This is a genomic window from Candidatus Tisiphia endosymbiont of Nemotelus nigrinus (assembly GCF_964026475.1).
Taxonomy (GTDB): Bacteria; Pseudomonadota; Alphaproteobacteria; order Rickettsiales; family Rickettsiaceae; genus Tisiphia.
Genome location: NZ_OZ032151.1, coordinates 519,045 through 576,715 on the forward strand (window position 1 = coordinate 519,045; position 57,671 = coordinate 576,715).

At 33.5% G+C, this 57,671-nt stretch carries 40 protein-coding genes, 1 tRNA gene and 5 pseudogenes (2 of these 46 cut by a window edge); 17 read left to right on the forward strand and 29 right to left on the reverse strand.

The annotated features are described in order from the left end of the window. From AAGD39_RS02500 to AAGD39_RS02560, 13 genes and pseudogenes are all read right to left on the reverse strand, one after another. Nucleotides 1-1,928: the 5' portion of a type IV secretion system protein gene (locus tag AAGD39_RS02500; protein WP_341757044.1), read on the reverse strand. 1,303 nt of this gene lie to the left of the window's left edge; the window shows 1,928 of its 3,231 coding nt (coding positions 1-1,928); its start codon is at nucleotides 1,926-1,928; its stop codon lies off the left edge, out of view. 26 nt (nucleotides 1,929-1,954) lie between these two features. Continuing rightward, nucleotides 1,955-4,657 (reverse strand): type IV secretion system protein, encoded by a 2,703-nt coding sequence (locus AAGD39_RS02505; protein WP_341757045.1) that lies wholly within the window; start codon nucleotides 4,655-4,657, stop codon nucleotides 1,955-1,957. Between the two features lie 22 nt (nucleotides 4,658-4,679). Beyond that, nucleotides 4,680-7,580: a type IV secretion system protein gene (locus AAGD39_RS02510; RefSeq protein ID WP_341757046.1), complete on the reverse strand. Its 2,901-nt coding sequence runs from the start codon at nucleotides 7,578-7,580 to the stop codon at nucleotides 4,680-4,682. Then, complete coding sequence (locus AAGD39_RS02515) at nucleotides 7,577-7,924, reverse strand: hypothetical protein (protein ID WP_341757047.1); 348 nt, start codon at nucleotides 7,922-7,924, stop codon at nucleotides 7,577-7,579. The genes AAGD39_RS02510 and AAGD39_RS02515 overlap by 4 nt, the downstream gene beginning before the upstream one ends. Then, complete coding sequence (locus AAGD39_RS02520) at nucleotides 7,924-9,906, reverse strand: type IV secretion system protein (protein WP_341757048.1); 1,983 nt, start codon at nucleotides 9,904-9,906, stop codon at nucleotides 7,924-7,926. The genes AAGD39_RS02515 and AAGD39_RS02520 overlap by 1 nt, the downstream gene beginning before the upstream one ends. After that, nucleotides 9,893-10,342 (reverse strand): hypothetical protein, encoded by a 450-nt coding sequence (locus tag AAGD39_RS02525; protein ID WP_341757049.1) that lies wholly within the window; start codon nucleotides 10,340-10,342, stop codon nucleotides 9,893-9,895. The genes AAGD39_RS02520 and AAGD39_RS02525 overlap by 14 nt, the downstream gene beginning before the upstream one ends. 97 nt (nucleotides 10,343-10,439) lie before the next feature. Further along, nucleotides 10,440-12,851, reverse strand: a pseudogene (locus AAGD39_RS02530) (type IV secretion system protein); the annotation flags it as partial. A gap of 70 nt (nucleotides 12,852-12,921) precedes the next feature. Further along, nucleotides 12,922-15,336: a VirB4 family type IV secretion/conjugal transfer ATPase gene (locus AAGD39_RS02535; RefSeq protein ID WP_341757211.1), complete on the reverse strand. Its 2,415-nt coding sequence runs from the start codon at nucleotides 15,334-15,336 to the stop codon at nucleotides 12,922-12,924. Between the two features lie 17 nt (nucleotides 15,337-15,353). Continuing rightward, on the reverse strand, nucleotides 15,354-15,641 hold the full coding sequence (locus AAGD39_RS02540) for a VirB3 family type IV secretion system protein (RefSeq protein WP_341757050.1): 288 nt from the start codon (nucleotides 15,639-15,641) through the stop codon (nucleotides 15,354-15,356). Between the two features lie 539 nt (nucleotides 15,642-16,180). Then, a complete protein-coding gene (locus AAGD39_RS02545) occupies nucleotides 16,181-17,107 on the reverse strand; it encodes an acetylglutamate kinase (protein ID WP_341757051.1) in 927 nt (308 codons plus the stop codon). Next, complete coding sequence (gene yihA / locus AAGD39_RS02550) at nucleotides 17,061-17,669, reverse strand: ribosome biogenesis GTP-binding protein YihA/YsxC (RefSeq protein WP_341757052.1); 609 nt, start codon at nucleotides 17,667-17,669, stop codon at nucleotides 17,061-17,063. Before yihA ends, AAGD39_RS02545 begins: the two co-directional genes overlap by 47 nt. Beyond that, complete coding sequence (gene yidC, locus AAGD39_RS02555) at nucleotides 17,659-19,347, reverse strand: membrane protein insertase YidC (RefSeq protein ID WP_341757053.1); 1,689 nt, start codon at nucleotides 19,345-19,347, stop codon at nucleotides 17,659-17,661. The genes yihA and yidC overlap by 11 nt, the downstream gene beginning before the upstream one ends. Nucleotides 19,348-20,370: 1,023 nt before the next feature. Beyond that, on the reverse strand, nucleotides 20,371-21,321 hold the full coding sequence (locus tag AAGD39_RS02560; protein WP_341757054.1) for an IS481 family transposase: 951 nt from the start codon (nucleotides 21,319-21,321) through the stop codon (nucleotides 20,371-20,373). A 228-nt stretch (nucleotides 21,322-21,549) separates the two neighbouring features. Here AAGD39_RS02560 and AAGD39_RS02565 point away from each other — a divergent pair, with 228 nt between their 5' ends. From AAGD39_RS02565 to tgt, 5 genes and pseudogenes are all read left to right on the forward strand, one after another. Next, complete coding sequence (locus AAGD39_RS02565) at nucleotides 21,550-21,726, forward strand: DUF465 domain-containing protein (RefSeq protein ID WP_341757055.1); 177 nt, start codon at nucleotides 21,550-21,552, stop codon at nucleotides 21,724-21,726. Nucleotides 21,727-21,999: 273 nt separating this feature from the next. Continuing rightward, nucleotides 22,000-22,575 (forward strand): annotated as a pseudogene (gene gmk / locus AAGD39_RS02570) (guanylate kinase); the annotation flags it as partial. Nucleotides 22,576-23,081: 506 nt separating this feature from the next. Next, nucleotides 23,082-23,420, forward strand: coding sequence for a hypothetical protein (locus tag AAGD39_RS02575; protein WP_341756365.1), 339 nt, complete (start codon nucleotides 23,082-23,084; stop codon nucleotides 23,418-23,420). An 87-nt stretch (nucleotides 23,421-23,507) separates the two neighbouring features. After that, nucleotides 23,508-23,738, forward strand: a pseudogene (locus tag AAGD39_RS02580) (integrase core domain-containing protein); the annotation flags it as partial. A 359-nt stretch (nucleotides 23,739-24,097) separates the two neighbouring features. Further along, the gene (gene tgt / locus AAGD39_RS02585) at nucleotides 24,098-25,183 is read left to right on the forward strand and encodes a tRNA guanosine(34) transglycosylase Tgt (RefSeq protein ID WP_341757056.1); all 1,086 of its coding nucleotides are present in this window, start codon (nucleotides 24,098-24,100) and stop codon (nucleotides 25,181-25,183) included. A 281-nt stretch (nucleotides 25,184-25,464) separates the two neighbouring features. Here the strand turns inward: tgt and AAGD39_RS02590 are convergent, their stop codons facing one another. Together AAGD39_RS02590 and AAGD39_RS02595 are read right to left on the reverse strand one after the other, a co-directional pair. Then, entirely contained in the window at nucleotides 25,465-25,683 is a 219-nt protein-coding gene (locus tag AAGD39_RS02590; RefSeq protein ID WP_341756558.1) for a hypothetical protein, read from the reverse strand. Nucleotides 25,684-26,010: 327 nt separating this feature from the next. After that, on the reverse strand, nucleotides 26,011-26,376 hold the full coding sequence (locus AAGD39_RS02595) for a hypothetical protein (protein WP_341757057.1): 366 nt from the start codon (nucleotides 26,374-26,376) through the stop codon (nucleotides 26,011-26,013). A 575-nt stretch (nucleotides 26,377-26,951) separates the two neighbouring features. On the opposite strand from AAGD39_RS02595, the gene AAGD39_RS02600 reads away from it, so the two are divergent. Then, on the forward strand, nucleotides 26,952-28,298 hold the full coding sequence (locus AAGD39_RS02600; RefSeq protein ID WP_341756063.1) for an IS110 family transposase: 1,347 nt from the start codon (nucleotides 26,952-26,954) through the stop codon (nucleotides 28,296-28,298). On the opposite strand, the gene AAGD39_RS02605 is transcribed toward AAGD39_RS02600, so the two are convergent. From AAGD39_RS02605 to AAGD39_RS02635, 7 genes and pseudogenes are all read right to left on the reverse strand, one after another. Continuing rightward, a complete protein-coding gene (locus AAGD39_RS02605) occupies nucleotides 28,263-28,913 on the reverse strand; it encodes a portal protein (RefSeq protein ID WP_341757058.1) in 651 nt (216 codons plus the stop codon). The genes AAGD39_RS02600 and AAGD39_RS02605 overlap by 36 nt on opposite strands. Then, nucleotides 28,906-30,252 carry a hypothetical protein gene (locus AAGD39_RS02610; RefSeq protein WP_341757059.1) on the reverse strand — a complete coding sequence of 449 codons (1,347 nt, stop codon included), beginning with the start codon at nucleotides 30,250-30,252 and terminating at the stop codon, nucleotides 28,906-28,908. Before AAGD39_RS02610 ends, AAGD39_RS02605 begins: the two co-directional genes overlap by 8 nt. 1,354 nt (nucleotides 30,253-31,606) lie before the next feature. After that, nucleotides 31,607-31,729: pseudogene (locus AAGD39_RS02615) on the reverse strand (palindromic element RPE1 domain-containing protein); the annotation flags it as partial. Nucleotides 31,730-31,805: 76 nt separating this feature from the next. Next, complete coding sequence (locus tag AAGD39_RS02620; protein WP_341757060.1) at nucleotides 31,806-32,342, reverse strand: hypothetical protein; 537 nt, start codon at nucleotides 32,340-32,342, stop codon at nucleotides 31,806-31,808. 482 nt (nucleotides 32,343-32,824) lie between these two features. Continuing rightward, entirely contained in the window at nucleotides 32,825-33,775 is a 951-nt protein-coding gene (locus AAGD39_RS02625; protein WP_341757061.1) for a DnaA N-terminal domain-containing protein, read from the reverse strand. Then, nucleotides 33,696-34,640: a hypothetical protein gene (locus AAGD39_RS02630; protein WP_341757062.1), complete on the reverse strand. Its 945-nt coding sequence runs from the start codon at nucleotides 34,638-34,640 to the stop codon at nucleotides 33,696-33,698. The genes AAGD39_RS02625 and AAGD39_RS02630 overlap by 80 nt, the downstream gene beginning before the upstream one ends. A 139-nt stretch (nucleotides 34,641-34,779) precedes the next feature. Continuing rightward, nucleotides 34,780-34,856: transfer RNA gene (locus AAGD39_RS02635), tRNA-Pro, on the reverse strand. Between the two features lie 262 nt (nucleotides 34,857-35,118). On the opposite strand from AAGD39_RS02635, the gene trmD reads away from it, so the two are divergent. Both trmD and rplS read left to right on the forward strand, forming a co-directional pair. Further along, nucleotides 35,119-35,829, forward strand: coding sequence for a tRNA (guanosine(37)-N1)-methyltransferase TrmD (trmD, locus tag AAGD39_RS02640; RefSeq protein WP_341757212.1), 711 nt, complete (start codon nucleotides 35,119-35,121; stop codon nucleotides 35,827-35,829). 4 nt (nucleotides 35,830-35,833) lie between these two features. Next, nucleotides 35,834-36,259 carry a 50S ribosomal protein L19 gene (gene rplS, locus AAGD39_RS02645; protein WP_341757063.1) on the forward strand — a complete coding sequence of 142 codons (426 nt, stop codon included), beginning with the start codon at nucleotides 35,834-35,836 and terminating at the stop codon, nucleotides 36,257-36,259. Nucleotides 36,260-36,262: 3 nt separating this feature from the next. Here the strand turns inward: rplS and recN are convergent, their stop codons facing one another. Next, on the reverse strand, nucleotides 36,263-38,062 hold the full coding sequence (recN, locus tag AAGD39_RS02650) for a DNA repair protein RecN (RefSeq protein ID WP_341757064.1): 1,800 nt from the start codon (nucleotides 38,060-38,062) through the stop codon (nucleotides 36,263-36,265). Nucleotides 38,063-38,068: 6 nt separating this feature from the next. Then, nucleotides 38,069-38,827, reverse strand: coding sequence for an outer membrane protein assembly factor BamD (locus AAGD39_RS02655; RefSeq protein WP_341757065.1), 759 nt, complete (start codon nucleotides 38,825-38,827; stop codon nucleotides 38,069-38,071). An 861-nt stretch (nucleotides 38,828-39,688) separates the two neighbouring features. On the opposite strand from AAGD39_RS02655, the gene AAGD39_RS02660 reads away from it, so the two are divergent. The 5 genes from AAGD39_RS02660 (at nucleotide 39,689) to AAGD39_RS02680 (ending at nucleotide 47,002) form a co-directional block, all read left to right on the forward strand. Continuing rightward, a complete protein-coding gene (locus tag AAGD39_RS02660) occupies nucleotides 39,689-41,017 on the forward strand; it encodes a reverse transcriptase domain-containing protein (RefSeq protein WP_341756048.1) in 1,329 nt (442 codons plus the stop codon). Nucleotides 41,018-41,611: 594 nt separating this feature from the next. Continuing rightward, entirely contained in the window at nucleotides 41,612-42,298 is a 687-nt protein-coding gene (locus tag AAGD39_RS02665; protein WP_375359814.1) for an outer-membrane lipoprotein carrier protein LolA, read from the forward strand. A gap of 186 nt (nucleotides 42,299-42,484) precedes the next feature. Beyond that, nucleotides 42,485-44,017, forward strand: a complete 1,533-nt coding sequence (gene dnaX, locus AAGD39_RS02670) for a DNA polymerase III subunit gamma/tau (RefSeq protein WP_375359835.1) — start codon at nucleotides 42,485-42,487, stop codon at nucleotides 44,015-44,017. A gap of 11 nt (nucleotides 44,018-44,028) precedes the next feature. Beyond that, on the forward strand, nucleotides 44,029-44,352 hold the full coding sequence (locus AAGD39_RS02675) for a YbaB/EbfC family nucleoid-associated protein (protein ID WP_341757067.1): 324 nt from the start codon (nucleotides 44,029-44,031) through the stop codon (nucleotides 44,350-44,352). 190 nt (nucleotides 44,353-44,542) lie between these two features. After that, nucleotides 44,543-47,002, forward strand: coding sequence for an AsmA family protein (locus tag AAGD39_RS02680; protein WP_341757068.1), 2,460 nt, complete (start codon nucleotides 44,543-44,545; stop codon nucleotides 47,000-47,002). Nucleotides 47,003-47,078: 76 nt separating this feature from the next. Here the strand turns inward: AAGD39_RS02680 and AAGD39_RS02685 are convergent, their stop codons facing one another. The 5 genes from AAGD39_RS02685 to AAGD39_RS02705 all read right to left on the reverse strand — a co-directional run bounded on the left by AAGD39_RS02685 (nucleotide 47,079) and on the right by AAGD39_RS02705 (nucleotide 52,690). Then, nucleotides 47,079-47,798 (reverse strand): metal ABC transporter ATP-binding protein, encoded by a 720-nt coding sequence (locus tag AAGD39_RS02685; protein WP_341757069.1) that lies wholly within the window; start codon nucleotides 47,796-47,798, stop codon nucleotides 47,079-47,081. Nucleotides 47,799-48,075: 277 nt separating this feature from the next. Then, on the reverse strand, nucleotides 48,076-49,299 hold the full coding sequence (locus tag AAGD39_RS02690; RefSeq protein ID WP_341757070.1) for a multidrug effflux MFS transporter: 1,224 nt from the start codon (nucleotides 49,297-49,299) through the stop codon (nucleotides 48,076-48,078). Between the two features lie 803 nt (nucleotides 49,300-50,102). Continuing rightward, the gene (locus AAGD39_RS02695; RefSeq protein WP_341757071.1) at nucleotides 50,103-50,249 is read right to left on the reverse strand and encodes a hypothetical protein; all 147 of its coding nucleotides are present in this window, start codon (nucleotides 50,247-50,249) and stop codon (nucleotides 50,103-50,105) included. A gap of 128 nt (nucleotides 50,250-50,377) precedes the next feature. Continuing rightward, entirely contained in the window at nucleotides 50,378-51,328 is a 951-nt protein-coding gene (locus AAGD39_RS02700; RefSeq protein ID WP_341756822.1) for an IS481 family transposase, read from the reverse strand. A gap of 408 nt (nucleotides 51,329-51,736) precedes the next feature. Next, entirely contained in the window at nucleotides 51,737-52,690 is a 954-nt protein-coding gene (locus AAGD39_RS02705) for a hypothetical protein (RefSeq protein WP_341757072.1), read from the reverse strand. Between the two features lie 657 nt (nucleotides 52,691-53,347). On the opposite strand from AAGD39_RS02705, the gene AAGD39_RS02710 reads away from it, so the two are divergent. The 4 genes and pseudogenes from AAGD39_RS02710 to AAGD39_RS02725 all read left to right on the forward strand — a co-directional run. Beyond that, entirely contained in the window at nucleotides 53,348-54,694 is a 1,347-nt protein-coding gene (locus AAGD39_RS02710; RefSeq protein WP_341756063.1) for an IS110 family transposase, read from the forward strand. 19 nt (nucleotides 54,695-54,713) lie between these two features. Beyond that, nucleotides 54,714-56,156: pseudogene (locus AAGD39_RS02715) on the forward strand (DHA2 family efflux MFS transporter permease subunit); the annotation flags it as partial. 16 nt (nucleotides 56,157-56,172) lie between these two features. Beyond that, entirely contained in the window at nucleotides 56,173-56,628 is a 456-nt protein-coding gene (locus AAGD39_RS02720) for a Na+/H+ antiporter subunit E (RefSeq protein ID WP_341757214.1), read from the forward strand. 296 nt (nucleotides 56,629-56,924) lie between these two features. Further along, nucleotides 56,925-57,671: the 5' portion of a 2-oxoglutarate dehydrogenase E1 component gene (locus AAGD39_RS02725; protein WP_341757215.1), read on the forward strand. The gene runs 2,064 nt beyond the window's last position; only the first 747 of its 2,811 coding nucleotides appear in the window; its start codon is at nucleotides 56,925-56,927; the stop codon falls past the right edge of the window.

A 57,671-nucleotide genomic window follows, 5' to 3' on the forward strand; every position in this document is an offset into this window, starting at 1 on the left:
TCTATTTGTTGCTGAATAGGTTCAAAGGCAGCTTGTCCAACTGCTTGTAAATTTGTTAAATTACCTGATGTGCTAGATAAGAATTTAGCACTTGAAACAGCTATATCATTAAATTTACTTAGTAAATAAACACATACAAAAATTAACAATAATCCATCCAGCTGAACAAATTTACCATTAAAAAAGTTGTTAATCCTTGTTAAATCTTTGACTGGATCTAAAAATGGTAACTCAATATATCTATTTTCCTTACATTCATAAGCTAAACATAATCTACCCTCCGGCGAGCTGCCCTCTGGTGAATCGTCCTTTACACGATGATCGACAGGTACTAATATATCAGCTCTTATTTTACTGAAATTATTACCTTTCATTGGAGATGGAAACCACCAATAAAATATTGAGTCACCAAGACTAGTGTCTAGATCTTCATTAATGCTACCAAATAACTCATTTATCGGCCCTAAATCTGGGAAGTCGTACTTACATACACCAAAACCAAGTGAAGAATATATCTCTGTTCTGATAATCATTGAAATAAATGCTAGACCAGTAAATAATATAATCGGTTGTATAGCATATGAAATCAGCTGTCTTAACCAGTTTTCAAACAATGAACGTATGATACCAAATAACATAAAACAAATGAATATTGGTGCCATTATGATAATTATCCCAATGATTATCAATGCCGTAAGATATATAACAGTAGCTTTAAATACCATCATGAAGATATAATAAAGAGCAATCAGGAATAGAATTATATATATAAACCCTAATGGATCAACGAATAGTAATGAAAATAGTTTTGCCATAGTTTGTGGAGCAATCATCAAACCTATAATGCTCCAAGACCCAGGGCCTGTTGCAGCAGTTTGTTTAATTATTTGTAATATTTGTTCTACCCCTTCCACAAAAAATACAAATAAGTAATCATGGAAGAATTGCCAACTACTAGTGGAACTGAGCAGAGTTGATACTATACTAACTTTTACTATTCTGACTATTAATTCAGTATGCGTGAGATTGACATTGCCAATCAGAAAAGAAAATCCTGTAAATATAATATACAAAGTCAACAAAGCTGAAACAGATAGACGATACCCAGGTGTTTTAATAATATTCTCGTAAATTGCCCTAACTAGCCCCTTTTCTTTATCATTACCAAATAACTCAACTTTTATTAAATTTGTTAGAAACTCAATAGGGTCTGGCCTAGTGTCATTAACCCCAGATTTAATAACTACACGATACTGACCATTATTATCATCATAAAATTTATCTAAAATCTTAAAATATAATGGAGATTTATCGTATTGCAGTTTATCAACATCTTGATATTGATAACTTATTCCTCCAGCTTTTACTAATTCACCTCTTTTATTAAGATCATAAAGATTAACAGTAGGCACACCGAGATGAGCAGTAATTCCATCTGGTGCACGTTGTGTCTGCAGTGAAATATTGGGGTCTGTACCACGCTCAGCAATCAATAAATATAGCCCCACTCCATTTTTAAATAAGCATGGTGCGTTACTAATTTTAGCATCCTTACTATTAGTACACATCTTACCATCTATAAATTGACACTCTTGTAATCTCTTACAAAACTCAGATAAAGTATTGGTATTATTTGCCTGACCATACCATGCACACCAAGCCGATAACTCTGAAGGACTATTCTTATCTCCTTTAGCAAAATCCCAAGTTTTTACCAATATAGTAAGTGGTTGACCATTTACATTATATCCACTATCGACCCAAGGAGCTGATTGATTATCTTGTTGCCCACTTAACTCTTCTTTCTTATATCTTGAAGAAATTACAAATTTTATAAAGCCAAAATCATCCGCATCAATGCACCTATCCCCAGTACACCCTGAAAGGCAAAATATAGAAATTAATAAAATAGTAAGGATATTTTTCATTTATAAAACCTAGGCTTAAATAGTAATTATTCCTTTTTAGTAGGTGGCTCACCTGCTCCACCAACATCTGAATCATGTCTTGAGGCAAATATTTTGCCAGTATACTCTTTTTTATTCTCAGAATCCTCTCTACCCTTTGCTCTATAATTTTGATCTATTACTTTATCTTTAAATATTCTAGCAGGAGCAAGAGCTACATCCTTAATAGGGTTTGCTACAGTTTCCATATCATGTATGATAGATTTTGTAGGATTATCAGGTGCTCGGAAATTACCTTCCTGCCTTGCAGGTGTTACATTCGTCAATTGAGCAACCACTATAGTAACATAATCAACAAGCCCATGAGCCATTAGACAATACGCATAGAATAACAAGCTACTGGTAAATATTACCAAAAATGTACCTGTAGAATTTAATAAATCGTTTAAATCATTAATTTCTGTAACTGATGGGCTAAAGAAAGGTATCCCAGGTAAAAATGGTAATCTAAAAGAAAAATTAATTGGTATGTCAATATGTGTTAAATCTAATCCTATGGCTATTGGTAGGAAGTCAGGATTCCAACATGCTCTAACCACAATTTTTAAAAGTTGTTCCGACATTACTTGATCTATTAATAGAAAGAATATTAATAATATACTTGGTTGCATTACATAGCTAAATAAAGTAGACAACCAGTTATCGAAGATACTTTTAGTTTTCTCGAATAAGACCAAGATTATAAAAAATGGTGCTAAAGATATCATAACTGATAGACCAACATACGCTATAACGTAACCTATAATAACTTCCAAAATAGCCCTAAAATAAAGTGTAAGAGAATAAATAGTTATAATAGCAACAACAATAAGACCATTATGGATTTGTAACAACTGTATGAATAGCAATAACCAAAATCTACCATTGGTATATTTGTCAAATATTGGATCAATAAAACCAAAAATGTTAGACTTAGAACTACTAAGACCTACCACATTTGTCATTATATAGTCTGTACCTTCAATAAAGGCACTAAATAAGTAGTCATTAAAGAATTTCCAACTATCCTCTCTTAATAGTATTGCTACCAAAGCTATTTTTATAAACCTCGTTAATAAATCTTTAGCAGTTATCTGGGTAGCCCCTGCTAAAAAGGTCAAAGCATATATAGTAACGTAGAGAATTAATGCCGATCTTATGATTCGTTGTAACGTGACATTTTTAGTTAGTTTATCATAGAAATTCCTAGTAAAACTATGGAACTTATCCGTAATAGGTTTAACTGCACCTTTATATACAATGTCTGAAAACCAAGTGCTTCCCGTGTAATTAGCATAATTTACATTAATTTCTCCCACTATCCCTTTATTAGGGTTCTTAACTCTAACCCATAAATACCCATCTTGCTCAGCATCAATTGAAAAATCTTGGTTAATTTGTGTACCAACGATCGATTCATTTGGTGTTCCTCCATCTTTCATTATAGTATATTCAACTTCTATGTTTTTTTGTTGAATATCACTAATAGCATTATTACCATTACCTATTTCTACAATCATAATGTAGCGTCCAAAATACAAGAACTTAGCACTCAAATCTACATCAGAACTATTAATATAAGAATTAAGTGCATTAAGATCAGAAAAGTTAGTCCAACTGCTCATTAGAGGTTTGTCTAGGTTAGTAAACATACCTTGAATTGACCAATCAGTTAAGAAGTCTAAATTCCCGGCAACATCAGATTTATAATATAAGAAACTCTTTTTTAAAGATTTAGAATATACAAAACTTTCTGTTTCTCTCTTTATGACCTTACCACTTACCAATATCCTCATCCCTCTTCCTTGATCATAAAAGCACAGTGGAGTATTGTTCTTATCATTGGCAGAATCAGGACAACTACCTAAGTTATTCATACTTTGTATAGAGGCTTGAGTTAATGGCTTACCAACTAATATTAGCTTATCTAACACCTTATATTTGGTATTTGCTCCAGTACCGCTACATTCTGCACTTCTTGAGGGATCAATGACCTTACATAATTCTTCTGCAGTTGAATATAATATTCTACTATCAAGGTTACTATTAGTATACAATGACGAAACTGCCAATTGATTGTTATCCTGTTCTGTTTTTAACAAATCTTCGTCAGTATCTACACCAAAGAAATCTCCTGCCTTTGCAAGGGTTATATTTACTACATCACCTTGTTCCACACGAATTTTTTGTCTATTTTTAGCAAAATAGTCCACATAGTCTGGCATTTTTTTAAATGCTAAATTTATATAATCTTTAGTTGGATCAGTTGTATTAAATCTTGGGAAATCAGTAGCTTCATACTTATTAGTTAAATAATTAAAAGTTTTAATAAATATTTGAGGTTTATCAAACCTTGGATCTATACGGTAAATCACTAAGTATTTTCTTAGATTACTAGCAGCTACAGCTCCTCTAGTACTCCACTCAAACTTAATTTTCTTATCTTTTTTAACGTAGTTACCAGTAGAATGCCATATATTTGGTTTTGCAAGGTCTAAAGAAATCCTACCTTCTTGAAAACCATTGAATTTTGGTGCTTCTAGGCATGATGAGAATAAAATACTAAGCCCTCCTAAGGTCGAATTCATCCAGTCATATTTACTATCATCAGCTTTGACGGGATGAAAGGCAAAAAGAACTACTAAGGCAACAAATACTTGCCCCTTAAATAGTAAATCTACCAACAAAATTAGATACCTAAAATTTCTCATCCCATTCACTTGTTTTCAGTTATTACTTCGGACTCGTATTAGAATCACTTTCGCCACCACCTTCGCCACTACTTTTTGAACTTTCAGTCTTATTGTTACCATCTCTGCCCTTAGTATTACCTTTGGCTCTAGCTTTATTACCCTTATCGAGAGCTTTATTCCTATCTTTTAATCTTTTACTAGCATCTTGCTTAATTGCTTCTCTACCTTTTTCATCTAAACCAACTTTTTTCAAAGCTCCTTGCTCCATTGCCGATGACATACTTTGCCCCATAGAGGTAGCAGAAGGACCAGCAGTATTAGTTAATTTTGCCACCATTTGGCCAGAAAATTCAACATAACCATACATTCCATAAGAAATGATAATCAATGCAATATAATGTTGCATATTCAGGCCCATCATTCCAGTTCGATAATCCATCCCCCAAGGTGCAAACCAATTGATACAAAAAATCTCTAAATTAGAGAAAATTGCAGGCAAACCTGGGATAGCAGGAAATGGAATTTTTATTGGTAAAGCACATTTCCAACACACACTATAACCAGTTGTAAAATCCAAGTAAATTGTGAACAACTGAGTAAGTATAATAATTCCTGCCATTAAAATTACCGGCTCTATCATATATCTAAAAGTAAACCTCACCCAATTATCAAATAAATATCTAGTGAAATCAAATAACATAAATGTAAGAAATAGCGGAGCTATACCAATTAACAAAGCTGTTGCCATAAATGCCATAATATAAACTGCCACCGCCCGAAGAACGGTAATGATTACTATAATTATACTAATAAATAGTATAACAAAATAAATCAGTCCACTAAGACCCATTGATAATAAAGATAACACTTGACCAGCAAAAGTTTTACTAAATAATATTTTGCTCATTAATGCATCTAGAAACATGAAAGGATTTGATATCTTATCCGTAGATGAAAACATGCTATAGCCACTCATATTGGATATTATCCCATCTGAAAAATTAGTGATAAAATCAAATATATACTCATTAAAAAATCTAAAAGTACTCTCATTCATTAATCCACTAACTATAGCAATTTTGGCTATCCTAATTACCAAATCCTGTTGATTAATTTTAACAATGCCTAATAAAAACATTGCTCCGTACAACATAACATAAAGAATTAATACCGCTTTTATATAGTTGAAAAAGTTACTACAGGTAGTAACTCCACCACCATAGCAAGTCATATTCTTAAAAATCGTCACCGCAGTATCTTTGATTTTTCCTTTTAATAACTCAAACAAGGGATTTAGAACATTAAAAGTAAAGCTACCAACCTTTTGTGAGGTACGAAATTCTACTTTGTACCTACCATAACTTTCTTTATAATCCTTTTGTTCATTGTAAATTCTCATCCATAGATATCCATTGGCATTCGCAGTAATTTTTGCATTACCATCTGCATCATCCACTTTAATATTACTAGTGCTATAAATTGTACCAGTTTTGTTAGGATTTTCACTATATGGCATTATTAAATACTGTACGGCACCACGATTATCTACAACATCATTAAAACTATTGCCATTATTTCTCCGACACTTGGTCTGTTTAATATTTAATACATAACCACCAGTATTTTCACTATAATCAGTATATTTTGACCAAAAACGATATTGTAAATAGCTTTTTGCTGGCTCGGTTATAATATCGTTATAAATAATTTTATATTTCTCATTATCCGTTTTACTATTATTTACCGGATCATAATCTTTGTCTTTATCATTTATTTTAGCAAATTTATAATCTGCTCCTAAAGATTTGGCATTATCCGAAGCCTCATTTCTACCGATCCTATATAATAAACCTGTTGGACCATCGGCAGAATACCAAAAATATCGTTTATTTTGGTATTCTCCTTCTATGTAATCTTTGTCTTTAACACTATGATCAACATCAGGACAGGTACTCGATGGAACCATAGAATTGTAAGAACATTCCGGATGAAAATCTGTAAATAACTTATTAACATCATTATACCAGGGAGATGTAAAGAAAGCATCATCTCGATAAGGTTCAGGAGCGTCCGCCATAACATTAACCCAAGCTCCGTATTTAGAGCAGCTGTAGGTTGCACAACAACCAAGTGCTACATTACAAAAATCACCCTGTAATTCCATACAGCCAAAAAAACAAGCCTTAGGACAATGCCTGGTAAGAGAACCATTATATAAATTATCAACCCACTTACAACCACTAACATATTCCCCAGAATATATTGAATATCTGCCACATAATGGGCTGTATACTCTCTTGCCTTCTGAGCAATCTGCCGTTTCTATAAAATTTTTAGATTCACCATCTTGTTTAACAAACTTAAAGATATTTTTTACACTAACCATACCTGGCAGTTTCTTTTGATCTGGCAAAATTGATATCACAACCTTATCGTTAGCAAATAATTCGGCTATATTCCGCCATTCATCAGTTTTGGCATCAAAGGTTAAGGATAGCGGTTCTACATTAGTTTCTTCAACCCGAGGAATGGCAACTTTATTACCATTGCTATCCAAATCTGAAAGTTGTTGAACATTATTTGGGGGTATGTAAGCTCGACAAAGGCTTATATTACCGTTTATTTTAAACTTAATCTCTTGCTCATTTGTAACAGCTAGGTTAGTATTTAACCATTCTCCATAACGGTTAGGATCATACTCAGTTTCAAGCGACCCATCTGGTTTTGTTTTAGTAATTACAGTATAGTTTGCTGTTGCATTAAGCATCACCGTATTAGTAATATGGTCGGTAGTATTACCACCTTTTGTGTCATCATATCTCATAAGACAACCATTAGTAATTTTTACTGATCCTATCATTGCAAGCACTACCATAACAACGCTAACCAATAAAGCAATTATGCCTAGTAACATTATAAGCTTTGATAAATTTCCTTTCATATGATGATATCCAAGTTATAGCTAACCCGATTAGCATTTATCCATAGTAGACTTACTGCATAAGTCAATCTAGTTGGTGATTTTGTCGTCGAAACTCGCCTCCGCTCCTCACATACGTCTGTATACGCGAAGGTAGCCGGCTTCGTTTCTCCTAAAAATCCCTCAACTATCTTTGATTTATGCAGCAAGTCTAGTAAACTAACGTCATTGCGATGAAACGGGAAAGCCGAACGAAGCAATCCATTTCTAATCACTTTTATGGATTGCTTCGTCGCTACTAAAGTAGCTTCTCGCAATGACGCATGTGAATAGGGTATAATGTTAGTCGGGTTGTCTATAATCATCAGCCACCACCTCCAGAACCCATACCACCACCTGAACCCATCTTATCTCCGGCTGCCCCCTCAGCACCACCACCGGAATCTTTTGCTTCTTCTCCTCCTTTCCTTGGTTTTTCTGCAGGATTTTTTGTGGGTGGTTTTCCACTTGATTTTTCTGAAGCATCTGCAATAAAGTCAATCCCTTTCTTGACCATATCAACTATCTTAGTAGGACTGGCTGTTACAGATTCCATGATAGGACCGCCAGTAAGCTCAGCTGCAAACTGACTAATTGATTTTGAAAAATAATAAAAAATAATTGAGAAAACTAATACATATAGTAAATCTACCATCAATAAGAAGATATCCATAGCAATTGATTTAACTGGGAAAATACTTAAAAGATGATTCTCCCAACCTGTCCCTGAATAATATTGTAATAATTTATATCCAGCACTACTTGCACAAGCGGCAGGTTCACTATTTGGTAATATAAGCTCAAAAGTACTAAACTGAACATTACCACTAACATAGTCATGCCTCTTAAATTGACAATTCTTGTATATTGCCGAATCATACATACCAAGCAACAAGGCAATAAAACCAGCTACTACTGCAGGCTGCAATGCACAAGATATACAGATTTTTAGCCATGCGTCAAAATATGCTTTGGTTCTAGTAAATAAAGCCATAGGGATAAATATAGGAGAAATATAGGTCATGACATATATGGTAACTAAACATACTAGGTAGTGAGTTAGAAAATATAAAATTATTGAGACAAATATTACAGAAAATATTAATCCAGATACTACTATTATGATATTACCAGATAATAAAAAACCAAATAGTACGATAAAGAATCTGAGTGTTCCCACCCTGCTTAGTGCGTCCGGAGCTTCGTGCGACACAGTATTAGGATTGCCATTTAAAATAGCTTCTGTATTATACATTAACCCCATACCTAAATAATAAGCTATCCGACAATCCACAGCATCCCAAAGTGCATAAAAACTATAACCATTTTTATACTTCTTAGCATCAAATTCACATAATCCTCTAGAACCACCAGCATTAAAAACTATTTGGGCAAATTGTGGAGTAAGTTCAGTGAGTAATGGTAAACCATATTGCAGCATACCATTGTCTGTAGTCTCTTTACCGCCCTTAAAATAGGCTGGTCCAAGACCTGTAGCAAAATAAGTAACTAGTACTAGTTTTATAAAAAAAGTTGCTATTTTATCTAAATTACCATACTCTTTATTTAAAATCAGATTAACAGCAAAAAACATAACATATAATATTAACGCCACCCTAATAGATATTTTTAAAGATTCTTGGAAGGCTGAGAAGGGGTTAAGGGCAAGCAAGCTAACCTTATCATTTTTTGGATTACAGTTACTATAACGGAAAAAAACTTTATCAAGAGTTTCCTTCATACAATCTACAGCTAACCCAGAAAAATTAAATAATGACTGACTTCTAGTAGTACCCATATAACAAGTTTTTCCTATATTCCGACATTGTTCACTTGGTGGCGGTGGTGGTGGGAGCGTGTTAGTAAGCCTACAAGCTAATGGAAGCTGCCCTTTTGAAGTGGACATAACTAGGCACAACAATTTTTCATCGACAATTTTTACTGTCAGAATAATATCCTTCAATAAGATATTGCCTCCTAAATCAGGATTACCATCAGTGCTTAACTCACTAAAACGCCTAGAGCTATTTAAGTCAAGAGTAATAACTGTACATTCTTCAGAACTTCCTTCCTTATTTTTTAGACAAAATTTAAATTTTGAACCATTTGGATCGCAAGCATCAGGAGCAAGAGTGCTGGTCATATCGATACTAAACATAATATGACCGTAGGCAGTATTCTGCTTTAAATAATCATCTGTGCCAAATGAAACTGACGGACACATATCCCCATAACCAGCAAAAACCTCAACTGAAGAAAATATCAAGCAAAATTGTATAAAAATTTGTATGACTTTATGAAGTTTCATCAGAGCCATCTTTTTTTACTTTTACATTAGTTCTATCAGCTATAACTTGTTTAGCCGCTCTATTTTTAAGAGATTTTTCTTTGAAATCTTTGAATGCCTGTTCCTCTAATTTAGCATTTCTATCTTTTATCTCACGATTTCTTATTTCTTGTTTAACATAACCAGCATCTCCGGGTTGTAAGGCGTGATTCTCCTTTTCTCTTGGAGTCTTAGGAAGTAATCCCTCTGACTTTTTCTCTTTTGGTGATGCCAATGTAGGACTTGCTTTGTCTAGCGTTTTTCCTAATTCTTGTTTATTTGTAGCTAGCTGTGATGAACTATTAACAGAATTACTTGTTTCTGTTATCGTGACAGAACTGTCACCAGCACTACTCTCCAAATTAACTCTTGATTCATGTGCAGACCCTGCTCCACTTGAAGCTCCCCCTTCACTCACACCAGTTGTAGTAGCTTCTGTGATATGACGAATTGGCAGAGAAGCTCCACCTACTACCTAAAGACTTAATCGCTCCTCCCACTGCTCCAGTAGCCCCAGCTGAACCACCAGTACTTACGGTATCTCCTCCTGATTCACCATCAGTAGAACTACTATCTCCGTCTAATTCGTCGCTACCGCCACCATCACTTCCTCCTCCCATCGTATCCTTAGCTCCACCGCCCCCGGCTGCTTTATCGGCCGCTCCCATTTTTCCAGCTGCTCCAATAGCAGCCATACCAGCTTTATATATTGCTTGCGGATGAATGGCAACACTACTAAGTGCTACACCCTCAGTCATATCAGCTGCAAATTCTGCCAGTTTAGCACTAAGGTGATACATTAAATACAAAGTAAAGCAGGCAGTAACTAACGCTAGAACAATATCCTTAATCTTCTCAAAAAGTAATTTTGGTGATACAAAGAACATACCGGGTCCCATAACAATACCCTGCAGAAACTGGAATTTAGATAGATGACTGCTTGTACTACCACTTCCTGGTTTCTCTGTAAGCATTTCATTTAGGTTATCTTTAGCAAAATCAACAACTGTTGCAAGTGGATTATTAAGCATATAACCTAAGCTATTCTTACAACTTTTAACCTCGGCTTCACTATTATATTCACTCCACTTATTATTAACAAAAAATATTTTTACTGCTCTTTTTCCGTCACCTCCACTTTCTATACTATTTTGTATGGTTTTACCTGTATATTTACAGTGACCATAAAAACCAATATCGTAAACTGAAAACATCATAATCATAAAGGTTACCACAACCATAGGTTGTAATAAAAATGATATTAGTAGCTTTACCCACGATTCGAAATAACCACGAGTATATTCAAATAAAAACATCGGGACAAAAAGAGGCGCCAAAACACCCAATATTACTATAGATACCATACACATCACTGTAGCATTCACCATAAATGCTCCAACAGAAATCACTAATAAAGGATAAGAAAGCGCCAAAGACACGAGAGTCATGTTACCTGAAATAATAGCAGGAATCAGTAAATATACATAAGGTGGGGCTGAAAAACTAAAAAAGTCAAAATTCTCGAAATTATGATTTCTATATTGATTTTCTACCAATAAAGTTGAGAGAATATCTAATCCCAAATAATGACTTACTCGACAATCTAATGCATCCCACAAGGGCATATAAGAAAGATTTTTATCGACATAATCTTTAGTCTCAAATTTACACAATTCTGATGGAGAAGCATTCATAACCCAACCACCAAGCGTATCTATTCCCCCTAATAACAACGGAAAAGCCCACTGCACCATACCATCTAGTCGATTATAGTCAGAACTGCTACTAGGAGTAATATTTATACCTACAGAGAAATAGGTCACAAATAACATTTTTAATATAAAATTAATTATTTCATTTTTGGGCGGAACTTCACTAGAAAGTATAATTTTAAAACCAAAGAAAATTACATATATAGTTAATAAAGCGGTGACAGTTCTGTGCATATTACGTTGGAATTGAAATAATACACTACTCTCCCTTTTACTGGAATTAATCACCTTATTAACATCATCAAATGTACAAACATCTTTACTAATCAGTAATCTGGCTGTCATTTCCTTAATACATTCGATTAATGGTGAAGAAATGACTATGGCGGTCTTAGAATTATTATAAGCCCTTTGGTAACAACTAGAAGATGACAAGCCGCAATCAACTATTGCCATTGGATCAGTAGCAGTGTTATTAGAGCCTTCTTTAGCATTGCTGCCATCAAGACTCATAAAAGATGCATATATAGATTCAGGGTATGGCTCTCTAATATACTTACAACCAACCGCTACCCAGTCTGCCCTTATAGTGGGAGCAGCTACACACATAGTATCCTTTTGCCTTACTACTTTAAAAACAACCGGCAGAGGCACATCCAACATTACCCCAGTATCACCGTCTTTTTGATCCTGATAAATAGTATGGTATCCGCTCTTATTACTCTTCCACGCCTCCATAATATCATCCCACGGATCTGTACCAGTCAATAAAGCTTTAGCAATAGCAATGGCAGAAATGGCTATTGCCTCAACTCTAACAGCTGCTAACTTAATATTATTACAAAATGCAAAGGTTATTTTGGGATCAATTGGATCAATTTTATTATTTCTTGCACACTGCCCTCCAGGGTAATTGTAAGGTATATCAAATAATTCATGGTCATTTATTTTAAGACGCAGCATCGTATTGGCATACATTCCTGGCGAGATTATATTCGCAATACCAAAGGAAAAAAATGATGCTGGTATACAAGTGTGAGAAAATTCTGTACGTAATAAGTCGCCAACACCTTGAGTCTCACAGGTTAAACCTGAAAGAATATCAATTATAGTATCTAAAGTACCTTTTTCTTCTGCATAACTACTATGGATAACAGTAAAATTGAGTGTACTACATAAAATCAGTATCCTACCAAATGTTTTAGCACCATACAATAACCAATTGGCACTGAAGTGACAGCATAATAGAGTTAATAATTTTTTATGTTTGTAATGCATAAACCAACTAAAGTGACTTTACTTCCTCATAAAATATAGGCAACCATTTTTCAGGATCATCACCATATTGCTCTCTAATCTGATTCAACAATAGCACTGTTTCAACCCGACCAGAAAGAACATTAATAATATCATTCATACCATCTAAATTTATTTTAGCAACAATCGCATCTACTCCTTGTTTTATTAAAAAATAACGCGATGTTGGGTCTGTAGTTTTTATTAAAACATATTCTCGTTGACTAAGCATAAAAGCACTACGATAAATATCGGTTGCCTTAAGATTTGGTAAGAATATTTGTGTCGCAGTTTGTTGAATCAAAGTATCGCTAATTCTGCTTTTAGCTGCATCTTCAACACTTTGGGTAGCAAAAATTACAAAAGTATTTAACTTACGCAAAACTTTTAGCCAGTCCTTGATTTTCGGAGCAAATATCGGATTATCAATCAAAGCCCATGCCTCATCAAGAACTATCATAGTTTTCTGACCATCTAAAGAAATACTAATTCTATGGAAGATATATAGTAGTACAGGAGCAAGACTAATTGGATCTTTTAACAACTCTGTCATATCAAAGCCAAAGACTCGAGCTTTCTGCAAATCAATATTATCTGTCTCATTATCAAATATTCTTGCATGAGAACCTCTACCAACCCACATAGCAATCCTACCTGCCAAACTATTAGGACCGTCGATACCTAAAAATGCTACAACATTTTTTAATCTTCTATCCTTCTTCTCCAGCTTAAAATTACCACTTACTGCTTGTGATAGAGTCTTATTATCTTCTGATGATAGCGATTCTCCATTAGAAGTAACCAATACTTTAAGCCATTCTAGTATAAATGTCCTATTCTCCCCTGTATCATCAAGTTGCAAGGGATTAAAGTTACATTCTCCCCCCGGATCAATCGTGGTATACACTCCGTTAAGTGATCTGATAAATATCTCAGCACCGTGATCTTTATCAAAAAAGAACATTCTAGGTTTAAATTTTTGTGCTTGGGCACATAAAAAATTCATTAATACTGTTTTACCAGCTCCAGTTGGACCAATGATTAAAGTATGCCCAACATCCCTAACATGAAAATTGAAATAAAAAGGTGTACCTGAAGTAGTATCGAGTACAGTCACATACTCTCCCCAATGATTATTAAAAACCTTACCTAGTGGATAATTATGCATAGATGCAAAACTAGCCATATTTAAAGTATTGATAGTAGATCCCCTTACTATATAATCCATATTCCCGGGAAGCTGTCCCCAATAACTCGGTTCCATGTTAATTTTTTCCCTAACAGGTTGAATTCCAGAATTGGATAGCTCAACAGAAGCCATAGATAGGGTATCCTCAAGGGATTTTAAATTACTATCGGAACATAGAAGCGAAAAATGGTGTTCTCCAAAGCCAATATCACCACTAGTCGCCATATCAAGTGCTCGAGAGATTTCGGCAACTTGTGATACGGCCTTATCATCTGCTTGAATCATCCTATTTTGCTGTAGTTGCATTTTATTAATTGCCACTGTTCTATTAGCAAAAATAAAACTCTGAGTCATGACAAATTCAAAAGGCATTTGTAAAAAACCATCAAAGAGTCCAGCTGATGTAGATGGACCATATTCTAAAATACTTAGTATACCAGCGTATCTCCTGCCAGCTGGACCACGGGCTTCTATAGATCTAGAACCAAAAAACAATCTATGGGTTGGAAGATAGTGGTCTATTGAACTTCTTGGAACAACCATTTGCATTGAAGAACCACAATTTACCAAAGTACCAAGAAACTCCATAATATCACAGCAATAACCACTACTAGATTTGCGTACACCAAGTAGCCTAGCCGAATAACTATGAAATGTATTAACTACTCTTGAGGACATTTCTTGCAAACTTTCCTGCATTTCTCGCATGTCATTTTCCCAAGCCAATTTATTAGACTTTTGCATTAGCTTTTTAACGAGATACTCGATTACAGCAACTCCAGCTTTATCCGGTCGATAAAGGATACTAACGTACAACTCATTAAAAAACGACCTATATCCTGCATGTTTCTTACGCCATTCATTTGATAAGTAAGTTGTGAAATCATTAGGTACTTTTATGGTAGGATCGGAGGTATATTCCATCCCATCAAAAATCACTGGCCTACGCCTTCTGATAGTGTGAAAATACATCACAACATTGCCTGATGACATATTTTTAAGTAACGAATTCCTGATATTTTTTTTAATATCTAGATCTTCATCATCAGCCGTTTCAAAGGAAAAACCCCCTATCTTTACTACTTGTAACAATTCATTATTTTTAGTTAAGATAGTATTACTATCCCAATGGCACTTATAAGGAATAAAGTGAGAAGTAGGTTTTTCTTTCCTAGCTCTCGATTCTTTTGCTGTTTTTGTTACAGATAATTTTATCATTTTATACTGTTCTTTTAAATACCGTACGAGTTCGCCCCATAGAATGATTTATTAGGACACTGACTACATCTAGAAGATTTATTTAAGAATAATTCTATAAATCTTGGTTCTTTAAAACATATTACATACCCAATCATATGAATCACAAAGGCAACAAGCAAATTCATAATACTATTACTTTGAATAAATAATGACATAGATATGATCATATTAAGTGCTGCAAATTTTATACTAACACCAAATATCATTGCAGGTCTTGTTAAACCAACAAATAATGGATCTGATACTAAACTGCCTGACATAAATTAACTCTCTTTAACTCTAATTAACCCAAACTCGGTTATATACTTGATGAACTTCAAGAATTGGCGTCGTCGTATCTAAAGCTCTCTGCTACTCACGTACTAATATACGCCTAGCAGCTCGACTTTGCTACTGCCTAGCTCTTCTTGAAGTTGACCTTCGTCTACCAACTTTTCAATTCATTTTAGTATATCTGTAAATATAGCAGATTTTTATGCTCCACTAATAGCTGTTTTCATTATTTTTGTGGTATTGCTTATTTTTGTTCCATAAGTAACCTAGAAAATGTATACCAAATTAGCAAAGTGGTGTACGTAACCTAATTGTCATTGCGAGGAGTAGCATTACTACGACGAAGCAATCTAGAAAACGGTTAAATTTGGATTGCTTCGTTGTGCTTACGCACTCCTCGCAATGACGAATTACAGACACACAAGTCATTGTGAGACCACGTGAGTGGTCGTGGCAATCCACTTCATTTGGATTGCTTCGTCGCCACCGAGGCAACTCCTCACAATGACTATTTGCTTACATCTTTTTATATAATTGGCAACTCACGTTCTTTACTTGTAAACATGCTTAATAATATAGAATCGGGGAAAGTTGCATTGAGAAAATGTACGTAATCAGTATTGTTTTGAATAGCACTTAAAGCCGCCCCAATCAAGCCAACTTTTTTAGGCTCAACAACTTCATTCAGCATTTCTTTTAATACATCAACATCCTGTACGCGTATATAGTTCTCTTCGGTAAATTCTGTCCTATCACATAATAACACTAGATGCTCGGCATTTAATGAGGAGGCAATTATTGAGGCAGTCATATTTACATCCAACAAATGCGTATTACCTTTTTCATCACTAGCTACTGGTGCTATAACAGGAATAATATTGCTATCCTCAAAATTTATTAAAATCTCAGGATTTACTATAACTGGTTCACTGATAAACCCAATATCTATTACATCTTTATTAGCATCTCTCCTATGTAATAATTTTGATTTCTTAGCTTGAATAAGATTAGCATCTTTGCAGGAAATACCAATAGCATAACAACCTAAACTACAGAGCTTGGAAACTATACGCTTATTAATATACCCGGACAAAACCATTTCCATAATTTGTGAACTTTTATAATCCGCTACCTTAATATTATCGATAAATTTTTCATCACAACCAAACAATTTTAGCGTATCATTTACCAAATCAGTATGATCATGCACTATAAAGATTTTGATACCACAACTGTCAAGTAATTGTATTACTTCTGCAAAACTCGTTAATAATTTGTCATCACCAATAATTAATGAAGGTAGCTTAAATACCATAACTTGATCTCTAACTTCACTACTACGTCTTATTATATCTTTAATTAAGGCAGTGTCTTTTATATGGGCAAAACCGTTACCTTCCTTTTCTTTATAATTTAATGCATTTTGCCAAACTAAATTGCAATTCTTTTGCACCTTCTTTACTCCTACTACTTGTATAAATTACATTACAGGAGTAGCCTAAAGTTGCAAGAAAATTCTGTGCTATCGTCGTTAGGTTTTCTTTATGTGTTACCTTATCTGACTTTGTGAAAACAATTTGAAAATCTTTATTGCAAGAAAGTAACAATTTAGCAATTTCCATATCATTCTGCTTCAGCCCTCTTCTAGCATCAATCAATAAATTTACTAATTTGAGGTTTACACTCATTCTGAGATAGTATGTTATTAATACTTCCCATTGTTGTTTTATATATATGGGAACTTCAGCAAAGCCGTATCCTGGAAGATCAACTAAAATAAGTTTATCGACAAGGGAGAAAAAATTTATTTGCCTAGTGCGACCAGGAGTATTAGAAACCTTAGCAAGACTTGAATTATTACATATACTATTAATCAAACTCGACTTACCAACATTTGATTTACCAACAAAGGCAATCTCTGGCAAAGATGTACTAGGAAACTGATTGATTTTTGCCACACCAGCTATAAATTTTACCTCCTGACGAAATAGCCTTGTAACCTTATCAACCGACATTATTATCTAGCTTATTAATGTAATATTGCTGAATTATTGATAAAATATTATTCCAGGACCAATAAATTAATAACCCCGCTGGAAAACTACTAAACATTACTAAAAAAACTAGCGGCATAAATTTCATTACTTGCGCTTGAATCGGCTCAGCTGGCTCTGGACTCATCCTTTGCTGTAAGAACATAGTCAGAGCCATGAGAATAGGCCATACACCAATCATTAGAAAGCTTGGGCAAGTGAATGGCAGTAATCCGAATAAGTTGAAAATTGATGTTGGATCAGGAGCAGATAAATCTTTTATCCAACCAAAAAATGGTGCTTGACGCATCTCAATAGTTACGTATAACACTTTATAAATTGAGAAAAATACCGGGATTTGTACAATAATCGGCAGACAACCAGCAAGAGGATTAGCCTTTTCCCTTTTGTACAAAGCCATAACTTCTTGGTTAGCTCTCATTTTATCATCAGCATATAAAGCTCTAATTCTTTCCACTTCAGGCTGAAGATTTTTCATTCTTTTCATAGAACGATATGATTTATTAGCCAAAGTAAACATTAACAGTTTTATGATAACGGTTACAATCAAGATACTAACACCAAAGTTACCAACATAGAGATAGAAAAAGTTCATAGCATTAAAGACTGGCTTAGTAATTATATAAAACCAACCAAAATCAATTGCCCGGTCAAATAACTTAATATTATATTGCTTTTCATATTGATCCAATAAGTCAACTTTCTTTGCTCCGGCAAATAATTTTTGTGACATAGTGAACTTTTTTCCTACTCCTATAGTGTGAGCTGGAGAAATGAAATCGACTTGGTATTTTTCAACACCGTTTTTTATTGCATAATTAAAGTTAGAACTATACATACTAACTTTATCCGGAATTAAGGAGGCTAACCAATATTTATCTGTTATGCCCAACCAATCAACAGTGCCTTGCAAAAATTTTTCAGTTTTCTTATCTTTTAAATCATCAAAAGAATGCTCTTTAAGCCTACCATCAATAACCCCAATTGGTCCTTGATGTAGTATATTAACTGATTTCTCTTTGCCAATATATTTACGGTTAATTAGTCCATAATATTGGACTGAAATTGGTTGATTACTATCATTTACCGTAGTTTGCTCTATGGTAAATAAGTAATTACTATCCATACTTATCGTAATCAAGAATTTAATCCCATCTTTGTTAATCCATGATAAATTTACAGCTTTTGTAGGAGTTAACTCATCATTATCAGCCTGCCAAAGAGTTTCGCTATCAGGAAGGATAGTACTGTTATCTTTATTAAACCAGCCTATTTCAGCAAAATAAGCTTCTTCTGACTGAGAATTAGCAAATAATACAACAGGTTTACTGTTTGGTGATAGATCTTGCTTATATTTCAACAAAATTAAATCATCAAACCGGAGTCCTTTTAAAGAAATTGATCCAGAAAGTAATTTTGAGTTTATCCGAATTCTCTTAGCAGAAATAGATGCTTCACCTTCTTTAGGGATTTCTACTTGAATATTCTTTTTCTTTAACTCTTGAACTTGCTTATTATGTATTTTATTTTGCTGTTCTAGTTTTTGTAATCTTGGTTTATCATAAAAGTATTGCCATCCAAAAATAATACCAATGGACAGGACAATTGCAGCTGCCAAGTTAAATATGTTGTGATTCATTATCGGTCTAAAAAATAATTTAATATTATAAAAATAATGGATAACCATTATTTATAGCTAAGTCGTTATAGCTTCTACGTCATTGCAGAAGGTCACTTTAGTGGCAATGAGGCAATCCTGTTTTGCGTCAACCTTGCACAAGCAGGTATCTTAGATTCCCACCGTTGCTAAGAATGACAGCTTACAATTGCCTCGTTCGAGCTTCGCACCTCATCGCAATGACATTTAGGAGACTACAACAATATCAGAATCTATTCGGGTTAGTTATACTTCCCCCATAAATTCTATAAGATTTAAGTAAATTAATCAAGAAATTTGATTTATTGATGTAATCATGATTATTTAAACTTACCTCTGTAACTTCTTCATACCTATTTCTGTAATTATAAGGTAAATTACATCAGGCAGTAAGTTTTTTTGTTAATGCACTTTACATATAAAATGTGTTTGATATGTAAATTAAAATATAGAAGTGATGGATATTGATAATTTTGAAATGGGGATAATATCATGTCTATAAAAAATAAAAGATATTTTATAGCTATCACATGGTATATTCTAAGTATTATGAGCAGTGTTAATAATGACATGATAGCAAAATTCATATTTCTCAGATAATATTTCTTAGATGTGTCTTTAGTGCTATTACTTTTATTCCTGTAGTAGCTTACTATCCCGGATACTGCATGAAGGTATCAATATTTATCTCTGAACCCCTTGTAATATAAGGAGTTTGGAAGAATTGCACAAAAATACAAATTGTATATTTAAAATTTTATATATTTTAGCCTGTAACCCTCATGAGACAAGGGCTAGCACAATTGGTTCATTTCTATCATGCAATATCCGGGCTAGCCTGAATAATGCATGAAAGTCAGGAGACAAAACCCTCGTAATATGGTATAATATCGGTGTTAAAAGAACATTATACAGAAGGTTTTGTCATGACAAATTGTACAGGATTAAATTACCAATCGAAAGTAAAAAATCGTCAAATAGAAATAAATTTTACAGGAGGTAATATTAGGTGTTTAGTCCCAGGATGTGGAGGTTAGGGTTAATAATAAATTTATTTGGATCAGATGTCCATGTTTTTATGATAAATTCATAAGGAGTTAAACCTTTAAGAGCTTTAAGTCTTTTTGCGAAATTGTAGGCATTGATAAAATCATATAAATGTTGTTTAAGTTGCTGATGATTGTCATAATAAAAACGTTTAACAGTTGCCTCTTTAATAGTACGATTCATACGTTCTACCTGTCCATTAGTCCATGGATGATTAACTTTTGTTAGCCTGTGTTCAATATTGTATTCATAGCAAATACGATCAAAAATATGCATCCAAGCATGCTTATCTACTGTTCTGTTAGTAAATTGAATACCATTATCTGTCAAAATAGTATGAATTTTATAAGGTATAGCTTTAATTAAATTACGAAGAAATTGTGCTGTTTCTGTCTTGGTACATCTTGGTAAAAGTTCTACATACACAAACTTTGAAGTGCGATCAATAGCAACAAATAGATAGAGTTTACCTTCTTCTGTTTTGACTTCAGCAATATCTATATGGAAATAACCAATTGGATAAAGTTTAAACTTCTTCTTGGTTTTGTTATTTCCTTTTACTTCCGGTAACCTACTAACATTATGGCGTTGAAGAAGTCTATGTAAAGAAGATCTAGTAAGCTTGGGAATACTGACTTGTAAAGCATATAAGCAATCATCTAAAGATAATAAAGTGTGTTTACGAAATGCTATACACATAGCTTCTTCTTCAGAAGTTAATACTGTAGAAGATGGTTCTTTGGGACCCATACAAGTATCTTGTAATGTAGTTCGTTTCTTCCACTTAGCAACTGTTTTAGGATTAATAGAATATTTTCTTGCTAAAGTCTTTAAGCTCTCTTGACTATTTTGGATTGCGAAACGTATTGCCTCTGTCGTTTTGGCACAGCCGTGTAATATTTGTCCCATAATTCCTCTCTTGATGGTAATTCTTTATAATATACAACATTACACCCTGGGACTAAACACCTAGAGATTGCCACAAGTAATTTTTTTATTATCAGTAGTAATAACTATATTTTTTCCTTTTAAAGTATATTATTTTGTATTAAAATAACTTTTGGTTTTATAAAGTTGGTTTTATAAAAATCTTAGTTTTTACTACCCTTAGTTTTTAATTGATTATGGAGTTTAAAAATGAATATCAAGAACCATATACAAAGTTTACAAAAAAAACATGATGATTTACAAAGACTAATAAACGCTGCATTTTTACATTTTCAGGATGATATTAAAATCAAACAATTAAAGAAACAAAAATTAATGTTAAAAGATAAAATATTGTTGCTATATAAGAACATTACCAACAATTAAATTTAGTAAACTGCCTACAAAAGTCTACTTCTGCTGGTGATTTGTACGTTATATCGGTACTCTACCCCTCGCGTACACTACGATTCACAGCAACAGAATATCCTCCCCGAACTCTTACGTATAAGCGACTTTTGTAGGAAGTCTATTGATTCTTTTAAAGCAGAATGCTATAATTAAACGCCCCTGTAATTTACTACCTAAAGATTTGAGTATAGCTAATCGGGTTAGCCATACAAATTACTATAGAAACACTATTATAAAAGAATAATAAATATGGTACTATCTCTGAAAAGTAAAGGATTAACTATTATTTTGTCTTCCCCCTCAGCTGCTGGTAAATCTAGCTTAGTGAGAGCAGCTTTAGAAATAGACAGTAACCTTAAATTATCCGTCTCTACAACCACCAGAACACCCAGAGCAGGTGAGATCGATGGAGTAAATTACTATTTCAAAACCAAAGATGAATTTAATAAATTAATTGAACAAGATGCATTTCTTGAATATGCAAATATTTATAATAATTATTACGGAACACCTAGAAAAGTTGTAGAAGAGCTACTAAGTCAAGGGTTAGATGTTTTGTTTGATATAGATTGGCAAGGGACAAAATCCATAAAAAAAATCTTATCAAATGTAATTACAATTTTTGTTCTGCCTCCAACTCCTAGTATTTTGCAACAACGAATTCAAGATAGAGGGCAAGATAGTAAAGACGCAATAGAGTTGCGTATGAAATTGGCAACCAAAGAAGTGCAATATGCTAAATATTATGATTACGTGGTTATTAATGATAATTTTGATATCACTCTTAAAACAATATATTCGATAATAACTGCTGAACGAGTGAAAAGAATAAGACTTAATTTAGATAATTTTTATAATGACTGGCAACGTGCATTATTATATATAGCCGCTCCATCAAAAAGGCTGTAGACGTAAGAGATGATACATGTTTGTGGTCAAAAATTATATCCAAATCAATAAAATTTTTACCTTATTTATTTAAATTTTTACAAAATCAGCCGCCATCATAAAAATAATTAATATTAACTTTTTAGTAGCAATGGGTACAATATAAAGAGATAATTTTAATTTAATTATCCTTTTAAAATTTTGAACCATTGCTATCATTAAACTTGAATTTGAAATTTTTAAACATCCCTAAATGTTTATAATGCCCCCCTAAAATAGGACCAAAAAAATAGATTAATCCGAGTAAATTTATTAAAAACAAGTAAATTGAAAGGAAAGAAAATGAGTATTAAGAAACAATATGCACCAGGATTTAAGGCGAAGTTAGCTATAGAATTAATTAGTGATAAAAAGAGTGTAGTGAGATTAGTAGTGAACATAAGATGCCTCAAACTAATTTACATGAGTGGAAAGCAAAATTACTTGACTCTGCTAAAGATATTTTTCTGCCCGAATCAGAAAGAAATAAGCAGTTGAAAATATTAGAGCAAGAGATAAATATTTTACATAAACTGATTGGAGAAATTACAGTTGAAAATAATTTTCTTAAAAAAATTAAAACTGTAGATTATAATAGTAGAGTCAGTATGTTAGATATTCACGATAATCTGTCAATTAGGCAACAAGCAAGGTTATTAGACACTTTTAACAAAGCTTATTTGATTGATGAATTAATGGATTTTTTAGCGAAAATTAATAAGATTTTTGCCGCAATAGTATAGCTATTTCAAAAAAATCTTATAATTTGCAGCAAAAAAGACTTTATTCATCAATTAAATAAGCTTTGTTAACAGTGTCTAATTGAGCATAATATTAAAATCAGTATAGATCATAAAGGTAGGTGCTTTGATAATATAAATATTGAGAGATTGTGGAGAACAATAAAACAAGAAGCAATATATTATTATAGGCCTGAAAGTATAGCTGATTTAGAGAAAATACTGAATGAATTTATTAAGTGGTATAACAATGAGAGACGAAATCAATCTCTCAATTATAAAAGACCAGCTGATGTTTATCGGCCAATAAAAGAGAATTAACTATGTTGAAATTTTGTATTATCTGTATTTTTTAATAGTTAAAAACGGATTAACTTATTTTTTTTGGTTTGACAATTCGGGTCACTATATACCTATATCTTCAATAAAGAGTCGTAATTTATCTTCGTTCCTACTACGAACATTCGTTTTTGTTTGTAAAATTTTAAAAATATGTTTCCATTCTTTTGTTTTAATGTAATAATTCATCTGTGATAGTGCTTTTTTGTTCATAAATTACACTATCACATTTTTCAATTTTTCTCTCCTACTTAGAAATGTTCACACAGCATTGTATTCTAGTCAAAATTAATTATATATAGGGATAGATATGTGCGTTGAATCAGTTTAGGTAAATTAACATGCAAAAATTTTCATTTGACTTACAGTCTCAACATAAAAAAGCCAGAGCTGGTATTATAACTACTAGGCATGGTCAAATACGTACGCCGGCTTTTATGCCAGTAGGCACAAAAGGTACGGTAAAAGCTATGTTACCTGAAGCAGTGGAATCTACTGGAGCTGATATAATACTTGGTAATACTTATCATTTAATGTTGCAGCCAGGTGCTGAAAGAATTGCTAAATTTGGAGGTTTACGTAAATTTATGAATTGGTCAAAGCCTGTACTTAGCGATTCAGGTGGTTTTCAGGTGATGTCCCTATCAAAATTACGTAAAATTACAGAAGAAGGAGTAATTTTTAACTCACATATTGATGGTAGTAAGCATATGTTAACTCCTGAGCGAGCGACAGAGATACAGTATCTTCTCGATAGTACTATTACTATGGCGTTTGATGAATGCACTCCATATCCAGTAAAATTTGAGCAAGCAAAATCATCGATGGAATTAACATCTAGGTGGGGAAAGCGTTCAAGAAAGGCATTTGTTCAAAGAGAAGGTTATGGTCAATTTGGTATTGTGCAGGGAAGTGTATACCAAGAGCTACGTGTTGAGTCAGCACAGAATTTAGCAGAATTAGATTTTGAAGGTTATGCTATTGGGGGGTTGGCAGTAGGTGAAGGACAAGAGATAATGTTTGAAGTACTAGACTATGCTCCAGATTTATTACCTGAAAATAAACCAAGATATCTTATGGGAGTTGGTAAACCAGATGATATTATTGGAGCAGTTGCTAGAGGAATAGATATGTTTGATTGTGTTATTCCAACGCGTTCTGGTCGGAATGGTCAGGCTTTCACCAAATATGGTATAGTAAATATTCGCAATAGCACATATAAAGATGATCAGGAACCTCTTGAATATGATTGTTCATGCCCAGCATGTAAAAATTATAATAAAGCTTACTTGCACCATTTGGTAAAGAGCAAAGAGATTTTAGGAGCAGTACTTATGACTTGGCATAATTTGGTGTATTTCCAAGAATTAATGTCAAGAATAAGACAATATATTCAACAAGGAAAAGACTTTGATTTTATCAATTAGTATCGAGAGGTATTTTTTTTCATATCTTACATTTTTTATTCTATCGTAAAAATAGCAAAAAATTATAAGGATATTATGCTACACAAGTGTCATTACGAGGAATCACTTTAGGTGAAGAAGCAAACCAAAAGACCAGAAGTGGATTGCTCCCGACTTCCGCAATTTTTGAGAAAGAGCGACTTGTCTTCGAGATAAATATGAGCAAGGATTATGCTTCAAAGTAGGGTTGCTATGCGGTGTGTAGGACAAAAGTTTACATTTTAGTTACTGGCTATACATTATCATTTTACAGATTTTATCATTTGGGGCATAGTTAAATCAAATAAATTCAACAAATTTTGTTGAAACTCGCTTAATTTTGATAATCTTGCTACTTTACAACCTTTGATAGTATAATACAAAAAACATATTTTATCCAACTCTCTTAATGCTTCCTCAATGGTCACATTATATTTACCATCCTTAGTTACTCCACAACCATATTTCAACTTATTTTTCATATAGTGTCATATTTTTAATGCCAACATACAGACAAATACATGTCCCTTTGTTCTATTGCTTTTCCTTAAAAAAATCGGCCTTACTTCCAGCAATCCCGTCTTCATACTGCTAAAATTCGATTCTACTTCATGTAGATTATGGTAGGCTTTATCAACCAATTCTTTACTCATCAGTTTAGACACTGTTAACAAAGCTTATTTAATTGATGAATAAAGTCTTTTTTGCTGCAAATTATAAGATTTTTTTGAAATAGGTACACTATTCCAGCAAAAATCTTATTAATTTTCGTTAAAAAATCCATTAATTCATCAATCAAATAAGCTTTGTTAACAGTGTCTAATCTCAATCTGTGTTTCAATCGCATAACAACCATCGAGAGCAAACAATTCTTTTTTCTTATCTTGATCAATTTCAACCACTATTTGGTTGCCATCTAATTTTAGGTTGATAAATTTATCTATCCGCCATTCTTCAGCAATCTTTTGGATATTATTTAAACCAGTTTTTGGCTTTGCTTTCTTATGGGTTGATACATATATATTACGTTCTTCCACCTTTGCCACCAGTTTTTTAACTCGGTTATTCCTGTCAAACTCAAGTTTTCGGGCTATAGAACCATTTTTTCTTAAAATGTATCTTTTACCATTACTGGTTACTTCGCATAGCTGTTCTTCAAAAAAACTATATTGCAAAACTCCACTTTTCTTTAAGCGTTCAATCTCAACTTTACTTAAGGTTGTAATATAGTCCCATCCTTCTTTGCTCAGGGCTTCTTTGCCTGTCTGTGTGGCGACAACTATAATTACCGATCTTTTGGCAAAAATTTAGCTGTTAAATTATGGGTTGGTCATCAAATAACTTAAAGCGTTTTATTAATGCCTTAATAAAAATTAACTAATTGTTCATCAGCCTAAACATTGGTATACTACGCACCATGTAACAAAATATAAGAAACTGGCTCTGTACCACACTTCAGCGTAGTACCCCTTTTAACAATAATCATTCATTAAGTAACAGATGTATTATTTGCTATATTTCTATAAAATAAAGTAACCAAGCTAATTATTAAGAACAATAATCGTCGATGCCATTGGTGCGTTGATCACAGCCCGTTCATCAGCATGGTTTTGGAGTTTTGGTAACATCATTGATGGCATCATACACAAATATTTAAGTGTATGAGAGACCTCGTTTAGAAGAGTAATTCTATTGCCCCTCCAACTTAAAATTAGCTTGGCTTAACAATATTCTACAAAAAGGAGGTGAAATGGTAAAGGAAAATAATGATAAACAGAAATTGGAAATAATGAATCCTAATGCAGCAGGGATTGATATCGGCTCTAGAGAACATTATGTTTGTGTACCAGTTGGCAGAGATAAAGAAGTTGTTAAAAAATTTGCTGCTTTTACTAGTGATTTAAAAGAAATGGTAAATTGGTTAAAAGAATGTAAGATTAAGACGATAGCCATGGAATCAACAGGTGTATATTGGATACCGGTGTTTCAAATATTAGAGACTAATGGGTTTGAGGTTAAATTAGTTAATGCCCGTTATGCAAAAAATGTCCCTGGACGTAAGACAGATGTGAAAGATTGTCAGTGGTTACAAAGGTTACATAGCTATGGTTTATTAAACGGTTCATTTCGTCCTAATAACCAAATATGCGTATTGCGTAGTTATCTAAGGCAAAGAGATAGATTAATAAAAAGTAGTAGAATTCATATTAATCGTATGCAAAAAGCCCTTAATGAAATGAATATCCAATTACATCATGTAATTAGTGACATCACTGGTATTAGTGGAATGAAGATAATTAAAGCTATTATAGTTGGAGAAAGAGACGCTAAAAAGTTAGCTGAATTTAAAGATTATCGTATTAAGAGCAACAGTGAAACTATCATTAAGGCATTAGAGGGAGATTATAGAAAAGAACAGCTTGCTATCCTAAAGCAAGAGTTAGAGTTATATGAATTCTATCTCACTAAAATAGAAGAATGTGATAAATCAATCAAAGAATGTTACGAGGAATTTGATAAATATAATGGCGATGCTATTTTAGAGGGAAATGATAAAAAGCGTAAAGTAAGCAAAAATGCCCCTAAAACATTTGATTTGAGACAATCTTTATATAATGTATCAGGGATAGATTTTAGCAAAATACCAGGATTTGATGTATTAACCGTGCAAACAATGATAGCGGAAGTAGGTTTAGATATGAGTAAATGGAAGACAGAAAAGCATTTTACTTCATGGCTTGGTCTTAGCCCTAATAATCAAATTACTGGTGGAAAAGTTTTTAAAACAAGAACCAAGAAAGTAATTAATAAAGCAAGCATAGCACTTCGAATGTCTGCTTTGAGTTTAGGGAAAGGGAAATCGGCACTAGCTGGTTATTATAGACGGATGAAAAACAAGATTGGGTCACCAAAAGCCATTACTGCTACTGCAAGAAAATTAGCATGTTTATTTTATCGGTTACTAAAATACGGTCAGGATTATGTAGAGCAAGGAATTGAAGCATATGAAAAGCAATATCAGGAAAAAATGATAGAAAATTTAAGAAAACAAGCGGTAAAGCTAGGTTTTGAGCTGGTTACAATAGAACCTTGCTAAAATACTTTTTAGCAGTTTCTTAGAAGGATTTCGGGCTAACCTCTCCTTGAAAGGGGCAAAATCTGCCCATTTAGCTGACGCAGTTTTAATTGGCATGCTAAATAGTCGGTACATTGTATTAACAAAACCAAACTTGTTCTCTTCAAAATAACATTCCTGTAAATTAATATTACGAAAGAACAGAGTTTGTGCTAATTCTAAATCTTCTTCAACATAGAATATCGCAGTGCCAAAAGCTGATAAATTCAAAAAAAACTGATGAATCTGACTATAAAAATTAGAAGCCGGATTATTGAATATGTCCATTAGGGTTTTTTCTAGCATTTGGGCTAACATGCCGCGTTCAGCGGTGGTTAAATATTGCTGTTGCTCGTCATTTTCAGCAACTATAGTAAGGTTAAACCAATTCATTGCTGGGTTTACCAACAAGCTTTGTAAACCTGATGCTAATTGTTCCCGTGACCAAATAGAAGTTGAGTCAAATATTACCTTATTGCTCTCAGTTTGTGGGCAAACATATTTCTTCAGCTCATCCCATATATGATGCCATTTCTCTCGTTTAGTTTTGAGATTATCAAAATATTCAATCTTTTTGTTTAAATCACTATCAGCCATATGCTGTCACCATATTTGTGTTGTAATTGGTACGCGTTGCGTTTGGGCTTGTGGTTGAGTTTGGGTTTAAATATGGCGTACCAAGCTTCTTTGATACTTTCTTGAGTTTCTTAATAAACTCATCATCATATAACACCTCATAATTATATTTCTTACCACTAGCTGCCGTCATACTAGGCAAACCAAGGGTTAACCCTTCAATATCCTTAAGCGATACTATCTTGCCTAGAGATTCAGATAATTGCGGTAAATCTTCTAACCTAGGTACTGACCGCATGTTAAAATGTTCTACTGCTTGTTTTAAACCACCAAGCTCAGCTACCTGCGTTTTTGCTAATCCTGATGGACCATATCTTGCCATTTGCTCTAAATTGCCTGACATACCATCATACTGATGGTTATTAGCAAGATCAACTTGTTCAATCCCTCCTCTAAGGTTAGGTATAATATTTGATGTATTCATATAATGACCAATACCAAGCAATGGAGCTAAACATTTCATCCCAAAACCTATCTGTCCAAGCATTGAAGAGCCGCCTGCTGCAGTTGCTGTTCCTACTGCACCGGTTGCACCTGCTGCTCCCGCTGCACCCGCTCCTCCTAATCCTCCAACTAGCATTCCAGCTCCAAAAGTTAATGCACCAATACCTGCCCCCTGTATCAAACCTGTAATACTTGCTGATTTCTGAAGTTTCCCAGCTCGCCACTTTACATCGTGTGCATAACTATCCAACTGCTTTTGTGCAGATTCACTATAACTATTTAATTGGTTTTGTAGACTTGCAACATACTTTTGACGTTCAGCATAATCAGCAGCTATTTGTTCTTCTATAGTTTGATATTCTTTACATTGTTCAATCATACTGGTTAATTGATGTCTTGCCTGATCAAAATTACTAGTATCTTGCAATAGACGCTCTTGACTTGCTTGATAGTTAGCTAACTGATTCTCAAGCTCAGCTTTCTCCATACTGATATTTCTATGTTCCCTAGTAATATCACCCATAAAATAACGTATTTTCTCTTCTATTGCCTGACGTTGCTTTTTTAATGACTCAACATCTTGCTGATGTTTAGCAATTGCACTGCCAGCTTCTTCTTCAGTTAAACCTCGTAAACTTTCTTTCTGCTGGGCTACTCGATCGTAGAGATTTTGGAAGACGCCCGGTAACTGTTCCACTTCTCTCATTCTTGCTTCAAGAGCTGGAGCCTTCTGTTTCAAGCTTTCAAAGGATTGTTTAAGCTGCCCTGCTGAAGAAGCTAGCCTAGCTCTTTGGCTTTCTATATTCTTTAAACCACTATCATATTGGCTAGCATACTGATTCAATTGGTTCTCCATCTCATAGCTTCTATTGCTATAGTGGTATTGTTGCTCCTCGACGATATTGTGATATATTATATTGCGATTGCTGTTGTTCATTACCAGTTTTAACATCCATCGCTAAATAACAAAAACTCTCTGTTATATCAGTGGCTCTTGTGGAATTAGAATGCACGCCCCTTTTAGTAGCATCAAACTCATAGAGACCGTTAATACCACGCTGACATTTCTCGGCATCTATTCGGCACGCACCTAACAAATTTCTTGCTTTAGTTATCATCTCTTCCCGTAAATATTTCCTGCCAATAGCAAAGGGTGAAAATCCTACTTTCTCTGCTATCTCGTTAGCTTGTTGTAATCTTGTATCCAAAGTTGGCATTTGTCTTCGGCTCATATCATGGGGCAATACGTTACGTCCATATTGATACGGTCTAGTTCTTAAATGATTAAGATAAAACTCTAAATCTTTACCCCTATTCATATAAAAATCGATAATATCAATATAGTCTTGTTTCTCTTGAACAAACCAAATCACCGTATAATCAACAATACCTATGTCCCAATAAGTATTAACCTGATAGCTTGCATCAAATGGCACATAGCCAATACGCCCCTGACTTTCAGCAAGCTGTAATTGTTCAACAAAAGTACCACCTTGGTCAGCTCTCTTGTAACGATAGGCAGCAAAGTCACAATAAAACTCTCTTTGAATCTCTTCGTTAGTCATATCGACTGAAGCTAACTTATTTTTATCGACTAGTGGTTGTCCCTCATTATCTGTTGTATCTTCAATAGTTTTTATTTGGCAAAATACTTCCGGATTATCTTGGTGTTTCCGGTATAATTCTTCACCATGTGTCAATTTTGGATTATCGGAAGGAGTATACAAATAAAGCAGCCAGCCATTATTACGAATTACCATCGGCTCTATAACGCAGCTCATAGCTCGTGGATCATGGTAAGAATATTCCGAGATAACTGCTCCCTTAATACCGCTACCCCTGATAGTAGCATAACGGTCACTACCAACAAACTGAATCACTGAGCCAGTTTTAAATAATATCCGTTGCTTATATTGCTGACTACGAGCAATAACCCCTTTAGGAATAAATGACATATAAGGACGCCCTGATAATGTCATACCATCCCATATACTCATTTTAGCTTGATTATAGGTAGGATAGACATACCAGTAAGTGCCTACTTCTCGAATGGCACTAGCAGTGATCCAATTAATACCCATAATATCCTTACCAGCTCTTTTATGCCAAATGGCTATAGCTTTCTTACCACCAGAGTATAAATATCTCCACAAAGGTAGCTGGAATGGGTAGGGTGACCAATCTACCGGAAATTTATTAGGCTTTCTGCAAAATTCTACTTCTGCTGGTAATTTGTACGTCAATGCGGTACTCGAATCCTCACGTACACCTGAGTACGTTGCGGTTCTGCGTTCCGCGTTTCCTTCAAATTTCTCAGCATAAGCGATTTTTGCAGGAAGCCTAATGCTCGTGGAGCTAGAAACCTCTTTGCTGGCTTTAGCTGTACCAGTAGTCTTCATCCCCTTGCTCTTACTGTCCTTTGGCAAATGCATATTCTGCTTCATACGATTCTATTTCAAAATTAGCTACATCCATCATTTTTGACATTTCTTGGGCTTTTGCTGCTTGTTCAGCTTCATCATTATTTTTCCTATGGTAACCAGCATCATGCTTCCTTGTTTGATATTTTTGCGAATTGGCTTTAAGATATTCCAGCAATGACTTAGAACAATATTTTTTCTTAGTAGCTATTGCCTGATTATCCTTGTTATAAGTCACTTCCTCATAACCGTTAATTGCCCTATCATATAACACTCCTTCTGCTCTATCTACCACAATGGCTAGAGCTAAATTGACACATTTGGCTAAATATTTATCGCTATTAATAACTCGGTGCAACCTAAGTGGAGAGATGCAACCAGCCTTCTTAGCGGCAATAACGATGTTACCATGCTCACAAAGATATAATAGGAAATTAGATATATCCTCTATTGAGCCAAACTTACTGATGGCACTAGATGATATCTTTGCTAAATATTTTTCAAATAAACCATAATTTTTAATCATATAGATATTTCTATAAAAATTTCTTGTAATTCCCCTTATTATAGCTGATTCCTAGGTTTTTTTACCAATTAATTAATTGAAAATACCCCCTATATTTCGCAGCATACTACAACTAAAGATTGCTGTCAATAATTTATTTTCTATTTTTCGTATTATAATTAAATTTTTATATTTAGTTATTCCAAATTATGCTCTTATGTCTATAAATATAACATATTTTTACGCTCCACTAATAGCCGCTTTCATTATTTTTGCAGTATTACATATTTTTTTATTGACTTCCATTACGGATGCTGAAGTTGCAAACAGTAAATTTAAAGGTAAGCCTCCACTACTGCAGCAGAGGACTGACCTTTACAAGCCGTATCACTCTTACACTTTCTAAACCCTTACAATTTTATATGTGGTTTGTATGTGCTTTTCAACCTTCAGTAATTGGTTGATTATTATTAACTTTTAGTTTTTTCTTCTATTTACCATAGCTATAGCCCAGCCATTCTATCGACTTTCATAAACTCAAAACTATAATTCAGTATGCTGCAAGCATCTTCCAAATCTTTGCTGTATTTATCCTTTATCCAAGCCCCAATAAAGGCAGTAGCTGGTTTGAGAATAAGCTTATTACAATCTTCTTCAATTGCTTCTAACTTGCTAAACCATGCTTTATCAATGGTTTCACCGTATAACTTTAATAGATATTTCCTTATTTTATACCACGCTGACTCTGGATTTAGTCCACTTAGCTCTAAATGATAATCCGATACTTCTCTTTTGTTGGTAATACGCAATTGCTGAATCTCTTTGCCATATACCTCTTGCACTGTTTGGAGCAATGTGCATTTATCAGTTTCTGACAAAGAGATATCTGCTAGATCAATCTTGTATTCGTCGTCACATACTCCAAAAAAACTACACTTCTTCAGCAATTGATAAGCAGTACTAGGCTTACTCTCAAAAGCTTCAACAATCTTGCGTTGCAACTGATTCAGTGGTTTAACGCCCTTACTCTCTCTTATCTTTTGCAAATAAGCCTTTCTTGTCCTAGTAGCATTGTTCAGATCGAAGTTAAAGCTTGGGTTATTTACCACGGAAGGTGGACGCATTTCATGACGCAAACTCTTTCTCATGTAGCTCAGTACTGCTTGCTTGCAGGGAAAGAGATTGTTAGGAGAATCTACGCTATGTTTAATCAACAACTTATTCATAAAACTTAAATTGAAATCACGACCTGTTCTCTTTCTTAGCCAAGTAGCATCTTCTTCGGTCAATGGGTAAAATTCCTCTAGCTTTCTAGGTAAATACCAACCTTTAGCCTTTTTGGCAATATCAGCAAGCCACCCAGACAATTTCCCACTAAGCTTCCTGCTCAGACTCATTACCTCCTGAATATCCATCTGTTGAATCAGAATCTGAATCGGAGTCTGGCTTGTCATCAGTTAGAGCTACATCGCCGTAATTGTTGTTTGTAGAATTGTATGGTAACGGGTTATTTACTGAACTTACCGTTACTTCTGTAGGTAAATTAAAGTTTTTTTCCTCAGCTAACCCAAGCTCTGCTAAGCTTTGTTCACCTGAACTTACCGTTATCTCCGGTGATAAGTTAAAGCTTTGCTCCGTAGTTAACGTAGGTTCTGACAAACTTTGTTCACCTCTTTTTTCCGTTACTTCAAGCGGTAAATTAACGTTTTGTTCCTCAGTTGATTCAGGCTCTGACACAGTTTGTCCACAGACTTGTCCACAATTTTCTTTATTTTTTTCGTATCTAGATAATATAGATATATATATAGATGCATTTTTTTGAAAATTTTTTACAGTTGGGTGGTAAATTTTTTCCGGTTGAATTGAAATTTTTTTATGGATAGATTGACTATTTGTGTAATTAAAGTGATAAGTATTATCATTAGCTTTACGAAAACTCATAAATTTCTTAAGAAGTTTGATAGATAAAATATTACGACATTTTAGGTTATGTTTAATTGTAGTGGTAATTAAAGCAAAATCAATGAACCCACTTGTTTGCAATTCTGTTAGACATTGTTTAACCCGTTTTTGACAAACCTCTAGTTCTTTTTGGAAAAAATGATAACCTTCTTGTAACTCTTGTATATCATTGTGGTTATTAGTTTTTATGCAAGAAACTATCAAAGATAAAAGTTGACGAGACGTTTTACTTAATTGTTTACCACAATTGTTGGTAAGATTTCGCCACTCAGGCGGGATAAAATTACCAACAAAATTATAAAAGATAATATCCTGATTTTCAACTACAGGGTTGGAAAAAGTTAATGATTCTGTCATATTTTTCCCCCTTGTAATAGGGTTAAAAATAGATTTTTTTGTAGGTCAAATTTCAGGAAATTTGTCTGAGAAGTTACATATGAATCACATATGAAATTTTTAGTAAAAGTAAGAAAGCCCTGGAATGGTAATATGTATGTGGTCGGGGCAGAGAGATTTGAACTCCCGACCCTCTGCTCCCAAAGCAGATGCGCTACCAGACTGCGCTATGCCCCGAATAAATGATAAAAACTAAAATTAAGCATATAGTTAGGCTCATAGGAAGGTGATAGAACATAACGATTGTAAGTTGTCATTCCTAGCTGCAGCGGGAATCTAGATACCTGCTTTCGCAGGTATGACACAAAGTTTGTATCACCTAATTCAATAGATTTCACTATAGTGCTTAAATACTAACAGATTGATATTGTCTAAATATATAGACTATAATATAACTCAAATCAATTTTTTTGTTTTAAAAATTCATCATATTTATAAAATGTCTTCATTGCACGCATCAATATTAACTATATTTCCAGAAATGTTTCCTGGATTCTTGCAATATTCTCTTGCAGGGCAGGCCTTAAAAAAAGGTATTTGGTCTTATGATGTGGTTAATATAAAAGATTTTGGGTTAACTAGGCATAAAAACGTTGACGATGAGGCTTATGGTGGTGGTAGTGGGCTGATAATGCGTCCTGATGTGCTTGGTAGTTGTCTAGATGATGTGCTGTCTACAAACCCTAATACTTCCATATATTACCCATCACCAAGAGGAAAGTTATTTAACCAAGCTATTGCTCATGAAATTATACAAGAAAAACAAATAATAATTTTATGTGGTCGATTTGAAGGGATTGACGAACGTATAATTGAAGAGTATAATATCAAAGAAATTAGTATAGGTGATTATATTTTATCTGGTGGCGAGGTGGCAGCCCTTGCTATTCTTGATTGTTTGATTAGATTACTTCCGAATGTATTAGCAAATCAAGATACATTGCAATCAGAGTCTTTTGAGAGAAATGGTGAGTTTGCTGGGTTGCTTGAGTGTCCTTTGTATACAAGACCGGCAAAATGGAAAGGCAGAGAAGTCCCGAGCGTTTTGTTGTCTGGTAATCATCAGTTGATTAGAAATTGGAAAAGCGATCAGTCTATGGAAATTACAAAAAAACGTAGACCAGATTTGTTAAATTTTATAGGAGATTAAAGCGATGAATATTATTGAACAATTTGAACAACAGCAAATTGTGAAACTAACGGAAAATAAAAAGATTCCTGATTTTAAGGCGGGAGATACTGTAAAGGTTACTGTAAAGATAATTGACCGGACAGTTGAGAAAGATGGCAAGGAAAAATTGTTAGAGAGACTGCAAGCATATGAAGGCGTGGTAATTGCTAGAAGGAATAGTGGAGTTGCTTCTTCTTGTTTAGTTCGTAAGGTTAGTCATGGTGAAGGTGTAGAAAGACGATTTATGATTTTCTCACCGATGGTACATTCGATTGAAGTTGTAAAATATGGTGTAGTACGTCGTGCTAAACTCTATTACCTAAGAAATCTAAGTGGCAAAGCAGCTAGAATTAAAGAAAAACTTCAAGTAAATGCTAAAAAAATAGATAAGAAGAAGGTGGTTGCCTAAGCCCTAGGGCTTAAGCAACTCTTTAGCTGCTTTCAAACTCGCATCGGTAATGGATTCTCCTGAAATCATGCGAGCAAGTTCAGTTTGCCTCTCTTGAAGATTTAGGCTTTTTACTGTGATTTTAGTGGTTTCATCCAATTGTAATTTGTTGACAATAATATGCTGATCCGCCTTACCTGCCACTTGAGGTTGGTGAGTGATAACTAGCACTTGGGCGATAGAGCTAAGTTTTTTAAGCTTTTCTCCGACTTTATCTGCTACGATGCCACCAGTTCCTGTATCTATTTCATCAAAAATAATAGTGTCTTTGAGTGATTTATCAAAAAGACAAGTTTTTAGGGCTAACATAAACCTTGATAATTCACCACCAGAGGCAATTTTATCAATAGGCGCAAGTTTCGTACCCGGGTTGGTTGAGGCAACGAAACGCACATTATCAATACCATCGTACATCTTGTATAACAGTAGTTGAGAGCTAATTTGGTTGTCAGAATTAACCTTAGAATTGTAAGGAAAAGAAGACCTACTTTCCGGATTTTGCTTAATTTCTTCTGAGAACTCCTCGCTCATGTTTAATTCTACAAAATTTTTATTATTATCTTGGTTATCAGGATTATTTTTAGGTAATATTTCTATTTTAAAAACTGCCTTTTCCATTTTAAGTTGTTCAAGCTCTTTTTGTACAGCTAGTTCTAGGTTTTTTGCACTAATAGAACGCTTGTATGATAAAGCTTCAGCTAGTTCAAAATATTTTTTATATTCTGCTCGCTTATTAATATCTAGGGTTTTAACATTATTGATTTTACTTTTAAGGGCATTTAATTGTTGGTTAGAATTATCAAAAAATACAGGTGTTTTTTCACAAGAAATATTATATTTTCGTGCTATATCACGGATTTTAAATAGCCTTTCTTCTACTTCATCTAAGTTAAATTCATTTTTATCAAAGTTATTAATAATACTCTGTAATTTTATACGTGCTTCTTCTAAGCTATTATAGCAATCATCTAGATTTAATGAAATAGAGGAAAATTCTTCGTTTTGCCGTAAGTTACGGTTTATCAAGCGTTGAGCATTATTAATTGACTTATTAATTTCAGGAAATTCAAGATGTGATAATATATCTTGAGTTACTTGTATTTCTTTATCACGATTTTGTAAACTACGCCTCACAGTAACAAGTTTTTCTTCTTCTCCTGATTGATAATCAAGAGTTTTTAATTCCTTAGTTACAAAAGTTAAATAATCTATTTCTTGTTCTATAGTATCTTTATCTCTAGTAACTTTATTGATTTCTTTAGTAGTTGCCTGTAAAATATCGAAATGCTCTGATAATTCAGCTCTTAAATTTAGCAGCTCTCCATAATCGTCTAGAATGTTAATATGGGAGGAAGGGCTAAGAAGAGAAGTATGACTGTTTTGCCCATGAAGTTCAAATAAACAATCTGCTACTTGTTGCAAGGTATTTACCGTCACTACCTGATCATTGATAAGAAATTTTTTGCGATTGTTAGATTTTTGGATACGTTTTATTAGTAACTCTTGGTCATATTCAATATTAAATTGTTTCAAAAGTTTTTTTAAATCATCATTGAGAGTAAATGTCGTAGCAACCGAACAATAATCACCCCCATGTTTTATTACATTATCAGAGAATTTGCTACCCAAAGAGAATAAAATTGCATCTAGCAAAACAGACTTACCAGCTCCTGTTTCTCCGGTAATTACACATAGTCCTTTTTCAAACTCTATCTCCAATTCGTCTATCAGAATAAAATTCTTAACCGAAAGACTTTGTAACATTATATTTTATTCTTTTAAAGAGTTCTTAATTAGTGAATAGCAATATTTATACCACACACTGTTTGGATAATTATGACCGAGTACTGCGGCATATTTCTTCGCTTCATTGTCAAGCCCTAGCATTAAATAACTTTCCACTAAGCGATAAAGTGCTTCTGATATATGTGATGTAGTTTGGTAATTATCAACAATAAGCTGAAATCTATTGATAGCAGATATGGGGTTATTTCTCCTGAGATAATAGCGACCTACATCCATTTCTTTACCGGCTAAATGATCATTTACTAGATCAATTTTTAAAGCTGCATCAATTGAATATTTTGTTTTTGGGAAAAGTGTTATAACATCTTCAAAACTTTTCTTAGCTAAAAAGGTTCTTGATTGATCAAGTTGTACATTCGATATTTGCATATAATATGATAATGCCTTCAGGTAGTAGGCATAGGCAACATCTTCGTGCATTGGATGAAGCTTAATAAAATTATCCAATACATCTACCGCTTCCTCATACTGACATGCAAGAAACAAAGAATATGACTGCATTAACTCAGCTTGAGGAGTCATTTTATTACCAGGGTCTTGATAGAAAATTCTTGAGAATTCTTCGGCAGCCTTAGAATATTTTTGCTTTCCCATAAGAACAAGACCAGCGTTGTATAATTCTGGAGCTGGTACAATTAAGTCCTCATCTATCTTCTTATTTGCACAACTAGATAGAACCAAGCAAGTAGTAATTGTATAAAATAATAATTTTGCTAATTTCATATAAAGATTACAAGTTTTTTAAACTTAATTTATACACGAAACATTCATGAGTATACAAGATTATTTTAAAAATTATTATTTATATCATAATTTAAAGATATAAGTATCTAGGTTAACCTCCAGTTTTTTTTTGTCTACTGTGGTGTGTAACACATCGACTTCCACTAACACCAAATATTTCGGGGCTATCACGTTTACCATTTGGTTTTGGCTCGAAATGTTACGCTGTCTACGCTTCGTCACTGTTGTTACCTTCAGCAACGCAAGACTCGCTATATGGTGGAGCTAGCTACTCCTTCCATAACAGGACTTTCACCTGTAAGACTAATGCACCTTATCTTGACGCACACACACTTTTTTGCACAGAGCCAGGGCTAAGGCACATTATTGGTGCGCCACGAAGTGTAAATAAGCTAGCTGTTGCAAGAGCAGCCATAGAAGTGTTGACCTAGCACACTATGTATCGAGTCTTGAGCTGAGTTTGGTAACAAAGTCAGTTAAGCGTAGACAGAAATATTATAGGCCGTAAGCCGTAAGGTTGAAGCAATTGAGCCTCGTTAATGTCTTCTTTTGAGATCGCAGACTGTGTCAATAAACAGGAATGCAACAACATACATATCATAAATAGGCAGATATGTATGGGATCTCCGGGGTCTGAGAACATGGCATGTAATAAAAGTTTATTTATAAACGTGGGATATCCTATATTTTCTCTGAATTAGGAGTATTAGCTAACAAGTGTAAAAGCGAGGAAGCTGAAAAGAAATATAGGAAGTCAGATCCAGCATAGTACTGATGAAATTGGGTAATGCCAATGGAGGGAAGGCTGGTGGGTAAAATCGATCTCTAGAGGGAAATGTTATGATAACAACAGATTATCAAGTAATAACAGAAACAAAACTAAAGAGAATAGCATGGTTATCTTCATTGGATAAAAGTAAGAGATTTAACAACCTCATGCATTTGTTTAGTGAGAACGCACTTGCTGTCTGCTATCATGAGCTGGATGTTAAGAAAGCAACTGGAGTAGATGGAGTAAACAAAACTAATTATGGCTTAAAACTTACAGAAAATATTGGAAAATTGTCTGATAAACTAAAGAGGATGGCTTACATACCGGGCAATATTCGAGAGGTAAAAATACCGAAAGAAGGAAGCAATGGCAAGACTAGAACTTTAGGTATCAGCAACTTTGAAGATAAAATATGTCAGAAGATGATGCACAAAGTGCTTGAAAGTATATATGAGCCAATATTCTTGGAATGTTCCTATGGTTTCAGAACGGGAATAGGGTGTCATGATGCAATAAGAGGATTAACGCAACATCTTTATAGCAATGAGGTAGAGAGCGTAATAGACCTAGATTTGGCTAACTTCTTTGGTACTATTGATAGAAGGATATTGATAGAAATGCTGCAAGAGAAAATTCATGACAAGAAGCTAATAAGATATATAATCCGCATGTTTAAAGCTGGAATATTGTCTGAAGGAGAACTGATTGTTCAAGAAGAAGGGACGATTCAAGGAAACATTGCTAGTCCCATCCTTGCAAATATTTTTGCTCACTATGTTTTAGATGAATGGTTTGAAGAAGTGGTAAAGCAACATTGCAGAGGAACAGTAGCATTATTTCGCTACTGTGATGATGGTGTAATATGTTGTAGATACGAGGAGGACGCCAAGAGAATAAAAATAGCTTTAGCAAAACGACTTGAGAAGTACAAACTTAAACTCAACGAAGAAAAGACCAAAATGGTTAGATTTTCAAAGAGAAAATTTTCTCAGAACGAAAGGCAAGAGGCTTTTGATTTTTTGGGTTTCACCTTTTATTTTGGTAAGTCTAGGAAAGGTAAAATAATACCTAAGGTAAAGAGTTGTAGTAAACGAATAAGTGCCAAACTGAAGAAGGTCAATGACTGGTGTAAGGACATTAGAAACAAGCATAAACTGCATGTCATATGGAGAAGTTTTTGTAGCAAGTTGAGAGGGCATATACAGTATTATGGTGTGACTTTTAATATTAAAGCAGTGAATGGCTTCATAAGGCAATCAGTGAAGACATTGTTTAAGTGGTTAAATCGTCGCAGCCAAAGAGAATCATTCAGTTGGGAGAAGTTTTGTCTGTTTATCGAATGCAATCCATTACCAAAGGTAAGAATATACCACTCCTTAATGCAAGGCAGTATGTGAATGATGATATCTTGAGCCCATTGCCTTAATAGGGCACGATGAGGTTCTAACGAGGGGCGTAAGTGGCAACGCTTACGTCTACTCTATAACCTTAAGTCGAATACATGACTGCATTTGCTTTTTTTCTGTCAAGTATTATTTTTTTTCTTGCATTTTTGGGTAGTTCCATACATGAAGATAAATTTTTATTATTATTAGTTATAAGTTCTAAAGCTCTTAAACTCAGTTTATATCCCTTTAATATACAGTGTACAAAGCTTTTTATAATAAATTTACCTGTAATTTCATTATTTACTTTATCTATTCTTGTATAACTTACCTACTTTTCATCTATTAAATTCATAATTTCTGATATTTGCATGTTAAGTTCCTATTTTTATATGAACTTAATTTATACGCAATCTTTAGTTATACTTTTACACCTTTTTTAACTTTCAACAGTTGTGGGAGAAACAGCTAGTCTTTTAAAAAGATGTGATTAATAGTAGATTCTAACAGAGATGGCAATTTTCTTTACACACTCTAGCGTTCCCTATTGAAATTATAATATCTTCGTGTAATATGCAAAGCAAATGTAATGCATATAGGTATATAATGACCAATTGGCTTTGTAGAGGTATTATTGTCGTTTATTTCTTTCTGACCATGACTCATGCAGTATATGCTGAGAAGATATTTACAGTCAAAAAACAGGCTGAAATATTAGAGAATAACAAGGCTATTGACCAACTCAAAACATACTTACGGGAAATGAAGTCCATTGCTGTGGACTTTACCCAAGTGGATTCGGCAGGGGTTCAATCTGAAGGTAAGTTATTAATTAATAAACCTTCTAGGTTTCGCTGTAATTATTATCCACCATTTCCCTTGGTGATTATTGGTAATGCTAACTATGTTTCGGTATATGACTATGATATGAAACATGTAAGTCGTATTAAGGCAGAGGAGAATGTCTTTAATTTTCTATTAGAAGATGTTGTAGATTTTGATAAATATTTTAAAATTGAGTCGACAATAGATCAAGATAATATGTTTGAAGTTACTATTTATCATACTTTATCAGAGCGACGTAGTCAGATTAACTTTGATAAAGAAACTAAACAGATGAAAATGTTAAAAATACTTGAGGATGACAATGTTATTACCATAAAATTTAATCATATTGCAAAAGTACAGAAATTTGATGATGATTTGTTTAAGCTCAAACATCCAGACATATTTGGAGTACCCAATAGGCTTGGCAAAAAAGATATAGAAAAAAAATATAAATTAGCTAGTTAAATAGCTTGCCTATAGATGATAAAAGAACTATTTTATTACACGCTAGTAGCGGGCATTGGTTCTGTTCAGGTGGTCAGGTTCGAAAGAAAGCAGCCAAAATAGCCGCCGGTGGGTCATTACTAGCATACTCTTCTGTTTTCAAGAATTGGATTTGAAATCATTTGAGTAGATCATATTTCTGTGAATATACAAGTGACCAAAACAACTAACCAATATATTAATTTTGCTAGGAAATATCGTCCTACTAATTTCTCTGAACTATACGGGCAAGAAGTTTTAACAAAAATTCTAAACTATACTATTCAAAAAGATCGTATATCTCAAGGGTATCTTCTTACGGGTATTAGAGGAGTTGGTAAAACTACTTCAGCACGTATTGTCGCTAAAACTATTAATTGTACCAATCAGGTAGTTGAAGGTGAGTATGTTAAGCCTTGTGAGAACTGTCAGAATTGTAATAGTTTTAATAAAAATAATCATCCTGATATAATTGAAATGGATGCTGCCAGTAAGACAAGCGTTGATGACATTCGTAAAATAATAGAAAGCAGCGATTACAAGCCGCTAATTGGTAGGTATAGCATCTTTATAATTGATGAAGTTCATATGTTGTCTAAGGGGGCATTTAATGCTTTACTTAAAATTCTTGAAGAACCACCAGCCCATGTTATATTCATATTTGCTACTACCGAACCACAGAAAATCCCATTAACCGTAATTTCTAGATGTCAGCGATATGACTTAAGAAGGCTAACATTTGATGATATTTTCCAGCTAATTCAGCAGATTGCCAAAAAAGAACAGTTAAATGTTGAAATAGAAGCTCTTAAAATAATTGCCTCTAGGTCTGATGGTTCGGCCAGAGATGCAGTTTCAGTATTAGATCAAGCAACAAGTTTGGCATCAGGAGACTTGCTCACTCCTGAAATTGTCTACCAAATACTTGGTTTAGTTGATACAGCTAATATCATCAAATTTTTTGAATATCTTATTCAAAAAGATGCTGCTAAATCGATTGATTTAGTAAACCAGCTCTATATGTCTTCAGCAAATTTAGAAATATTTGTAGCCCTAGTTGCTGATTTTAGTGCCTATCTTAATAAGGTAAAGATATTACCTGATTATCAGAATCCTATATATCTACCTTTTAATGATCAGGTTACAGCTATTTTAACAAAAGTTACCCTTCCTCAATTATCTATTATTTGGCAAATATATAGTAAAGGGATTATAGAGATGAAAACTTCTCATAATCAGTTGATAGAAGCTGAAATGCTGGCAATAAAATCCATCTACTCACAAATGTTGCCATCACTAGAAGAATTAGTGGATATACACAGTAATGGAGGACAACTAGAACAGCCAGTATTACAACAATCAACTCAAAATCATCAAATTACTGATTTCCTAGAGTTTTTACATTTGCATAACGAAATGGAAATTTACTACAGATTGTTAAACCAAGTAGAACTAAAATCTTTTACTCTTCAGACTATAGAAATCGCTGAAAACGACCTCAATAGCAAAATAAAAGAGCAAATAGGTAGTTTATTATTTGCCTGGTCAGGTAAGAGTTGGGATGTGATCATTACCAAACAATCACAAATAATTACTCTTAAAGAGCAATTGATGAATAAAGTAAAATCAAGTAAAGATTGGGAAATTCTAATAAAACACTTTCCAAATATCACGATTTCAGATATCCTGTTAAAGAATTAAAGAGAGAAAGTATGGTAAATTTTAATCAGTTTTTAAAACAAGCTCAGTCAATGCAGAAGAAAATGCAGGAGATGCAAGAGCAAATGGCAAGTACTGAATATTCTGGAAAAGCAGGTGGCGGGTTAGTAAATATTACCGTTAGTGGTCGTGGAGAAGTTCGTAAGGTATCTATTGATGGTTCTTTGCTTAAAGAGACAGAGAAAGAACTGTTGGAAGATTTAATTGTTGCTGCTTTTAGTGATGCTAAAAGCAAGGTTGATGAAGATTCACAAAACTCTATGCACAATGCTTTCGGTAACGTTGCTTTACCACCTGGACTAAAAATGCCATTTTGAATCATTTTGACTTTTTCACTACTGAAAAATTAAACCACAATAATAAGGTACTAATCTTACGTATGGCATTTAAAAGTTACAGCGAAAACAGCCTAGCGTCATTGCGAGAAGCTACTTTAGTGGCGAAGAAGCAATCTAATGACATTTTTATCATATCTTATCCCCTAATCCAATAGGTTTCACTATATCATTGACAGAAGCTAGACATCTCAATATATTTGATAATGAAACAATTATAATGAATAGTATAGTGCAAAAATTTCTAAAATATTCAGTAGCGTTATTCATTTTAATAATTGTTATATTGCTGATAACCCCTTTATTTATTTCTTTAGAATCATATAAAAAACTAGCCTCTGATAAAGTCAAAGAAATCACTGGTCGAGAGCTGCAAATTAATGGAGATATTACTATATCTTTGCTGCCCACTCCGACTATTACAATTAAAGATGTAACACTTGCTTCTCTAGCTAATGCCCATTACCCTTCTTTATTGGAAGTTAAGGAAGTAACGGCCTCTATTGCTATATTATCCTTACTTAAAGGAAAGATAGACATTTCAAAGATTGAAATTAACAAACCAGTAGTTAATTTAGAACGGATGCGTAATGGTTTAGCTTCTTGGGAACTTGCCAAAATATCAACCAATGTTAGCAAAACTTCAACGGGTGAAACGAATGATAGCAAGACACCGTTTTCTTTATATATCAACTTAATTAAAATTATTGATGCTAAGTTGAATTATGTTGATTTTGCTGATAAGGTTAAGGGTAATAATGCTGTCCCAACAACAATAGATATTGATAGATTAGAGATCAAAGAGCTGCACGGTCCATCTGATTTAGCTTGTCAGTTCTATTCTTCCGGTAAGAATTACGATATTAAAGGTAATATACAAGACAAGCAAGGTGTCGTAGCTTTAACAGTAGACTTAAATGCTCTACAAGAAAAGGTTAATTTCTCAGGTAACTTTGCTTATAACAATATGACTTTTGCTGGACAGTTAAAATTGGAAGGAGCTGCTAAGAATCTGCAAAATATTTTTCCTGATATACCTATCTTACATGATTTAGATCATAAACTAACTTTTAATATTAATAGTGATAAGAAATTATTAAAAATTAGTGACATTGATTTTACTGCAGGTAAGATATTAGCTAAGGGTAACGCTAACTTCCATTTTGCAGATAATAAGGTAGATTTAAGAGTTAAATTATTAGATAAGACATTTTCTCTAGCAACAAGCTTTGCCTATTTAGATCAAAATTTATCTCTAAATAACATTAATTTTACTGCAGATAAAGCTAATTTAACAGGCAATGTTGGGGTTAAGGATTGGGATAAAGAGCTAGTGGTTTCTTATAATGTAAAAATTAGTGAGATACCCACCATTGCTAGTTTATTTGGTAAGACTCTACCGACTAGTCTTGGAGATATATGGCTAAAGGGTGAGACTATTAAACAACAAAAATTTCTTAAAACTAACATAAATAAATTTACTCTTGAGTTTAAAAAGAAGCCTATAAATTTCAGTGGGGCAGTAACTATCAATTTAGCGTCTGCTAAACCAAAAATTTTATCAGATATAACAATAGCCTCCTTAAATTTAGATGATTTCACTGATGTGCCATCTAGTAGCATATCTACTAATTCTGTACAAAATGTGAATAATTCTGTGCCTTGGTCTAAAGACATTATGGATTTATCATTTTTAAATAAGCTTGATGGAGACTTAACTTTAACTATACAAAAGATTATTAAAGGGAGTCTGATCTTTGATAATGTCAAAACTACTATGTTACTCGCGGGTGGTGTGCTGGATATTAAATCTTTAAATGGTAATTTATTTGGGGGAAGTTTAACCGCTACTGGACAAATTTCTTCGCAAATTAATCAACCTGTTAGTTTTAAAGCTAGTCTTAAAGATGCTAAGTTAAAAAATATAGTTTCACAGAGCAATAAAATTAAAGTTACGCAAGGAACGGTTAATCTGGTAACAGATATCAAAACAAAAGGTCAAAGCCAATCTCAATATGTAGGTAACTTATTCGGTAAAGCAACATTAACAGCATCTGACGGTATAGTTAGCGGATTTGATCTGCAAAAACTATTAGATAGCCTAAGAAATATTAAAAATCTGGCAACTATCTTAAAAATGCTAGATGTTTCTTTGGCAAGTGGTGAAACAAAGTTCCAAAAACTGGTAGTAGATAGTGAAATAACAGAAGGTATAGTTAACATAACAAACGGTAAATTAGATGTTGCCTCGTCAGAGATAACAGTTACTGGAAATGTTAACCTGCCTAAATATACACTTGATATAGATAGTGTTATTAATGTAAATATAAATTCGATACCACCATTGAAAGTTCGCCTTTATGGCAATCTGAATAATCCACAACATAAATTTAATACTAATGCATTAAAGGAATATCTTACAAAAAATTTAGTAAATAGTGTGGTTGATGGCGTTAAGAAAGGTACAAAGCCTGAAGATATATTAAAAAATATTATTGGAGGAAGAAAAAATAAGCAATCTGAAGGAGAAGGAACGCAAAACGATCAACATGCAGAACCTTCTGCTAATAAAAATCCTGTCGACAAAGTAAAATCTACCATTGAGAAGGAATTAAAAGGGTTATTTAAATAATGACTTCTATAGCAATAGGACAGTTATAGTGGAACATATTATATCAGGTGGCAAAAAGATTCTTTTCTTACAAAACCTAATGTTTATGGTCATGATGATGGATGTAAAAACCGATGGATGACAAAGTATCTAGGAAGTCCTGATTTTCTGCTAAATCATTTGGTTTGCCGCTACAGCATATATGTCCATTTAAACAGATCACTTGGTCGGAATTTTTCATTACCGTAAATAAGTCATGTGAGATCATAAAAATTGTAATATTTAGACGTCTTTTTATTTGATTAATGATCCGATAAAATTCTTGTTGGCTAGTAACATCTAACGATTGAGTTGGTTCGTCTAAAATAATTAAATCAGGATTGTTCAGTAAGGTAGCAGTTAGCATTAACTTTTGAAATTGACCACCAGAAAGTTCTGAAATATCGTGATGCTTATAATTGTCAAAATCAATAAAATTACCTAACTCTTGCCAATCTTTGTTATTACTATTTGAAGCTAATAAATACAAAAAATTTTCAGCTGTAATTGGTAAGTCTGAGGCGAAATCTAGTCTCTGAGGTACATAGCCAATTTTTATATTATGGTGAATTATTATATTACCGGATGAAGGGGTATCCAATCCCAAGATTAATCTAGCTATTGTTGTTTTGCCAGCACCATTTGGACCGATTAAAGTGGTTACTTCGCCTTTTTTAACAGTGAAATTAATATTGGCAAGAGGTAATTTTTTACCAAACCTCTTAGATACATTACTGAATTTTATTAATGTAGTATCTTCTGATTTTGAGATAGGCATAGTAATTCCAATTATGATTTTGTATAGTTAATCCTAAGTCCTTAATATTTTATAGCTAACCCGATTAAGTTTTTGATATTGTTATAAGCTCCTAAATGTCATTATGATAATGTGTAAGTCTATAAAGCAATTCATTCCTGCTCACTTTTTGGATTGCCACGACCACTACATGGTCTCGCAATGATGATGATAGACACTTATATCTTTAAATTATGATATAAGTGTCTAGTTATTTTTCCGCAACTTTTAAACTGCCATGATCCCCTCAAAAAGTTAGCTATATTTGCTTCTTATTAATAGCAATATAAAATACTAACATCATACTAATTGAAATGATCATTATGAATAATGGTAATTGTAGCAATGTTCCGTCATGCATATGTCCTATTAACACTGTAAAACCTGCAGCAATTACATAATACATAAAACCAGAGAGTGAGGCAGCAGTGCCAGCAAATTGACCATAATTTTCTAAAGCCTGACCTAAACAGTTGGGAGTTACCATCGTACCACCAGTATTAATCATACTCATCCATAATAAAGTTTGTAATACCGATACTGTTACATCATCTTTATTAATTAGACTAAAATAACTAGATAAAAAGAATAGCATAGATCCTAAGCACATAAGCTTAATGCCTGCAGAAATAATATAGTCAGAGGTTCTTTGCATTTGGTGCATCTTTTTAGATATAAGCCCACCTAAAATTAAGGGAATACACGGAAATAATGCTATCATACCAAATGATGAAGTGGTAATATTTAGTCCTGAGATAAAATAAAAAGGTGCTTCAGCAAAATAGCCAAATGAAATGCCATTTACTGCTCCAACTAAAAATACAAAACCGATAAATCTTATATCTCTGATCATTTTATTAAAACATTCTTTATATAATCCAATAGCTGAGCGTTTAACCATTAGATTCTGGTTAGTTTCTGGAAGTTTAGCTGATATTAACGCCATAATGAATATTGCTATTGCGATTAGTACAAGAAATACGGCTGACCAATGATAAAATTTTATTACAAAACTACCTATAACTGGACCTATAGCAGGAGCAAAGGCCATAGCAATAGTTATAGTTGAGAATACCCTGCCACGATCTTTTGGTGGTATTGCCTCTCTAGCTATGGCTATCCCTAATACTGAACCAACACTAGCACCAAAAGCTTGCATAAATCTTGCAGCCAGTAACATATTTATATTATCTGCTAGATAACAAATGCAGCATGATAAGGCGTAGACTAAAAATCCCGCAAGTAAACAAGACTTACGTCCGTAAGAATCAGATAAGTTACCCCATATTAACACACCAACAGCAAAACCAAACAAATAAATAGTAAGTGTGTATTCAGCTAAATTAGCACTAATTGCTAAATCCTTGGCTAAGCTAGGAAGTGAGGGAGTATAAATGGTTTCACTTAATATAGGTATTGCAATAATTAATATAATAATGTATAATGGTATAATGAGAGTGTTTTTAATTTTATTTGGCTTCATAACAACTCAACTATTAACTGAATGTTTGGTACTTTATAAGCTAACCCATTAGTATTACACCATAATTGCGAGGAGGGCGTAAAGCTTGGTGAAGCAAAGTGACTAGAAATGTACCTGCTTCGTCGCCGCAAAGTGGCTTCTTGTAGTGAGGTCAATTTGCTATGGCTTAAATATTATTCGGGTTAACTATATACTAAAGTTTCAGAACATTACACCAAATTTTTAAAATTGCAAGTTGTATATAATTTCAGAGAGCTATAAGAGATTTAAGAATAGGTATACTCAAAGCAGAAGAGTATATTTGTTAATTAATAACTTGCCTTACGCATAACCCCTATGACAATTTAAAAATTGCAGAAAAGTACAAGACGTCATTACGAGACCACGTAGTGTTTGTGGCAATTCACATTCAATTGCTTCGTTGCTACTATAAGTAGCTTCTCGCAATGACGAAAAGGCGTCAGTTTAAGGAGAAAGTAAAATAGGTCTGAAAGTACATATTTGAAGGATGGATGGCCTATTTTTTCTACAAGATTTTTTGGCAAATTTTTGTAACTTTGCCAAAAATCTCTCGTTTGCTTGGAAAAATTTTTGCATACCTTGACTGTATCCTATTATTGATTTAATCATGTAAGTGATTTTTTATTATTTGTTAACAACTAATTTCGTGGGGATATATCAGCTTACAATGACGCTTGTATAGAATAATATCCTTATAATTTTTGTTATTTTTACGATAGAATAAAAAATGCAGGGTATGATGTGGACAATCCTATTCTAATTTTTTTATAATTACCTCTTCTTTAAAGAGTTTTAGATGATTTTTGATACAACAACCAATGAATAATAAAAAATATTAAACTAGTAATTATCCAACTAGCATTATTAATCAGGCTAGACACTGCTTCCTTTTCTACTTTTTGTATATAATTTGTTTTCTCAAGATTCATCTTTTTGTCTATTTCTGCTTCGCTTAATAATCTAATTTTTTCTGCTTCTTGCGGATTCTTAGAATTAATAAAGTCTTCGACAGAATTAAACTTAGCTGTATCATAATTATATTTATATTCTGGTAATACTAGGTGTTTAGTCCCAGGATGTGGTGGTTAGGGTTAATAATAAATTTATTTGGATCAGATGTCCATGTTTTTATGATAAATTCATAAGGAGTTAAACCTTTAAGAGCTTTAAGTCTTTTTGCGAAATTGTAGGCATTGATAAAATCATATAAATGTTGTTTAAGTTGCTGATGATTGTCATAATAAAAACGTTTAACAGTTGCCTCTTTAATAGTACGATTCATACGTTCTACCTGTCCATTAGTCCATGGATGATTAACTTTTGTTAGCCTGTGTTCAATATTGTATTCATAGCAAATACGATCAAAAATATGCATCCAAGCATTCTTATCTACTGTTCTGTTAGTAAATTGAATACCATTATCTGTCAAAATAGTATGAATTTTATAAGGTATAGCTTTAATTAAATTACGAAGAAATTGTGCTGTTTCTGTCTTGGTACATCTTGGTAAAAGTTCTACATACACAAACTTTGAAGTGCGATCAATAGCAACAAATAGATAGAGTTTACCTTCTTCTGTTTTGACTTCAGCAATATCTATATGGAAATAACCAATTGGATAAAGTTTAAACTTCTTCTTGGTTTTGTTATTTCCTTTTACTTCCGGTAACCTACTAACATTATGGCGTTGAAGAAGTCTATGTAAAGAAGATCTAGTAAGCTTGGGAATACTGACTTGTAAAGCATATAAGCAATCATCTAAAGATAATAAAGTGTGTTTACGAAATGCTATACACATAGCTTCTTCTTCAGAAGTTAATACTGTAGAAGATGGTTCTTTGGGACCCATACAAGTATCTTGTAATGTAGTTCGTTTCTTCCACTTAGCAACTGTTTTAGGATTAATAGAATATTTTCTTGCTAAAGTCTTTAAGCTCTCTTGACTATTTTGGATTGCGAAACGTATTGCCTCTGTCGTTTTGGCACAGCCGTGTAATATTTGTCCCATAATTCCTCTCTTGATGGTAATTCTTTATAATATACACCATTACACCCTGGGACTAAACACCTAGAGTTATAGTGTTTTGCATAACTTGTACCAATGTGAACATAAGAATCAGGGTAGCAAAGAGACAAATCACCATACTATAAAGTTGTAATAAATTTTTAAACATACTGTCTCCCAATTATAAACATGATACTATTTTTTTAGTTACCTAGATAAATGAGTTTTTCTTTAATTTTACTATAAGCTATCCTGATTAGCATTTATCCGTAGCAAACTGACGTCATTGTGAGGAGTTACTTATAGTGTAACGATGAAACAACCCAAGAAAGTGTTTGTTTTGGATTACTTCCCAGCTACTCCTCCTCGCTAATAGATGCTTGCTATGGCTAAATACTAATCGGGTCAGCTCTATCTATTATTTACATTAGGTTTTTGTCTAGTTACTGGTGATTTCGTTGGTGTCTCTATTGGTAATTTTGGTTGAGTATTAGATGGTGTTTTTCTTTGCTTAACCTTTTGCAGACTATGTTTTATTTTGTCTGCCCTTAATTCTTGTGCCTTTTTAAATGCTACCAATGGCTCATTTAGCTTTTTAACATCTGCTTGTATTTTATCTAACGAAATTTGTTGATTCTGCTGCTTAGGAGCAGGAGCGGAGTTTTGAGTTTGTGAATTACCAAAGACCTCTTTAATCTTATCAACAATAACATCTATAATGGCATTCATAATTTTTGTAAACCAACCTGTTGTTTGTTCAGGTGTTGTCACTGATGGTGGTAAAGTATCCTTATCACTCTTATCGGGTTCGGATGGTTTTCTAACTACCGGCTCTGGCGATGTTGCAGGAGAACTAGTCCCTAACTTATTATCATCTGGACGGGCAGTTACTTTATTAACTACTTTCCTTGTTGGTTTTATCGGCTGAGATTGTTTAACCTCGTTGTCTTTTGATTTATCAACTTTCTTTTGTGGTTTTTCGACAGTTGGTGTTGAATCTTTTAACTTTTTCAGTCTAGCCTCTAATTCTTTGACAGTTGGTGTTGGTGCAGGGTTTTTTAACGCTTCTTCCGTAGGCCTTGGGTCTCTTATAGCCTTAAGTCTATCTGCTATTTCTTGATCTTTTTGTTTGCCTAATGCAGCACTTTTTTTATCTAAATTAACTTCAGACTGCATTTGCTCTAGCAATTTATCTACTTCCTGATCGGAAACAGAACCAGTAACTCTATCTAATGAATCATTGAATACATCCTCCACTTTTTCAAATTTAGATAATTCCCTATCTAAATCACCAGATACCTTTTCAAATTCCTCATTAATATTTTGTATTTTATTACTCAAAGAACTAGATTTTTTCCTAGACATATTATAACCAAATTAGTTATTTAATACACATACATACATATATTATAACCTATTCTATTAGTTCCTACTAGTAATTTTACCAAATATGTATTTTTTTTAACTCTTTATACTTGTAAGACTGTTACTTTTGTGATATACATACTATGCTATAATTGATGGTGTTCTCGCTAACATGCTCACACAACAAGTTCTTCCTTCTCCCCCACTATCAAACAAACAGTTGCTTGCATTTTTTGCGATGATAGTCGGAATGTTTATGGCAATATTGGATATTCAAATTGTTGCCAGTTCTTTATCAGCCTAAACATTGGTATACTACGCACCATGTAACAAAATATAAGAAACTGGCTCTGTACCACACTTCAGCGTAGTACCCCTTTTAACAATAATCATTCATTAAGTAACAGATGTATTATTTGCTATATTTCTATAAAATAAAGTAACCAAGCTAATTATTAAGAACAATAATCGTCGATGCCATTGGTGCGTTGATCACAGCCCGTTCATCAGCATGGTTTTGGAGTTTTGGTAACATCATTGATGGCATCATACACAAATATTTAAGTGTATGAGAGACCTCGTTTAGAAGAGTAATTCTATTGCCCCTCCAACTTAAAATTAGCTTGGCTTAACAATATTCTACAAAAAGGAGGTGAAATGGTAAAGGAAAATAATGATAAACAGAAATTGGAAATAATGAATCCTAATGCAGCAGGGATTGATATCGGCTCTAGAGAACATTATGTTTGTGTACCAGTTGGCAGAGATAAAGAAGTTGTTAAAAAATTTGCTGCTTTTACTAGTGATTTAAAAGAAATGGTAAATTGGTTAAAAGAATGTAAGATTAAGACGATAGCCATGGAATCAACAGGTGTATATTGGATACCGGTGTTTCAAATATTAGAGACTAATGGGTTTGAGGTTAAATTAGTTAATGCCCGTTATGCAAAAAATGTCCCTGGACGTAAGACAGATGTGAAAGATTGTCAGTGGTTACAAAGGTTACATAGCTATGGTTTATTAAACGGTTCATTTCGTCCTAATAACCAAATATGCGTATTGCGTAGTTATCTAAGGCAAAGAGATAGATTAATAAAAAGTAGTAGAATTCATATTAATCGTATGCAAAAAGCCCTTAATGAAATGAATATCCAATTACATCATGTAATTAGTGACATCACTGGTATTAGTGGAATGAAGATAATTAAAGCTATTATAGTTGGAGAAAGAGACGCTAAAAAGTTAGCTGAATTTAAAGATTATCGTATTAAGAGCAACAGTGAAACTATCATTAAGGCATTAGAGGGAGATTATAGAAAAGAACAGCTTGCTATCCTAAAGCAAGAGTTAGAGTTATATGAATTCTATCTCACTAAAATAGAAGAATGTGATAAATCAATCAAAGAATGTTACGAGGAATTTGATAAATATAATGGCGATGCTATTTTAGAGGGAAATGATAAAAAGCGTAAAGTAAGCAAAAATGCCCCTAAAACATTTGATTTGAGACAATCTTTATATAATGTATCAGGGATAGATTTTAGCAAAATACCAGGATTTGATGTATTAACCGTGCAAACAATGATAGCGGAAGTAGGTTTAGATATGAGTAAATGGAAGACAGAAAAGCATTTTACTTCATGGCTTGGTCTTAGCCCTAATAATCAAATTACTGGTGGAAAAGTTTTTAAAACAAGAACCAAGAAAGTAATTAATAAAGCAAGCATAGCACTTCGAATGTCTGCTTTGAGTTTAGGGAAAGGGAAATCGGCACTAGCTGGTTATTATAGACGGATGAAAAACAAGATTGGGTCACCAAAAGCCATTACTGCTACTGCAAGAAAATTAGCATGTTTATTTTATCGGTTACTAAAATACGGTCAGGATTATGTAGAGCAAGGAATTGAAGCATATGAAAAGCAATATCAGGAAAAAATGATAGAAAATTTAAGAAAACAAGCGGTAAAGCTAGGTTTTGAGCTGGTTACAATAGAACCTTGCTAAAATACTTTTTAGCAGTTTCTTAGAAGTCATTGCAGCGGGTCTTTCTGCTTCTAGCGATGAATTATCTTGGGTTCAAACGTCATATCTTATAGCAGAAGTGATTATAATACCAATAACTGGTTTTACCGCTAGACTTCTTTCTACTAGAATTTCTTATTTTATTGCCGCTTTGGGCTTTACAATTATGAGTATCCTATGTTCGTTGGCAGTCAACATAGAAACAATGATTATTTTTAGAGCTTTACAAGGATTTTTTGGTGGGGCAATGATACCAACAGTTTTTAGTACAATATTTATAATTTTTCCTGTTGCGAAACGTCCAGCAGTTACTGTGGTAGTAGGATTAGTCGTGACGATAGCCCCAACACTTGGTCCAACACTTGGGGGCTACATTACTGAAGGCTTATCTTGGCATTTTATGTTTTTACTCAATGTAATACCTGGCATTTTTGTTTGTGTGATCGTATATTTATATGCTGATTTTGATCAACCTAATTACGGCTTACTTAAGAATTTTGATTTTCTTGGTATTATTTTACTGACTATTACTCTTGCTTCTTTGCAATATGTTTTAGAAGAAGGAAATAAAAAAGGTTGGACAGAAAATAGTTTGATATTATTCCTTATCATCCTGACTGTTGTTGGGTTCATTACGTTAGTTATTAGAGAACTAACATTTATTAATCCAATCTTAGATTTAACACTTTTTGTTGACAAAAATTTTACTTTTGGTTGTGTTTATTCTTTTGTTATAGGTATAGGACTCTACGGTGCAGTCTATTTATTACCTTTATTTCTATTTATAATAGCTGGTTTTAATACTGTACAAATCGGTTTTACTATGATGGTTACGGGTGTAGGGCAATTTCTGTCGGCTCCACTTGCTGGGAAGATGCTTGGTTCTGGAGTAGATTTAAGGATTATGCTGGCTATTGGTCTTGCTATGTTTAGTTTAGGATGCTACTTAAATAGTTTTCTAACAGCCGATGCTAAATTTGTTGAGTTTTTCTTACCGCAATTTATTAGAGGATTAGCTATGATGTTTTGTTTTTTACCTACTAATAATATTGCTTTAGGCAATATGAGTAAAGATAAGATAGGGAATGCTAGTGGGTTGTATAATCTTACTCGTAACCTTGGAGGAGCTGTTGGTATTGCAGTTATTAGCACTCTTCTTACGGATAAAACTAAGATTTTTAGTCAATATCTAAATGAAAATATTTCATCCACTTCACCTTCTGCTCTAATGAAGTTACAGTTTGTGGGACAATTATTAGATGGTAGAGTGATCGATCCGGAGAAGGTCTCGTATTTTTTGTTAGCCACTAATGTAAATAAGGAAGCATTTGTCATTGCGATAAACAGCATATTTGGTATTATAAGTGTGTTGTTTTTTATGGTAATGATCTTCTTACCATTTACATCGATTGTTAAAGGGGGGGGAGGATATGATGCACACTAAAATCTTTACTTTAATTATGTTGTTATTGATATTGTTTGGTCTAACAGGATTACCTACTGATATTTTTGCGTTGTTGACTTCCTCGATTATTGTCGGTATAGCTTATCTTTTTTCGATAAAGCTCAATTTAATTCCAAGTAAGGTCTATTGCAATTATTATTCTATACTATATTTTATTTGGCTAATTAAAGAAATACTGCTATCTAGCTTAGCAGTAATGAAGATTATATGGCGTAAGAATCTTAATTTACAACCAGTCTTTGAGTGGGTTGATTCGGAACAAAAAAATGAGGTCAGTCTTGTAATATATGGTAATTCTATTACCCTTACGCCAGGAACTGTAACACTTGACATATCAAATAATATGTTATTAGTACATGCACTTAGGCAATCATCAATTGACGATTTAAAGTTTGGTGATTCTACTATGAGCAAAAGGATACAGCGAATTTCAACGAGAAACGTTTGTTAACCCAATTGGCATTATGCAAAATTTACAAATGTCATTGTGGGGAGCTACCACAGCTGTCGAAAGTTAGAAAAGGAAGGGGTTTTAGAAGGGCAACGTCATTGCGAGGAGACCGTAGGTCGACGAAGCAATCCATAAAAGTGATTGAAAATGGATTGCTTCGTCGGCTTATGCCTCCTCGCAATGACATTTCCTTGCCTAAAACAGCTTCCTCTTCTAACTTTCGACAGTTGTGGCTAATAGACATTTGTGAATTAGGCGTAATATCAGTTGGGCTAGTACAATCAAGAAAAGGAATTATGGATAAAAATTTTAAACAAACCAGCTTTTTATTTGGTAGCAATGCTGTCTTTATAGAAGAATTATATCAGCTATATTTATCAGATCATACAGCAGTTGATAAAAGTTGGCAAAATTATTTCCAAAATATTGAAAATAATAATAGCCACCAGGTTAATAAAAGCACTGCTCATGTTATTACTTCACCTCGTGAAAGGTTCTCGCCGTTCAGTACGGATATTTCTGCTGCCACTAACAAACTTCGAGCAAAAGCAATGATTGCCAGCTACCGTAAGTGTGGACATTATTTAGTAAAATTAGATCCATTGAATCTTGAAGTTCTTAAAACAAAAAGTCAGCTGAAACTTAATGTGGAAGATTTTGGTTTTACCAAAGATCAGTTGAATAATATTATAGAAATTGATGATGAATTTTTTGCAATAAAAGCATGCACAGTTGGTGAATTGGTTAATTTGCTCGATCAAACTTATGCTAAAGATGTTGCTATAGAGTTTGATCATCTGACAAACGAAGATGAAAGAACTTGGCTTTTTGAACAAATGGAAAGTAACGCTCAAGCTTTTAACATATCGGAACAAGATAAGAAGGACATACTAAAAGATTTAGTGGAAATTGAAGGATTTGAACAATATCTACACATAAAATTTCCTGGGGCAAAGCGTTTCTCAGTAGAGGGAGGAGAGGCGGCTGTAGTAGCTATAGATAAAGCCGTAGATATGTCTATTGTTCATGGAATAGAAGATGTT

Excerpts from the sequence above, each read along its gene's own strand:
- AAGD39_RS02625 (WP_341757061.1), bottom strand. The coding sequence starts at position 33,775 with ATGACAAGCCAGACTCCGATTCAGATTCTGATTCAACAGATGGATATT.
- recN (WP_341757064.1), bottom strand. The coding sequence starts at position 38,062 with ATGTTACAAAGTCTTTCGGTTAAGAATTTTATTCTGATAGACGAATTG.
- tgt (WP_341757056.1), top strand. The coding sequence starts at position 24,098 with ATGCAAAAATTTTCATTTGACTTACAGTCTCAACATAAAAAAGCCAGA.
- AAGD39_RS02720 (WP_341757214.1), top strand. The coding sequence starts at position 56,173 with ATGTTGTTATTGATATTGTTTGGTCTAACAGGATTACCTACTGATATT.
- rplS (WP_341757063.1), top strand. The coding sequence starts at position 35,834 with ATGAATATTATTGAACAATTTGAACAACAGCAAATTGTGAAACTAACG.
- AAGD39_RS02515 (WP_341757047.1), bottom strand. The coding sequence starts at position 7,924 with ATGATTATAGACAACCCGACTAACATTATACCCTATTCACATGCGTCA.
- AAGD39_RS02605 (WP_341757058.1), bottom strand. The coding sequence starts at position 28,913 with ATGGCTGATAGTGATTTAAACAAAAAGATTGAATATTTTGATAATCTC.
- AAGD39_RS02675 (WP_341757067.1), top strand. The coding sequence starts at position 44,029 with ATGGTAAATTTTAATCAGTTTTTAAAACAAGCTCAGTCAATGCAGAAG.
- AAGD39_RS02630 (WP_341757062.1), bottom strand. The coding sequence starts at position 34,640 with ATGACAGAATCATTAACTTTTTCCAACCCTGTAGTTGAAAATCAGGAT.
- AAGD39_RS02505 (WP_341757045.1), bottom strand. The coding sequence starts at position 4,657 with ATGAGAAATTTTAGGTATCTAATTTTGTTGGTAGATTTACTATTTAAG.
- AAGD39_RS02660 (WP_341756048.1), top strand. The coding sequence starts at position 39,689 with ATGATAACAACAGATTATCAAGTAATAACAGAAACAAAACTAAAGAGA.
- AAGD39_RS02520 (WP_341757048.1), bottom strand. The coding sequence starts at position 9,906 with ATGAAACTTCATAAAGTCATACAAATTTTTATACAATTTTGCTTGATA.
- AAGD39_RS02695 (WP_341757071.1), bottom strand. The coding sequence starts at position 50,249 with ATGAATCTTGAGAAAACAAATTATATACAAAAAGTAGAAAAGGAAGCA.
- AAGD39_RS02705 (WP_341757072.1), bottom strand. The coding sequence starts at position 52,690 with ATGTCTAGGAAAAAATCTAGTTCTTTGAGTAATAAAATACAAAATATT.
- AAGD39_RS02560 (WP_341757054.1), bottom strand. The coding sequence starts at position 21,321 with ATGGGACAAATATTACACGGCTGTGCCAAAACGACAGAGGCAATACGT.
- yidC (WP_341757053.1), bottom strand. The coding sequence starts at position 19,347 with ATGAATCACAACATATTTAACTTGGCAGCTGCAATTGTCCTGTCCATT.
- AAGD39_RS02565 (WP_341757055.1), top strand. The coding sequence starts at position 21,550 with ATGAATATCAAGAACCATATACAAAGTTTACAAAAAAAACATGATGAT.
- AAGD39_RS02700 (WP_341756822.1), bottom strand. The coding sequence starts at position 51,328 with ATGGGACAAATATTACACGGCTGTGCCAAAACGACAGAGGCAATACGT.
- AAGD39_RS02710 (WP_341756063.1), top strand. The coding sequence starts at position 53,348 with ATGGTAAAGGAAAATAATGATAAACAGAAATTGGAAATAATGAATCCT.
- AAGD39_RS02540 (WP_341757050.1), bottom strand. The coding sequence starts at position 15,641 with ATGTCAGGCAGTTTAGTATCAGATCCATTATTTGTTGGTTTAACAAGA.
- AAGD39_RS02510 (WP_341757046.1), bottom strand. The coding sequence starts at position 7,580 with ATGAAAGGAAATTTATCAAAGCTTATAATGTTACTAGGCATAATTGCT.
- AAGD39_RS02685 (WP_341757069.1), bottom strand. The coding sequence starts at position 47,798 with ATGCCTATCTCAAAATCAGAAGATACTACATTAATAAAATTCAGTAAT.
- AAGD39_RS02690 (WP_341757070.1), bottom strand. The coding sequence starts at position 49,299 with ATGAAGCCAAATAAAATTAAAAACACTCTCATTATACCATTATACATT.
- AAGD39_RS02590 (WP_341756558.1), bottom strand. The coding sequence starts at position 25,683 with ATGAAAAATAAGTTGAAATATGGTTGTGGAGTAACTAAGGATGGTAAA.
- trmD (WP_341757212.1), top strand. The coding sequence starts at position 35,119 with ATGTCTTCATTGCACGCATCAATATTAACTATATTTCCAGAAATGTTT.
- AAGD39_RS02665 (WP_375359814.1), top strand. The coding sequence starts at position 41,612 with ATGACCAATTGGCTTTGTAGAGGTATTATTGTCGTTTATTTCTTTCTG.
- yihA (WP_341757052.1), bottom strand. The coding sequence starts at position 17,669 with ATGTCGGTTGATAAGGTTACAAGGCTATTTCGTCAGGAGGTAAAATTT.
- AAGD39_RS02620 (WP_341757060.1), bottom strand. The coding sequence starts at position 32,342 with ATGATTAAAAATTATGGTTTATTTGAAAAATATTTAGCAAAGATATCA.
- AAGD39_RS02600 (WP_341756063.1), top strand. The coding sequence starts at position 26,952 with ATGGTAAAGGAAAATAATGATAAACAGAAATTGGAAATAATGAATCCT.
- AAGD39_RS02575 (WP_341756365.1), top strand. The coding sequence starts at position 23,082 with ATGCCTCAAACTAATTTACATGAGTGGAAAGCAAAATTACTTGACTCT.
- AAGD39_RS02655 (WP_341757065.1), bottom strand. The coding sequence starts at position 38,827 with ATGAAATTAGCAAAATTATTATTTTATACAATTACTACTTGCTTGGTT.
- AAGD39_RS02610 (WP_341757059.1), bottom strand. The coding sequence starts at position 30,252 with ATGGAGAACCAATTGAATCAGTATGCTAGCCAATATGATAGTGGTTTA.